The 57,671-nt window shown below is 38.0% G+C and carries 58 protein-coding genes, 1 pseudogene and 1 riboswitch (1 of these 60 running past the window's edge); of the genes and pseudogenes, 9 read left to right on the forward strand and 50 right to left on the reverse strand.

Features of this window, described 5'->3' with window-relative positions; genetic code table 11:
- Positions 1-110: 110 nt before the first annotated feature.
- The 3 genes from DCC39_RS09375 to DCC39_RS09385 all read right to left on the reverse strand — a co-directional run bounded on the left by DCC39_RS09375 (position 111) and on the right by DCC39_RS09385 (position 8,193).
- Positions 111-2,240, reverse strand: coding sequence for a bifunctional diguanylate cyclase/phosphodiesterase (locus tag DCC39_RS09375; protein WP_116554702.1), 2,130 nt, complete (start codon positions 2,238-2,240; stop codon positions 111-113).
- A 49-nt stretch (positions 2,241-2,289) separates the two neighbouring features.
- Positions 2,290-2,374: riboswitch (cyclic di-GMP riboswitch) on the reverse strand.
- Positions 2,375-2,458: 84 nt separating this feature from the next.
- Positions 2,459-2,965, reverse strand: coding sequence for a DUF1648 domain-containing protein (locus DCC39_RS09380; protein ID WP_116554637.1), 507 nt, complete (start codon positions 2,963-2,965; stop codon positions 2,459-2,461).
- On the reverse strand, positions 2,965-8,193 hold the full coding sequence (locus tag DCC39_RS09385) for an ATP-binding sensor histidine kinase (RefSeq protein ID WP_165820824.1): 5,229 nt from the start codon (positions 8,191-8,193) through the stop codon (positions 2,965-2,967). The genes DCC39_RS09380 and DCC39_RS09385 overlap by 1 nt, the downstream gene beginning before the upstream one ends.
- A 135-nt stretch (positions 8,194-8,328) precedes the next feature.
- Between DCC39_RS09385 and DCC39_RS09390 the strand changes: the two genes are divergently transcribed.
- Positions 8,329-8,475 carry an anti-repressor SinI family protein gene (locus DCC39_RS09390; RefSeq protein ID WP_116554639.1) on the forward strand — a complete coding sequence of 49 codons (147 nt, stop codon included), beginning with the start codon at positions 8,329-8,331 and terminating at the stop codon, positions 8,473-8,475.
- Here the strand turns inward: DCC39_RS09390 and DCC39_RS09395 are convergent.
- From DCC39_RS09395 to DCC39_RS09480, 19 genes and pseudogenes are all read right to left on the reverse strand, one after another.
- Positions 8,463-9,173, reverse strand: coding sequence for a response regulator transcription factor (locus DCC39_RS09395; RefSeq protein WP_116554640.1), 711 nt, complete (start codon positions 9,171-9,173; stop codon positions 8,463-8,465). The genes DCC39_RS09390 and DCC39_RS09395 overlap by 13 nt on opposite strands.
- 260 nt (positions 9,174-9,433) lie before the next feature.
- Positions 9,434-10,201, reverse strand: a complete 768-nt coding sequence (locus DCC39_RS09400; RefSeq protein WP_116554641.1) for an SDR family NAD(P)-dependent oxidoreductase — start codon at positions 10,199-10,201, stop codon at positions 9,434-9,436.
- Positions 10,202-10,301: 100 nt separating this feature from the next.
- A complete protein-coding gene (locus DCC39_RS19610; protein ID WP_276309906.1) occupies positions 10,302-10,427 on the reverse strand; it encodes a hypothetical protein in 126 nt (41 codons plus the stop codon).
- Positions 10,428-10,565: 138 nt separating this feature from the next.
- Positions 10,566-10,937, reverse strand: coding sequence for a large conductance mechanosensitive channel protein MscL (mscL, locus tag DCC39_RS09405; protein WP_116554642.1), 372 nt, complete (start codon positions 10,935-10,937; stop codon positions 10,566-10,568).
- Positions 10,938-11,079: 142 nt separating this feature from the next.
- Positions 11,080-11,337 (reverse strand): hypothetical protein, encoded by a 258-nt coding sequence (locus tag DCC39_RS09410; protein ID WP_116554643.1) that lies wholly within the window; start codon positions 11,335-11,337, stop codon positions 11,080-11,082.
- A 34-nt stretch (positions 11,338-11,371) separates the two neighbouring features.
- Positions 11,372-12,094, reverse strand: coding sequence for an AAA family ATPase (locus tag DCC39_RS09415; protein ID WP_116554644.1), 723 nt, complete (start codon positions 12,092-12,094; stop codon positions 11,372-11,374).
- Positions 12,095-12,353: 259 nt separating this feature from the next.
- Positions 12,354-12,776 carry a FosM family fosfomycin resistance protein gene (fosM, locus tag DCC39_RS09420; protein WP_116554645.1) on the reverse strand — a complete coding sequence of 141 codons (423 nt, stop codon included), beginning with the start codon at positions 12,774-12,776 and terminating at the stop codon, positions 12,354-12,356.
- A gap of 258 nt (positions 12,777-13,034) precedes the next feature.
- Positions 13,035-13,457 (reverse strand): hypothetical protein, encoded by a 423-nt coding sequence (locus DCC39_RS09425; RefSeq protein ID WP_116554646.1) that lies wholly within the window; start codon positions 13,455-13,457, stop codon positions 13,035-13,037.
- A gap of 152 nt (positions 13,458-13,609) precedes the next feature.
- Entirely contained in the window at positions 13,610-14,269 is a 660-nt protein-coding gene (locus tag DCC39_RS09430) for a hypothetical protein (RefSeq protein ID WP_116554647.1), read from the reverse strand.
- Positions 14,270-14,325: 56 nt separating this feature from the next.
- Complete coding sequence (locus DCC39_RS09435; RefSeq protein WP_240613589.1) at positions 14,326-14,802, reverse strand: YjdJ family protein; 477 nt, start codon at positions 14,800-14,802, stop codon at positions 14,326-14,328.
- A gap of 140 nt (positions 14,803-14,942) precedes the next feature.
- Complete coding sequence (locus tag DCC39_RS09440) at positions 14,943-15,644, reverse strand: hypothetical protein (RefSeq protein ID WP_205948494.1); 702 nt, start codon at positions 15,642-15,644, stop codon at positions 14,943-14,945.
- Positions 15,645-15,751: 107 nt separating this feature from the next.
- A complete protein-coding gene (locus DCC39_RS09445; RefSeq protein WP_240613590.1) occupies positions 15,752-16,447 on the reverse strand; it encodes a DUF2711 family protein in 696 nt (231 codons plus the stop codon).
- Positions 16,448-16,506: 59 nt separating this feature from the next.
- Positions 16,507-16,938 (reverse strand): hypothetical protein, encoded by a 432-nt coding sequence (locus DCC39_RS09450; protein WP_116554651.1) that lies wholly within the window; start codon positions 16,936-16,938, stop codon positions 16,507-16,509.
- A gap of 72 nt (positions 16,939-17,010) precedes the next feature.
- Complete coding sequence (locus DCC39_RS09455) at positions 17,011-18,195, reverse strand: hypothetical protein (RefSeq protein WP_116554652.1); 1,185 nt, start codon at positions 18,193-18,195, stop codon at positions 17,011-17,013.
- 136 nt (positions 18,196-18,331) lie between these two features.
- Positions 18,332-18,559, reverse strand: a pseudogene (locus DCC39_RS19815) (DUF5063 domain-containing protein); the annotation flags it as partial.
- Positions 18,560-18,604: 45 nt separating this feature from the next.
- Positions 18,605-19,282: a Fic family protein gene (locus DCC39_RS09465; protein ID WP_116554654.1), complete on the reverse strand. Its 678-nt coding sequence runs from the start codon at positions 19,280-19,282 to the stop codon at positions 18,605-18,607.
- A gap of 246 nt (positions 19,283-19,528) precedes the next feature.
- Positions 19,529-20,440, reverse strand: coding sequence for a DUF4240 domain-containing protein (locus DCC39_RS19275; RefSeq protein ID WP_205948495.1), 912 nt, complete (start codon positions 20,438-20,440; stop codon positions 19,529-19,531).
- Positions 20,441-20,623: 183 nt separating this feature from the next.
- Positions 20,624-21,256: a hypothetical protein gene (locus DCC39_RS09475; RefSeq protein ID WP_116554655.1), complete on the reverse strand. Its 633-nt coding sequence runs from the start codon at positions 21,254-21,256 to the stop codon at positions 20,624-20,626.
- A gap of 220 nt (positions 21,257-21,476) precedes the next feature.
- Positions 21,477-22,079 carry a hypothetical protein gene (locus DCC39_RS09480; RefSeq protein ID WP_116554656.1) on the reverse strand — a complete coding sequence of 201 codons (603 nt, stop codon included), beginning with the start codon at positions 22,077-22,079 and terminating at the stop codon, positions 21,477-21,479.
- Between the two features lie 176 nt (positions 22,080-22,255).
- Here DCC39_RS09480 and DCC39_RS09485 point away from each other — a divergent pair, with 176 nt between their 5' ends.
- Positions 22,256-22,879 carry a LysE family translocator gene (locus DCC39_RS09485; protein ID WP_116554657.1) on the forward strand — a complete coding sequence of 208 codons (624 nt, stop codon included), beginning with the start codon at positions 22,256-22,258 and terminating at the stop codon, positions 22,877-22,879.
- Positions 22,880-23,000: 121 nt separating this feature from the next.
- Positions 23,001-23,687 carry a DUF421 domain-containing protein gene (locus DCC39_RS09490; protein WP_116554658.1) on the forward strand — a complete coding sequence of 229 codons (687 nt, stop codon included), beginning with the start codon at positions 23,001-23,003 and terminating at the stop codon, positions 23,685-23,687.
- Between the two features lie 44 nt (positions 23,688-23,731).
- Here DCC39_RS09490 and DCC39_RS09495 read toward each other — a convergent pair whose 3' ends face one another.
- Positions 23,732-24,355, reverse strand: coding sequence for a nitroreductase family protein (locus DCC39_RS09495; protein ID WP_116554659.1), 624 nt, complete (start codon positions 24,353-24,355; stop codon positions 23,732-23,734).
- Positions 24,356-24,508: 153 nt separating this feature from the next.
- On the opposite strand from DCC39_RS09495, the gene DCC39_RS09500 reads away from it, so the two are divergent.
- A complete protein-coding gene (locus DCC39_RS09500; protein WP_116554660.1) occupies positions 24,509-24,832 on the forward strand; it encodes a winged helix-turn-helix transcriptional regulator in 324 nt (107 codons plus the stop codon).
- A 60-nt stretch (positions 24,833-24,892) separates the two neighbouring features.
- Here the strand turns inward: DCC39_RS09500 and DCC39_RS09505 are convergent, their stop codons facing one another.
- The 3 genes from DCC39_RS09505 to DCC39_RS09520 form a co-directional block, all read right to left on the reverse strand.
- Positions 24,893-26,047, reverse strand: coding sequence for a 3-hydroxyacyl-CoA dehydrogenase (locus DCC39_RS09505; protein WP_116554661.1), 1,155 nt, complete (start codon positions 26,045-26,047; stop codon positions 24,893-24,895).
- 175 nt (positions 26,048-26,222) lie between these two features.
- Entirely contained in the window at positions 26,223-27,011 is a 789-nt protein-coding gene (locus tag DCC39_RS09510; RefSeq protein ID WP_240613591.1) for an enoyl-CoA hydratase/isomerase family protein, read from the reverse strand.
- Between the two features lie 260 nt (positions 27,012-27,271).
- Positions 27,272-30,358, reverse strand: coding sequence for an efflux RND transporter permease subunit (locus tag DCC39_RS09520; RefSeq protein ID WP_116554664.1), 3,087 nt, complete (start codon positions 30,356-30,358; stop codon positions 27,272-27,274).
- A gap of 101 nt (positions 30,359-30,459) precedes the next feature.
- Between DCC39_RS09520 and DCC39_RS09525 the strand changes: the two genes are divergently transcribed.
- Positions 30,460-31,293: a TetR/AcrR family transcriptional regulator gene (locus DCC39_RS09525; protein ID WP_116554665.1), complete on the forward strand. Its 834-nt coding sequence runs from the start codon at positions 30,460-30,462 to the stop codon at positions 31,291-31,293.
- A 105-nt stretch (positions 31,294-31,398) separates the two neighbouring features.
- On the opposite strand, the gene DCC39_RS09530 is transcribed toward DCC39_RS09525, so the two are convergent.
- The 9 genes from DCC39_RS09530 to DCC39_RS09565 form a co-directional block, all read right to left on the reverse strand.
- Positions 31,399-32,469, reverse strand: coding sequence for an ABC transporter substrate-binding protein (locus DCC39_RS09530; protein ID WP_116554666.1), 1,071 nt, complete (start codon positions 32,467-32,469; stop codon positions 31,399-31,401).
- A complete protein-coding gene (locus DCC39_RS09535) occupies positions 32,466-33,266 on the reverse strand; it encodes an ABC transporter permease (RefSeq protein WP_116554667.1) in 801 nt (266 codons plus the stop codon). Before DCC39_RS09535 ends, DCC39_RS09530 begins: the two co-directional genes overlap by 4 nt.
- Positions 33,250-34,071 carry an ABC transporter permease gene (locus DCC39_RS09540; protein ID WP_116554668.1) on the reverse strand — a complete coding sequence of 274 codons (822 nt, stop codon included), beginning with the start codon at positions 34,069-34,071 and terminating at the stop codon, positions 33,250-33,252. The genes DCC39_RS09535 and DCC39_RS09540 overlap by 17 nt, the downstream gene beginning before the upstream one ends.
- Entirely contained in the window at positions 34,061-35,167 is a 1,107-nt protein-coding gene (locus DCC39_RS09545; protein WP_116554669.1) for an ABC transporter ATP-binding protein, read from the reverse strand. Before DCC39_RS09545 ends, DCC39_RS09540 begins: the two co-directional genes overlap by 11 nt.
- Positions 35,168-35,181: 14 nt before the next feature.
- On the reverse strand, positions 35,182-35,724 hold the full coding sequence (locus DCC39_RS09550; protein WP_116554670.1) for a helix-turn-helix domain-containing protein: 543 nt from the start codon (positions 35,722-35,724) through the stop codon (positions 35,182-35,184).
- Between the two features lie 304 nt (positions 35,725-36,028).
- On the reverse strand, positions 36,029-36,358 hold the full coding sequence (locus DCC39_RS09555) for a type II toxin-antitoxin system PemK/MazF family toxin (protein ID WP_116554671.1): 330 nt from the start codon (positions 36,356-36,358) through the stop codon (positions 36,029-36,031).
- Entirely contained in the window at positions 36,348-36,518 is a 171-nt protein-coding gene (locus tag DCC39_RS19095; protein WP_165820825.1) for a hypothetical protein, read from the reverse strand. The genes DCC39_RS09555 and DCC39_RS19095 overlap by 11 nt, the downstream gene beginning before the upstream one ends.
- A 163-nt stretch (positions 36,519-36,681) precedes the next feature.
- Positions 36,682-36,888: a hypothetical protein gene (locus tag DCC39_RS09560; protein ID WP_133243479.1), complete on the reverse strand. Its 207-nt coding sequence runs from the start codon at positions 36,886-36,888 to the stop codon at positions 36,682-36,684.
- Positions 36,889-37,090: 202 nt separating this feature from the next.
- Complete coding sequence (locus DCC39_RS09565) at positions 37,091-37,279, reverse strand: type II CAAX prenyl endopeptidase Rce1 family protein (RefSeq protein ID WP_116554673.1); 189 nt, start codon at positions 37,277-37,279, stop codon at positions 37,091-37,093.
- A gap of 323 nt (positions 37,280-37,602) precedes the next feature.
- On the opposite strand from DCC39_RS09565, the gene DCC39_RS09570 reads away from it, so the two are divergent.
- Complete coding sequence (locus DCC39_RS09570; protein WP_116554674.1) at positions 37,603-40,614, forward strand: efflux RND transporter permease subunit; 3,012 nt, start codon at positions 37,603-37,605, stop codon at positions 40,612-40,614.
- A 57-nt stretch (positions 40,615-40,671) separates the two neighbouring features.
- On the opposite strand, the gene DCC39_RS09575 is transcribed toward DCC39_RS09570, so the two are convergent.
- Complete coding sequence (locus DCC39_RS09575) at positions 40,672-40,989, reverse strand: CHY zinc finger protein (protein WP_116554704.1); 318 nt, start codon at positions 40,987-40,989, stop codon at positions 40,672-40,674.
- Positions 40,990-41,128: 139 nt separating this feature from the next.
- Here DCC39_RS09575 and DCC39_RS09580 point away from each other — a divergent pair, with 139 nt between their 5' ends.
- Positions 41,129-41,341: a hypothetical protein gene (locus tag DCC39_RS09580; protein WP_116554675.1), complete on the forward strand. Its 213-nt coding sequence runs from the start codon at positions 41,129-41,131 to the stop codon at positions 41,339-41,341.
- 187 nt (positions 41,342-41,528) lie between these two features.
- Entirely contained in the window at positions 41,529-41,792 is a 264-nt protein-coding gene (locus DCC39_RS09585) for a GlsB/YeaQ/YmgE family stress response membrane protein (protein ID WP_116554705.1), read from the forward strand.
- Between the two features lie 158 nt (positions 41,793-41,950).
- Here DCC39_RS09585 and DCC39_RS09590 read toward each other — a convergent pair whose 3' ends face one another.
- The 7 genes from DCC39_RS09590 to DCC39_RS09620 all read right to left on the reverse strand — a co-directional run bounded on the left by DCC39_RS09590 (position 41,951) and on the right by DCC39_RS09620 (position 49,761).
- A complete protein-coding gene (locus tag DCC39_RS09590) occupies positions 41,951-44,692 on the reverse strand; it encodes a UPF0182 family membrane protein (protein WP_116554676.1) in 2,742 nt (913 codons plus the stop codon).
- Between the two features lie 446 nt (positions 44,693-45,138).
- Positions 45,139-46,023: a metal ABC transporter permease gene (locus DCC39_RS09595; protein WP_116554677.1), complete on the reverse strand. Its 885-nt coding sequence runs from the start codon at positions 46,021-46,023 to the stop codon at positions 45,139-45,141.
- A gap of 1 nt (position 46,024) precedes the next feature.
- Positions 46,025-46,951 (reverse strand): metal ABC transporter permease, encoded by a 927-nt coding sequence (locus DCC39_RS09600; protein ID WP_116554678.1) that lies wholly within the window; start codon positions 46,949-46,951, stop codon positions 46,025-46,027.
- A 7-nt stretch (positions 46,952-46,958) separates the two neighbouring features.
- On the reverse strand, positions 46,959-47,687 hold the full coding sequence (locus DCC39_RS09605) for a metal ABC transporter ATP-binding protein (protein ID WP_116554679.1): 729 nt from the start codon (positions 47,685-47,687) through the stop codon (positions 46,959-46,961).
- A 1-nt stretch (position 47,688) separates the two neighbouring features.
- Complete coding sequence (locus DCC39_RS09610; protein ID WP_116554680.1) at positions 47,689-48,651, reverse strand: metal ABC transporter solute-binding protein, Zn/Mn family; 963 nt, start codon at positions 48,649-48,651, stop codon at positions 47,689-47,691.
- A 322-nt stretch (positions 48,652-48,973) separates the two neighbouring features.
- On the reverse strand, positions 48,974-49,471 hold the full coding sequence (locus DCC39_RS09615; protein WP_116554681.1) for a small multi-drug export protein: 498 nt from the start codon (positions 49,469-49,471) through the stop codon (positions 48,974-48,976).
- Positions 49,472-49,542: 71 nt separating this feature from the next.
- Positions 49,543-49,761 carry a YjzC family protein gene (locus DCC39_RS09620; protein ID WP_116554682.1) on the reverse strand — a complete coding sequence of 73 codons (219 nt, stop codon included), beginning with the start codon at positions 49,759-49,761 and terminating at the stop codon, positions 49,543-49,545.
- A gap of 188 nt (positions 49,762-49,949) precedes the next feature.
- On the opposite strand from DCC39_RS09620, the gene DCC39_RS09625 reads away from it, so the two are divergent.
- Positions 49,950-50,663 (forward strand): polysaccharide deacetylase family protein, encoded by a 714-nt coding sequence (locus tag DCC39_RS09625; protein ID WP_240613592.1) that lies wholly within the window; start codon positions 49,950-49,952, stop codon positions 50,661-50,663.
- A 205-nt stretch (positions 50,664-50,868) separates the two neighbouring features.
- Here DCC39_RS09625 and DCC39_RS09630 read toward each other — a convergent pair whose 3' ends face one another.
- From DCC39_RS09630 to DCC39_RS09655, 7 genes are all read right to left on the reverse strand, one after another.
- Positions 50,869-51,963, reverse strand: a complete 1,095-nt coding sequence (locus DCC39_RS09630; protein ID WP_116554683.1) for a hypothetical protein — start codon at positions 51,961-51,963, stop codon at positions 50,869-50,871.
- A gap of 123 nt (positions 51,964-52,086) precedes the next feature.
- On the reverse strand, positions 52,087-52,656 hold the full coding sequence (locus tag DCC39_RS09635) for an STM3941 family protein (protein WP_116554684.1): 570 nt from the start codon (positions 52,654-52,656) through the stop codon (positions 52,087-52,089).
- 300 nt (positions 52,657-52,956) lie between these two features.
- Positions 52,957-53,349, reverse strand: a complete 393-nt coding sequence (locus tag DCC39_RS19430) for a hypothetical protein (RefSeq protein ID WP_240613593.1) — start codon at positions 53,347-53,349, stop codon at positions 52,957-52,959.
- Positions 53,350-53,819: 470 nt separating this feature from the next.
- Positions 53,820-55,040 carry an IS110 family RNA-guided transposase gene (locus DCC39_RS09645; protein WP_165820826.1) on the reverse strand — a complete coding sequence of 407 codons (1,221 nt, stop codon included), beginning with the start codon at positions 55,038-55,040 and terminating at the stop codon, positions 53,820-53,822.
- A gap of 245 nt (positions 55,041-55,285) precedes the next feature.
- The gene (locus DCC39_RS09650) at positions 55,286-56,380 is read right to left on the reverse strand and encodes an NADH:flavin oxidoreductase (protein ID WP_116554686.1); all 1,095 of its coding nucleotides are present in this window, start codon (positions 56,378-56,380) and stop codon (positions 55,286-55,288) included.
- 55 nt (positions 56,381-56,435) lie between these two features.
- Entirely contained in the window at positions 56,436-56,612 is a 177-nt protein-coding gene (locus DCC39_RS19100; RefSeq protein ID WP_165820827.1) for a hypothetical protein, read from the reverse strand.
- 12 nt (positions 56,613-56,624) lie between these two features.
- On the reverse strand, positions 56,625-57,671 hold the 3' portion of the coding sequence (locus tag DCC39_RS09655; RefSeq protein WP_165820828.1) for a sodium:solute symporter family protein. 405 nt of this gene lie beyond the right edge of the window; 1,047 of the gene's 1,452 nt are visible here — the last part of the coding sequence; the start codon falls outside the window, past its right edge; its stop codon occupies positions 56,625-56,627.

Consider the following 57,671-nt stretch of genomic DNA (forward strand, 5'->3'; position numbering starts at 1 on the left):
TAATAGATGGCTTGTTTTCCTATGCCCTCTTTTTCAGTGGTTGCCCGTAGGAGTTATTTCAGACTTTCTCTTCCCCCTCAAATTGGCATTTCTCTGTTTTTCTAACATGATTATTGGTTTTGTAAATATTTTTCAAAATCTTGGCTTGATAACGGCTTACTGAATAAAAACCCTTGGCCTTGCTGGCAGCCATCTTCGTTCAAAAGATTGAACTGTTCTTTGTTTTCAATCCCTTCTGCAATAACGTTAATACTTAGCGATTTTGCAAGTGTCAGTACAGCTTTCACGATGGCTTGGCTTTCTTCATTTTGATGGATATCCCTGATGAAAGATGAATCAATCTTTAGTGTATCGACGGGGAGGTGCTTAATGTAGCTGAATGAACTGTAGCCTGTCCCAAAATCATCGATTGAAATATGAACGCCTAAGTTACGTATTTCCTGCAGCAGAGATGCTGCATGCTCAACATCTGCAAAAATGCTTTCAGTCACTTCAAGTTCTAACCAATTCGGATCCAGCTTTGTTTCTTGTAAAACCTTCTTGATCGTCTGCACGATGCCAGGGTGCTCTAATTGCTTTACAGAAAGATTGACTGCCAATCTCATGGGTGAATGGCCTTTCTCTTGCCACTCTTTATTTTGTTCGCATCCTCGGCGGAGCACCCATTCCCCTAAAGGTACAATTAATCCTGTTTCTTCCGCTAATGGAATAAATTGATTCGGAGGAATCCTGCCTAAGTCCGGATGATCCCAACGTACGAGGGCTTCCATCCCCACTAACTCGCCTGTTGAAAAGTCGACTTTTGGCTGGTAATCAAGATGAAATTGTTCAAGCTCAATCGCCTTCCTTAACTCATTTTCCAACAGGACTTGCTCCAAAGATTTTTCTTCCATTTCCGGATGAAAGAAAGCATAACCGCTTCGGCCTTTATCTTTTACATTGTAAAGTGCGGTGTCAGCCTTTGTTAATAAATCATCGGCTTTTCGCCCATCATCTGGAAAAAGTGCGATGCCAATACTGCAAGACAGCGAATAAGTTTGGCCTGAGAATTCAACCGGTTCTTCGAATTTTTTTTGAATTCGCTTCGTAAGACGCTCAACATCCTCCTTATCCTTAACCTCTCTTAATAAAACAGCGAATTCATCTCCGCCCAGCCTGCCGATTGTATCATTCGAACGGAGAGACTTTCTAATGCGACGGGCTGCCTCTGTCAAAATATAATCACCGGTATCATGCCCCCATGAATCATTGACATATTTAAACCGATCCAAATCAATAAACATAACTGCAATAGTTGAAGAAGACTGTTTCGCTTGACTGACTGCATCCCTTAATTCATTCATAAACAGTCTACGATTCGGCAAATCTGTCAATGCATCATGATATGCAAGGTGATAGATTATTTTTTCAATTTTTTTGCGTTCAGTAATGTCACGCATCACGAGCACAATACTGCTAATTTCTCTTGCTTCATTAAAAATGGAATTGACTTTCGTATCCACATACATGTATTTTCCATTTTTCTTACGAATACGAAATTCCAGTTGAGCAGATCGCCTTCGTGTTTTAAATACCTTTTGGATTTTTTGAGAAACATTTTCTCTATCATCTTCGTGTATCCAATCCAACAGCTTGCTTGACGTTAATTCAAATTCCTCATATTTTAAAATATTTATGTGAGAAGGGGATACATAGGTAAAATTCCCCTCTTTATCTATGATCGAAATCAAATCAGATGAATTTTCTGTAATTAAACGGTACATTGCCTCGCTTTGCCTGATCTCTTCTTCCATTTGTTTCCGAAGCGTAATATCATTTCGTATTGAAATATATTGGTAAGGCTTCCCTTTTTCGTTCAAAAACGGAACGATTGTTGTATCTACCCAATATAATGAACCATCCTTCGCTTTGTTGCGGATTTCTCCCCGCCATGTTTTTCCTTTCCCTATCGTCGCCCACATGTTTTTAAAAAAATCACGGGAATGACAGTTTGAGTTTAGAATTCTGTGATCTTGGCCAAGCAATTCATGTTCTTCATATTTGGAGATATTGCAAAATTTTTCATTGACATAGAGAATAACCCCTCTCTGATTCGTGATGGCGACGATCGAGGATTGATCGAGCGCATATTTAATATCAGCCAACTCTTTCAAAGCTTCTTCTAAGTTTTTATCGGTTTGTAAGCGGTCAATTTGATGAATATCTGTTATTTGCCTACTTATCAATTGTTCTTTTTTCATTTTTATCTCTCCTTTTAATCGGTAAGGATCAAAAAATGCCGACCCAATAAACAAATTAGGCCGGTTGCACTACTCGCTCCCAGACAATCAAGTGCCCACATATCGACGGTCTGTTCATTGCTTCCTTATTAAATATATGATTTTTCATGTAAGCATTCATACCTAGTTCAATAGGCTATGTCAATTTTATCCTGATTATCCAAAAAAGTCTATCACTTTTATGGAGCCACTTTCCGTAAGCGAAACATGCGAAAGATGGATATGGCCATCGTTCCAAAAATAAGAAGCAGAAAAACCGGCAGGCCCCATGCACCTAACCCGTCTTTTCCAAAAGCAGAGCGGACCGTTTCCCAATGCAAGCTTGTTAAAAGAAGAGTGGATTCAAAGTTTAATAGAATCATCATCCTCCGCGCTTCCAAATAGAGCTTCGGGGCATTTTCTTCTGTAACTTTAACAGGGTAATTATAAATATGGGGCGCTTTACTTAAGAAGAACATTATTTTAAACAGAAACAACCCAATAATAGGCAGCACTAAAATGCTTTCTTTTCCTCCCCATCCATCCGCTTCCCCTCGCGCATTGAAATGGATTGGGATTCGATTTGGCAAGCCACTCCAATAAAAGAACACTTGAAAAAACATAAATCCAATCAACATGACCGATACAACTTCCAATACTTTTTCTAATCTAGTCTTCGGTATTTTTAAAACAGGACGTTCACTCATTAATTTTCCCCTTCATTTTCTAAGCGAAATAACGATACTTGCTCTAATGGTCCATTCTTTAACGGTACATAAGCTGGAAGATGGAAAGCAAAACTTGTTCCTATATTTACTTCACTTTCAACCGTGATTTCACCATGATGGAATTCAATAATTCCTTTACAAATCGCCAGCCCCAACCCGTGGCCTTCTTTCCTTTTCGATGGCTTTGTGTAAAAGCGATCGAAAAGAAACGGAAGTTCATCTTTTGGAATGCCAGTTCCTGTATCTTTTACAATAAAAATAATTTCTTGCTTTTGCCTATCAAAACGTAATTGAAAGCAAATTTCGCCTGATTCCGTATACTTTATCGCATTCGAAACGAGATTTTGCACAACTTGTTCAATTCTTCTAATGTCTACTTCTATGAGGGGATCATCATTATCGAAAGATGCTTTATCGATATAAGACCCAAATTTTAGGTTTGCACTCATGACATCATGCTCAAATTGCTTCCTAAGATGTTCAAAAAGCTGATGAGCAAGAAGGTATTCCATGTCGAAAGACATTCCTTTTGCTTCGAGCTTTGCCAATTCAAATAAATCATGGATCATGCCATTCAGTGTCAACAGACGCTCGTGACTTCTCTTAAGATAATGCATTTGCTCCTCTTTGCCATCGATGACGCCATCAAGAATGGCTTCAATGTAACCTTGAACAGAAGCAATTGGGGAACGAAGATCATGAGAAATATCAGAAATAAACTGGCGGCGTGATTTTTCGGCTTCTGCTAAATCTTGGTTCGCTTTCTCTAAGTGCCCATAAGCTGTTTCAAGCTGCTCAGTACGCTCCTTCACCTTCATTTCCAAATTTTCGTATAAAAAGGCATTCTCTATCGAAATGGCGGCCTGAGAAGCAAGTATATTTAAGATTTCAATCCTTTCCACGGAAAAAGCGTGGATCATCGCATTATTTTCCAAATAGACAATACCGACGAGTTTCCCTTGATGCAAAATTGGAAAACATAAAACAGATTTTGGCTTCTCTTTTCTAATGTAGTTGTCGTCAGTAAACATCCCATTGAAGGCCGCATCTGAAAGAATAACAGGTTCAAGGCTTTTCGCGACATAATGAATGATGTGTTGGGGATAATCAACTTGCGCTTTATTCTTTATCAATCTTATACCCTCATCTATACTCCCTTTTGCTACAGGTTGTAGTTGGCCATTAAATGTTAGAAACATCATTCCTTTTTGAGCCCCGCTATTTTTAAAAACAATGGCCATCAGTTTGGCTATTAATCTTTCCAAAACGATTTCACTCGAAAGCGTCCTAGCTGCTCCCATGATCGCATGTAAATCAATCGAAAATGGTGCAACAGCCTTGGTTTGAAGGTGTTCGCTAAGCAGGTCAGCAAATTCTTTTCTTAGTTGTACTGCTTTTCGTTCTGCCCCCCATTTCTCATAAGCTCTTACGGCCGCCAACAAATACATTTTAGCAAAACGATAAAAACCACGGGAAAAATAATAACGGCCTGCACACTCATTTGCAATGGCTTCATCTTGATTAAACCCGTTTTTGTGCGCTTTTTGAACGGCTTGTTCAAAATATAAGCTTGCTTTTGTTGGTTTCTTTTTAATTCGTGCTTCTTCCGCCTTAATCAGATCATATTTATGCTCGTAATTATCCGGAGAATGGCCCGCCCATCGCTTAAATAACAGTAAGGTTTTTTTGATGCGTTTTAAGGTCTTCCTTTTCTCCTTCATATTTGTTTCTTCAAAATTCCTCGCAAGCCATAATGCTTCATAAAAATAATAGTCTGGTGCAATAATAAGCACGAGCGATTTGTCAACGAGCTTGCTCAATTTGCTCAGTAAACGTTTAGCAACTGACGGTTCATTAAGCAAGTATGCGAGCTGAAGGCGTATCGTATAATGAATAATTTCTACAGATTCATCGTCTAGGATTTCCACAAAATTCCAATTCGGTTCCTTATGCTGCCCACTTAGAACGGCAATCCAATCGTTTACCTCGTTCAAAAAATCTTTCGATAACGTATATTGAATTTGTTTCGAAAATTGAAGCTGCTTTTGAATCAAATCTGCTGTTTCTTGTAGGCGATGTCCCTTTAAAAAGCTAGCTAAACAAAGAAAAGGGCTGTTCGCACCCGCCAGATGGAAATTTCCGGATTCAATGCAATATTGCTGTGAATGCTCCAAAATCTGTTCATTATTCATAACATGATTTTTCCAGTGGTTAATAAAGCTTCCAAATACAAAATACGTTCTCCCGATGATATGGCTGTTTCGGCTGTTCTCTGCATAGTAACGTGCAAGATTGCCAAATTCATAACTATCCACATAATTATGAAAGCCAGCGCTTAAAATCAGCGCATAATTGTTATAAACGAGCGCCGTCAAATCTGATGTCCCATACTTTAATGTAAAATGAAAGGCTCTCAGCATTAACATCGTTGCCAAATTTTGATCAACATGATAAGCAGGGGCATTAAGATTAATAAATGTTTGCATAATCAGCCTCTGCTCTTCATCCATCATTTCGGGCAATTGCTTTAAATCTTCCGCTTTTCGATTTTTTAATGCGATTTTTGTTTGGATAAATTCGATAGCAACTGCTAGTTTTCCGGGTCTTTTGTTTAATTTCCACCCGAATAACTTTAAAGCTCTCAAACCGGAATCAACCGCTTCCTCTACACGATGCAAATGGGTATACAAGGTGATTTTTAGGTTATATATTCTGAGCTTTTCTTCCCGAGAGTGGATCTTCGATAATGCTTCATTAAACAGTTCTTCCGCAAACTCAAATTGATTGTTGATGTAAGCTGTCTCACCAAGTCCAACCGTGATTTTAGCGGCTAGTTCGTAATGGTTTTCCCATCGGTTGTCCCCTAATAATTCATTTCCCATTTCATAAAATGAAAGGGATGCTTCAAAGGCAGCTCCTTCTTTCGCTCTTTGTCCAGCTAGGACATTCCATTTTGCTAATCGGATTTTTTCCTCATTTGCTAACCGGTAACGACACTGATTAAAGTGGTTTACGATTTCAAAAATATTTTCTTCTAATGTATTCTTTTGTTTATAATACGACGCGATCAGCCGGCCAATTGTTAGGTGGCTATCTTCTCGTTCCAATTCCGTCATTGTTGAATATACAGCTTGCTGAACCTTATCATGTAAAAATTTATATACAAGCGGTTGCCCCTCTTTGCCTTGTAATTCTTCATCTGGATAGATCCACTTATACTCTGGACTAAGCGGCAAGACTAACCCTTCTTCTAGCGCATTCCAAAGCAGCTTAGCAGTTGTTGATTCATCTTGATTGCTAACAGCGCTTAAAACGGTTAGTTCGAATTGGTTTCCGATACACGATGCGAGCTTTAATAAGCCCTGCGTTTCCGTAGGCAGTTTATAAAATCGCTCCGCGATAAATGCCACAATATCTTCCTGAATGGATAGATTGTTTAGCTGTCCAAAATCAATTATCCACTTTCTCTCATTTTCATCGAAGATGATAAATTTATGATCATAAAAAGTTTGAAAGAGTTGTTTTGTAAAAAAAGGATTTCCTTTCGTAATTCTTTGAATGAAAGAAGCGAGATGAACCGCTTCCTCCTCAGTACAAGAAAGAAGATGCTGCACCCATTCCCTTATATGTAGCTCTTCTAACGGTTCAAGCGCGATCGTTAGAAAAGAAATCTCTTTCTTCTTCAGCTCGTTTAACATCACTTGAAATGGATGGATCGATGTCACCTCGTTATGACGGTATGCACCAATGACAAATAAATGCCGCTTACCGTGCTGTGAAACAATATATTGCAATAAATCTAATGTTGCCTGATCTGCCCATTGTAAATCATCCAAAAATAACACGAGGGGGTGATCTTCATTTGCAAACACGTGAACAAGCTTACCAAAGGAATAAAGAATCCGGTTATGCGTTTCTAGTGCTGTCAGTGTTTCCGGTTCACTTTGCCCGCCTACAATCCATTGTATTTCAGGAAGTATTGTTGCAACGGTAGGTAAATAGGTCTGAAGCTCAGACTCTAATTTTTCTTTCCAATGCGCAACTCTCTCTTCCCCCTCTGACAATATTTGCTTCAATATCTCTTTAAAAGCTTGAACAAGAGGGGCGTATGGAACTTGGCGTTTCAATAAATCGAACTTACCCGAAATAAAGTATCCTCTTTTCCTAACGAGCGGCTTTTGCACTTCATTAATTAATGCTGTTTTCCCAACGCCCGACAGCCCCTGAACAAGAGCAAATGTATGCTTCCCTTTCGAGCAATTTTCAAAAGCTTGAACCAACGTTTTTATAGCTTCTTTTCTTCCAAACAACTTTTCTCCAAATTCACTTCGCGACGGGGCATCTTTCCCGGCTAATGAAAAGGACGGTTCAGCCTTAGATAACAAATATCTGCGTTCGAATTCTAACAAATCTTCTTTTAAACCATATGCACTTTGGTAGCGGGACTGTGGTATCTTTTCTAACAATTTCATAACGATATCTGACAAAAGTCGGGGAATAGCGGAATTTATTGAATTCGGTGGAATCGGTGTTTTTGCAATATGGGCGTGGACAAGTTCAATCGGATCTTCCATATCAAAAGGAAGCTTTCCAGTTAGCATTTGATAAAATACAACACCTAATGAATATAAATCGGAACGATGATCAAGAAAGCGATTTAATCGTCCTGTCTGCTCTGGTGAAATAAATGCAACCTGTCTCCCTAATACATAAGGATTCACATGTGATTGGTGATTTTCCCGTTTTAAAGTCGCGGCATGATAAAACCCAGTAAGTTTTATATTTTTTTCTTTCATTTGAACGAAAATGTTCGCTGGTTGTATATTTTTATGAATGACCTGATGATGATGTAAATCGTTCACAATGGATGTAAGTTTGATCGAAAACGTTAAAAACGTACGGATGTCTAATGGCTTATTTTTTAAAATTGTCTCTAGCGAAGTACTTTTGAAAAATTCCGTAATAAGAAGGGCTTGATTCCTATATTTTTCTAAAGAATATGGCTTTAAAATTCCTTCGATTGGGAGATTTTTTTTCATATGAAATTCATGCGTAGCAGCAGCGATATCTTGAGGGGAGGCGGGCTTTTTTATAAGAACAGGGCGTTTCGAAGATTGCTGAATCGCTTTAAAAAACGTCCACAAACCATTCGTTTCCATCTCTTCAATAATATCATAACCTGGTAAATAGGCCTGCTTGCTTTTCACTCTCATCTCCACTCCTTGCTGGGCGATATTTTTTAAAAAGCGTAAAAACTTTAACGAATCTTTAAACAAATTTAAATACCACTTATATAGACGGTTGTATAATGGCTTTAAAATCAACAAAAAGGAGTAACTACCTTGAGTAAATGGACGAAGGAGCAAAAAGTCGAGCAAGGCGCGTTAGACAAAGAGTGGGTAGAATTGTTGCTTTTAGCAAAAAAGGAAGGACTTACAGTAGATGAGATACGTCGTTTTTTAGCTCAAGCAAAAACTCAACCTAAATGATTAAATTTATAACCAACGCCCCTTACTGTTAAAATGTAATCTGGATTTGCGGGGTCTGATTCGATTTTTTTTCGCAAATTACTAATATGAACCATGACCGTTCGGTAGTCGCCGAAACTATCTTCATCCCATACATTTTGAAAAATTTGTTCAGTCGTAAAGACCCTTTTTGGATTTCCCGCGAGCAACGTTAAAATCTTATATTCTTTTACGGATAAATGCACGTCATACCCATCCAATTTCACGGAATAATTATCTTGATCAATAATTAGCCCTTTATAGGAAATAATTCTATTTTCTTCATGCTCACTTTTCGATTTACTGCCAAGCAGACGGTTTCTCCGGAAATGCGCCTTTACTTTCGCTGTTAGAACAGATGGGCTGAACGGTTTTGAGATAAAGTCATCTCCCCCAATTCCAAGCCCAACAATTTTATCAACATCATCTTCTTTTGCGCTTAAAAATAAAATTGGGAGATCGCTTTTTTGCCGGACGATTTGGCATACTTCAAATCCGTCAAGCCCTGGCATCATGACATCTAAAATAAGAAGGTCTGGATTTTCCCTTTCAAAAACGGCAACAGCAAGATTGCCATCTTCCGCTTCAATCACATCATAGCCTTCTTTGTTTAAATACAACTTCAGCACTTCCCGAATATCCGAATCATCATCAGCAACAAGAATTTTTCCTTTTGTCACTGCATTCCCCCCAAACGATTGAAATTCACCCCTTACTATTCACCTATAATAATTAGTTCAATTTTACCACATTTTTAAAAAATTTAACATGTTAATCAAAATATGGGATTAGCAGATGACGCAGAAATATTTCTGGCTTCTTACCTATCAAAAATAAGTTAAATTAAACATTTGAATAATGAAAAACAGTGTGCCGAGAGATCTCAACACACTGTTATCTTTCTTATAAATTCACGTCAATCTTTTTCTTCTAACCGTCGTTATAATCCAAGAGCTGTCCAGCCGCCGTCTACCTTTATCGTTTCCCCTGTAACGTAGGAAGAGCAGTCTGAAGCAAGATAAATCGCCGCTCCAACAATCTCTTCAGGCGAACCGAGCCTCCCGAGAGGCGTTCTTTCTTTGACTCGTTCCTCGAATCCGCTCCTCGTTTCTTTCACCGCCTCTACGAGTGGTGTTTCGATGTACGCTGGAGCGATGCCATTAACATTTATGCCATATTTCGCCCATTCAACAGCCAGCACTTTCGTCACCATATCGACGCCGCCTTTGCTTGCACAGTAAGCTACAGAACCGGTTAGCGCCGTCTCAGCCGCAATGGATGAAATATTTATGATTTTGCCTTGTTTCTGTTTTATCATTTGCTTTCCAACAGCTTGTGCAAATAAAAATGCCCCCGTCAAATTGATGCTTAATACTTTATTCCAATCCTCCAGTGTGAAATCGACAGCGGGCATCTTTATCGTCATACCAGCATTATTAATTAGCGTATCAATTCGTTCAAAACGTTCCACCGTAAGATCAACAACCCGTTGAATATCTTCTCGCTTCGTTACATCGCACGGTACAGCGAAGACATCTGCCCCTCTTCCATTTATCTCTTCAGCAACTTGTTCAAGCTCACTTTCTGTCCGGCTGCATAATACAATATTGCTTCCTGCTTCCGCCATGCCAAGCGCAATGCTTTTCCCAATCCCTCTTCCTGCCCCAGTAACGATCGTCACTTTTCCTGATAAATCAAATAAACTCATGTCTTTCCCCCACTATTCTTATTAAGCTATAGATGAAAAGCCGTCCCTTTTTTCTTCTCCTCTTATACGCATTTTCCCTTTAAGTTAAGAAAAAGACTGCCTACGGCAGCCTCATGGATCCATCTGATAGACGATCTCCTGAATTCGGGTTGTTCGGAAAATCTTCATCCAGCAAAAAAGTTTTATCGCCGTCCACCATTCTCTCGTCTTCTTCACGTAAGTGCATACCTTCACAATCTGAAGAACGATCAACATGAGCTTTTTCACGTTTTATAGCTCATATTGGCGATACTCCATTCATTTCAACGATGGGTTCGAACCTAATAATAAAAGGCGAATAACAGTGTACAGAGATCCAATATTGTTATTTTTGTTCCTTTAACAAGTCGCGTATTTCTTTAAGCAACTCAGTTTGTTCATCCAACTCTTCCTCAACCACCTCTTCTTGCTTCCTTCTCAGCTTACTTAACAACCGAATAAATAGGAAGATAGAAAACGAAATAATGAAGAAATCAACGACGCTTTGAATGAATACCCCATATGTAACCTGCACGTCGCCCAGAGTAAATTTTAACCCTTCAAAGCTTATCCCCCCAAGCAAAAGGCCAACTAGAGGCATAATGATGTCGTCGACTAATGAAGAAACAATTTTACCGAACGCCGTACCAATAACGACTGCAACAGCTAATTCCAATACATTTCCTTGAGAAGCAAATTCCTTAAAATCCCGCCACACAACACTCTCTCCCTACTAAAATCAATATAAAAAATACTAGCATTTCTACAATTGTAAAACAATGGCGATGAAATGAGCAGCCCCCTCAAGTATTGGAAAAAGCTTTTTCATGGCATACAAATTTATCATAACGTTCGAAAAATCAGTTGAACCTTTTTCTATATATAAAAATAATAAAGCCACAAATGATTGACACCCCAACAAACGAAATCAAATAAATATTAGGAGAAATTACTTTTCCAAACGCCACTTCGTTTTGAAGTGTTTCTACATGATCCCACGAATGCAATACATCTGGCACATATCTTTTTGTATTTATATCCCCCACAAGCATCGCACCTATAAAATAAACCGCGTGAATAATAATAGAACCAACGATTGCTTGAATGACTAGCTTCATAAATAACCAACCCCTTTATGTTTTTCTGCAATGATTAATCTTCTTCAAACAGCTCGGACAAAAACCTTTCTCTGTTTTGCAAAAAATATTTTGTTAACTGGTAATGATCGGTCATTTCATAATCTATCTCCGTTATTTTCTGATCATCAAAACTTAAAATATGGGCATTTGGATATCCTAACAAGATAGGGGAATGTGTTGCAATGATAAACTGGGCATCACCTTTCGAAACCAAATCATGGATAACTTTCAAAAAGGTGAATTGGCGTGATGGCGACAATGCAGCCTCCGGTTCATCTAGTAGATAGATTGCTTTTCCTTTAAAGCGATGTAGAAATAATGATAAAAAAGATTCTCCATGGGATTGACTGTGAAGAGAGCGGCCACCGTAGTTTCTGAACCCTGTAGTATCCACCTTATCAAGATAAGTCGCAAAATGATAAAACGATTCCGCCCGCAGGAAAAATCCATTCGTTATTTTAGGCATCCACGAAAGCCTTATATATTCCCCAAGAACCGATTCCGAAGCGTAAAGATCGTAGATGTTATTGCGTCCGCCGCCAGCTGTGTTGAAATCACATTTATCTGCAATCGCTTCTAATAACGTAGACTTGCCTGAACCATTTTCCCCAACAAAAAAAGTGACATTGCTTTGGATATCTATCTCATGAAGGCCCTTTATTATAGGAATAGTAAACGGATATTTTTCAAAAGAGGGGATGTTTTCACGCATCAATGTAATTTTTTTTAAAAACATGTGACCACCACCTACAAATAGAATACCAAATGATAGGTTGGAGTAAGGACAACTTTATTGTAAAAAGGACTAAACATTATATTGTAAAGACGCACCCGTTACTTTAATAAGCAGATGAAATTAGCTTCTTGCTAATCTACCTATTTTTTTGCTTCTATACAACAGTACACACCTTTACGTACAGTTATTTCTTTAAATTTATTATTTCTCAAACTATTTTTTATCTCTTTGATTATCAAATTAAAATTGGTAAAATTCTTTAATCGAAAAACTCCATATGTGTTTTTTCTTGTTTGTAGTACGCTAATCTATCTTGTAAAGTACCTGTATGAAACTCAAATTTATGACCGTCTGGGTCAGTAAAGTAAATAGATTTCTTATCTTTTTCATCTCTTGGCCGTCCTGACAATATGTTTACATTCAATTCCTTTAGCCTGTCGTACATTTTATCAAATTCTGCTTCTTCAATTGAAAAGGCAATGTGTGTGTATGATTGGTTTATTTCATTACGAGGTATGTCTTTCTCTACATTAAGAGCAAGCCACATACCATTTAAATCGAAGTAAGCAGTGTTTCTGCCTTTTACTAACAATTTAGCATCAAATACTTTTTGGTAAAAATCAACAGATCTTTCCAAATCAGAAACTGAAAATAAAAAGTGATTAAGACCTTTTATCGACACTTGATCCCCCCAAAGTTAGTATCTTTTATTAAACTAACCTGCTCCGTCAGTCGTACCCGTTGAAGAAATTTATCAGTGATTTTCTTTTATTTGCTTCAGTAATTCAATTATTTCTTCATTTTGTTTATAACTTTTTCTAAGCTGCCCTTCTATTGATAAAAGAGTAATAACTATTACAATAAAACCGAGAAGTATTAACACTAATAATCCTCCCATTACCATTTACTCAGCAAAGCATCCTTTACTTTAACAGAGAAATTATTGATTGCCAGAAATCACATCGTAAGAGACTTCCTCACTATTATTAAAAAGTTTAACATTCTCATATTTTTTATCTAAATTCACTTTATATAAAAGCTCATAATTTAAGGACTGGTTTGAATAATCATTTGTTTCAGCATTGCTATATCGAATATTTAATGTGTCACCCTCTTCTTCAACATTAAATTCAGTAAAATGAACAGCTTTATCACCTTGTTTTACATTAGTACCATTCAAATATACATAAATAGCTTTTTGGTTATCAAAATAAAGATACGCTCCATTTTCATTTTTAACGTCGTGAATAAACGATTGAATATCTCTATTAACATCCTTCTCACTTATTTTGGAAAAAGATAATTGTGAACCACATCCAGATAATAAACTGATGATTACAAGTACCGATATAAACTTCCTCACTATAACACCCCCAAAGAATACAGCAGATAACTTCAATCATACGATTACAATTTACTGGAAAGGCGTTTTCAGCAAAATACAGGGCTTTTGAGTACTTTGGTTCCCATTTCTTTTCCTAAGTACCGAACCGTTTTGCCCCCATTTATTTAATCTTATAAATTTCTACTCTTTTCACCTTGCCGAATGATAACATTTACCGAGTTCGCTTCACCACCATCAATGCGGCTTTTCATTTTTGATAGATCAATATCAGTTTCAAGTTTAATTCGCTTTCGTTCTTTTCCTTTTAACTTAGTTTCAAAAGGTGCACCGGAATTCATCAATGATACCATTGGTATATCCTCTTCAAATGGATAGTGCTCATAAAAAATAATATCGAAGGAAACATCATTTTTACTATGGTTTTTAAAAGTTAGCTCACACATACCTCGTAATGTATTTTCCCCTGTCTTGTTGAATCTACAAATGCTTGTATCCTGTTCGTAAGAAATTGCATAGATGCCTGCTGCTACCGTCTTTTGATAGGCAATTACAAGAAATTGCGGGAAAACCAATATAAAAATAACCGCAATTAATATGGAGCGAACACGATATTTCTTTAGCGATTTAGCAAGGAAATATAAGCCAGCAAATAGGAAAAGCAAAGTTGTAATTCCTACGTAATGAAAACCATTAGCAGATCGAATAGGTATGTTTAGCACCGAAATAACTGCCTCACTATAAGGGATGTTATGTGGAAAAGGAAAATTCAATACCATTGTGATTATGAAAAGACCAACAGCAAAAAATAAATAAACCTTATTATTTATCAAATAGCTTCCCCCTTGTTTAACCCTTGCACCCGTTAGCCGTAATAAGTAAGTTTAAACTATGAATATTGTGATTTAATATCCGAAAAATAAAAAATTACAGCAGTTACAATACATAAAACGCCACCCAATAAAGAAATATAAAAAAAGATTTGTCCGCCAATCGTTACGGAGTTAAAAAATAAAAAAGCTAAGCATGCTAAAACTCCGCCTAAGAAAGATTGATAAAAAATAAACCATTTAGGCTTTCCCTTTAAGAAATGGAATCCAAGAAGAATGAGCAAATAAAAACTGCTTATTACCATAATGATAGGAAATGTAGGATGAAATTTCGCAGCGTAAACAAAATGATCAAGTTGTGAAATTTGATGAATATTTTGAATAGCCCTTCCATATAAAAATTGAGAAAATGGCGTTGAATACTTCCATTCCCAAGGATCATCCAAGATGGCACTTCCTTCATACCATGAAGCGAATGTTGAGAAGATCAACAAAACCAAAGCAAAGCAATACTGAATGATATAAATCACTATCATCTTACTCCTCTCTTATTTTATGATTTTCAGAAGATAGAGTACAAATATATTCAGACCCCAAATCGTATTCAAACCCATGAGAATATAGAGCATAATAAACCAATTGTCCTGCGATAACATTAAATATGACTTGAAGAAAATTAAAGCTTATATTCATAGATAGCCCATGGCAGCCACAAAACAGGTTCAGTTCCAATTTCTTCACCATTGCTATACTCACAATACGTTATCGCTTCTTCAAGAGTTGGAATACATCCATTTTCGTTTAAGGAAAAATTAAATTTGGCATGATAATCTTTTTCTAATCCATTACATATATAAGAATGAAACTTGCCAAATTCAAATCCTAAAACTTCATAACCTCTCATTTCCGCTCCTTTTTCCATAATTAAAACTTTATTTATTAATAATTTTTCTATCCCATAACGCTCTTTATCCGGCTTTAACAAGGTCTCTTCTTGCCCAAGAAATTCATCCACAAAAATTTCAGGCAGCCCAATCCCAAGAATTTTTATATCTTTACATTGATACAAATACTGATTACAAAATTCTTTTGCCAGATCAATTGTTGTAAATAGTTGAGGAAATGAAAAAGTTTTCTCTTCGAACTTCTTATCAATCCATTTTTCCATTTCATCATAGGTATTCATTGAAATACCCAATTCCTGGGCATATTTTTGTTTGTCCTTATTGGAACCTTCCCACAAAACATCAATATTGGGGTGAAAGTTACAGATACATTCGCTTGCCGAAACTATTTTATCCGGCAATAAATTTTTATCCATATAATCAGCGCGTTCCAGAGGGGTGGCAACATAATATCCACCAGAAAAATACTTCACATAGAACACCTCATTCAATAGCACACTTCCTAATTTAAAAAGAACACTCTGTAAATTTAAGTGTTTATTTTTCGTGCATTTTTAAGGAGCTTCTAAGTTGAAAGTCCTTATTTAAGATACCAGTTAATAAATGTTTGTTCATCACATATAACGGCTTCCCAATTCATCGATTGAACGATATACTCAATATTTTTATCTTTCGCAAAGAACAAAGTTGTAAAGGAGTCGTATAAACTCATAAAAGCAAAATCTACATTTTCATCCGTCAAAATTAACTCACTACTTGAAAGGGCACATATTTCTAAAGGCGTCGTCTCGTTTATGTTCAATAATCCACTATTATCGAAGATAGGATCTGAAAAATAAAATTCACTAGCTCCTTTTGAGGCAAGAACCTTAAGTATACTATTGATCATAAACACGGATATGCTATCTTCAGTTGGATAAAAAAGGGTTGGTTTAAGGCTGGAATTTAACTTATCAGCTAAATCCTTTCTTTCATATTCTTTCCTGAAAGCACCGATGGAAGTTAATAGGGCAACCGCTAGTTCTTTGTATGATTTCAATCCACTACAAGACATAACTTCCCACCAGGAAACCGATTTACCAAGATTAAAGGTCTCTTCATCACTGGGATAGATGTGTTGATAGGGATTTTTTCTCTTCTTTTTTTCCCACCCTGAAGGCATCTGAACAAAAGGGTGGAGCAATATTGCTGCGGATTTAAAATTATCTGGTAGTTGATTTAATATAGGAGACTTGTCATCTATCCAAATATAATCTAACAAAATATAACCTCCCAATTAAGTTAAATCTCGATGTAAAAAGTAGAGTTAAAGAATAATCAGCGATTAAAGAGAAATCAATCTAAGGTTGCTTTTATATCATTTTTATAAAACAACAACTTGTTCACAGAGAAGTTCAAAGCTCTTGGTTTTCCATTGATTGTTAGCCTTATATTAATTGTCAAAGGCCAATCAATCTGTTTAACCATATCTTCCAGGGCATAGTACTCGTCTTCTCTATCGTTATAAAAAACAACTGAACTAATGAATACCTCGTTACTATCAACATCAAGACTACACATCATAGGAAAATTATCCCCATTATTTGTAGTTAATTCTCCCGCCACTATCGAACCATTTAACTCTTCAGTAAAATTTTTAGTTTTTGATGGCCTTACCCATGTCTCGTCTTGTTTTTCATTGTTTTCATCTTCTATTGCCCATTCCCATATGGGATTCTCCTTTAAATCCTGTATCGTTAAATCATGAACTGGTTTACTTTTATACATTCAATATCATCTCCTTTTGTCCTGTCACATGAAGAATTCCACGAAGCTAATAGTAACTTCCTCCTACTATTTCTAAAATATATCGGATATTTTAAATATATACATATCAGGAAGTTTATCTGCCTTCCTAGAAATTTCCGCTCTTAAACTTTCCCTTCCCTTTATAATGATTTCATCTTTTTTTATTATAATTTTTCCAAAACTATACGGAGCCCAATAAGTATGAATATAGTCAATATGTGCAATACCTGATTTTCCCGTTTTCAAATCTGTCACTCTAAGTTTGTATTCAGCTTTATCTAAATGGCTATTAGGGACCTTATATATGATCTCAACAAAATAATTCTTATTTTGTTTTGACATGTAGGTTAGCTCCATGTCTCGTCCATTATTTTTAATAATATGAATAACTTCTTCAATTTTCTCTTTTTCTAAATGATCAAAGTCGGCAATTAATCTCAATCCGTCACAGACACTTCGGAACAGCATCTTAGATTTCCCAGTATCATCAGAAGACAGATATGTTGATAAATCTAAAGTTGAGTAGGTATATTTATGCCAAGCATCTAATGCTATTTCCTGTTTGGCTTGTTCCAGCGTTTCAGCAATATTCACGTATATTTCATCGTAATTAGGAAGTAGAACCTTGGCTTTTCTTAATAAATTGCTAAATATTTCTGAATAGATATAGTCAAAAGGGGCTAAAGTACCTTTATCGAACTGGTTATATATGCGGATTCCAATAATGTTTCTTGTTAGAGGACGGGGGTTAATGGAGTAGCCATGTATTAAACAATCCGTTCTTTTTACTTGATTATAAAACTTTATTTCCTGTTCAGCTTTCGCATATTTTTTTAACTCTTCAATCGTTTTTGGAACAAATTGGAGCACTTTTTTGTAATCATTAAGTAGTTCATCTTCCTTATAATCAAGCGGTTGTTTACGTTCAATAAACGGAACCTTTTTTATAGCTTCTTCAACTTTAAATAATCCTTCTTGGAAAATCTCTAAATTTAACTTGTTTGAAGCGTTAAAATTCATAGTTAATTCCACTTCGGCAATGGTTTTATAAAGAGATTTAAGTTTAAGTTTTCTTGTTGAGGGAGCGTTATGAATAAACCGTATAAGAATGCATTCAAAAGTTTGTCCATGATATTTGCCTATTAAATGTTCATTTAAAAATGTCTCTAGCAAGTTTAATGATACATTTTTTGTTTCTTTATTTTTGAAATCTTTATATTCAATTAGAAATCTCATAGCATTTCCCTTTCAACATAGCGTAATCTGTTTGCTAATTATTGTTTACATTTTTCAGACATTAATTTCATTAATTTACCACAAAGGTTAATAATCAAAAAAGATAACGCTCCTAAGATTACTGCTCATAACTCAATTAAGTATGATCATAATTTGCAAAATGCAGGGCTCGCATCGCATCAACCGTGTGATTGCCCCAGTGTATTTGAAAATTCAGTTTCCATTCCCAAATAGCCTCTCTATACTTCCTGTTTTCATACAAAAGGATGCCTCTTTTAACATCGATATAAATATCCAAAAGATCATCAGACAAACTTGCCTCTACTGGTTCCTCCAGTTGATATGGGTTAAAAACTTCCCAATAATGATTCTTATCCGTCTAACGTCCCATTTCTGAATCCTTATCGATTCATTTTTTCATGTTATTTTCTTTTTGGAAAGTCATCCCGTATAAGCATTTATCATACAGAAATTGCTTTAATTGTTTTGAATCGTTTGTTTCATAAAATTTTGAAAGTAGTACATGAAACTCTTTTAGGTTTTCTTCCTTAACTGTGACAATTCCACTCCCGCTCTCAATTAGCAACTTATTAGCGCAGATGTTGCTCGTTCGCTTATTCCCGTCCCAAAACAATTGACTTCTCATGGCCCAAACATAATAGCTTAATGCACGATCCACGTCATTTTCAATCTCCATGATCTCTTTAATCTTTTTTTCGACCTTTTCTCTTTCAGGGACTTCAGGAACATGACTCACCCCATGAATCCCTACATTTCCGTCTCTCAAAACTCCCCAATTTAAACTTTCGTTTCTTGCAACATTCTCATTTACTTTACAAGCAAATTCTAACGAAAACGGTTTATCAATATTATCTAAAGTATATCTCCATGCATCTCTCAAATTTAAAATAACTTGAACATCATCCATGCTCAATCCACCGACACTTACACCGTTCAAGATGGTTTGAGTTTCTGGGAATGTGATATTTACATTTTCCAACTTTGCTGTATGATAAATATTTTCTACGATTGTTTTTTTCGCCAAAAAAACATTCTGTTCCTTTGTTAAATGAAATTTCTTTTCCATCCGGGGTTCCTCCTGTGAACAGCCATTTGGTTATATTATACAAAAATTAACGTTCATATCCATCCAGCATGCGATTAAATTCTTCCGTTAAAACTTGTTTACTTATCTTTAAAAGGATCATCCTCCCAAATATTTGACCAAAGATTCTTACCTTTCGACTAACTTTCCCCTTGCTTCAACCATCCCTTGTTGAAGAAATGCACCGTTCGTTGAAGAAGGAACCTTGTAGATTAATCATCTAAAAAATCATTTCCAACCTTCAACGTTTGAAAAGGACTCATAATCACATCCTGTGATATATTCAAACTCTTTTCCAGTTCTTCTTTTATATGCATCAGATGCTATTGAAAGTAATGGTTCAAATGGGCCATCCTTGGGCATGTTTTTAGGGTTAACGAGAGTTGACTCAAAAAATTCTTTTCCTTTAGCAAGCACTGAACATCTGAAATATAAGAATAAATCCGCAGAGAAGTAGTTTTGTTTTTCATCATATGAATATTTCCCTATGTTTTTTGCGTGTTCCTTCGTATCTAATAAATAAAGTTTGTAAGCCAAGGCTTCTTCGAATTGCTTTATATCTCTTACACTCTTTTTTGCCAGTTGATCAACTGCAGGTTCTATGATTTCTTCTTCACATTCAGCATTAAAATTAAGAAGGGAAATAATAGACCAAAACGAATCATCTTCCATCCTCTTTTTCGGTTTTTGAATTGTATTGAATTTTTTATACCTTTCCTCTTCTTCCCGAATTTCTCTTTCAAAGTTTTCTCTATCATTTTCCCAACGCCACTCTAAGAAAGCTTCTATACCAGTAGAATTATCCCACTTTTCATGAAAAGAATGACATTTTATTTTTCTTTCCTTTTCACTCAGAGGAATATTACCAATATAAATAACATCTTTAGGAACCTTGCCATCAACCCATACTAAAGCACGATCATTATCATAAAAAAAACGATTTTGAATAAGAACTTCTTTTAAAATTTCATTTTCAATTGATGGAATGTCAGTTCCAATATAAGGTGTTGTAGCTAAAAGGTATGAACTATCTATTTTATGAAGGATTCTTATTGCCCCGAATTCACCATTTGGCAAAATTACGGCATATATATCTCCAATCGCAGCAGTTTTTTTTGTTTTACTTTTTTGACTATCCAATTTTGATTCCCTCCTGAAACCCGAAAGGCAGTATTATTGATTACATTCATAATAAAAAACTAACTGTCCTTTACTCTCAAAATCATCAACCAGGCTACAAAAGCCTAAAACAGAATAATAAAAGTGATCAATTGCTGTATTTTTCATTTTTCCCCTCAAGTTGTAATAACTTTTAAGTCTAAATCAATCTCCATTATCGATAATTGAATAAGTAACTTCGTTAGGCAGGGTTTTAATTACTGAAGTTAACCCGGAGTACTTCGTATCATTGGAAATAACGACCATTCCATCTCCGTCATAGTCAATCCAAAAAATAGTCGTATTTTCTTTTAATATTACAGCAGGTGTCTCTGTCTTTTTGTTTTTCCCCCACATATTTCTAATGTACGGATGTCTGATGCTAAAAACGTCTTTTCCGAGGGAGAAAGAAGCGAAATTATTCATACTTCCATTTGCATATAAATAAGGAAAGATGAGATTAAATTGTTCAGTATTTCGAACTATCGCTTTGTTATAAAAATCGGCTCCCTCCCCTTTAAACGCTGTATATACAATTGAGTTGGACAAACATTCATTTTCAATTTCTTTTTGTTGAAAATCATAGCACCCAAAAAAAGCTACGATAGGAAATTCATTGAGATTGTCCATCCATTTCGATACAAACTCTTCAACCTCATGCTCATCTTTCCGTTCCAATAAAAAAATATCATAAAGGTAAGGTGCTTCCCCATCAATGGCAAACGGAAAAAAGCCGCCACTTTCTTGTTTTTCAGAAATAAGATCTTTTGGAAAAATTCCTATATCAATTTTAATCACTTTGTCCACCCTCATGCTAATGAATTTTGCTTTTCCCTATTGCTCAAGTAAAAAAATGCGGTAAATTCGTCTTTGTTAGTCTCTTTAATTCATTAAATAATCACTATATATCATTTTAGAGGGGATAAAAAATGGATTTCATCACGATTTTGTCTTTTTTAGGTGTGGCATTGTTATTGGTATATAGTGCAATTTTAATTGTTTTCCATTAAGGGAAACTTCAAAAATGAAAAGGACTTATTTGTTCAACAATCAATGCCACAACAAATGAAATAACAACTGATATCACCATTTGTTTAGGCTCTTTGTAAAAGATTACACATAAAAAAATATACATAATGAATTCTTCAATATGAGATACATACATATAGAATAAACCCATTCCCAACGATAGATTTAATAATAGACCCATAGGTAAGGCTGGCAAGATAAAAGCTAGATGTTCATTATTTTTAGCTTTCCAAACAATAATAGCCAGCAAAGGAGATACTAATGCTACACTGCCCCAAAATATAAAATACCTGGTTGGAAAAAATCCAAATAAATAAGCTGAATATGTATAATAACTTATTAGCATTCCTATAAAGAATAGGAATGTATTAATAGCAGCTCTTGTCAGTGTTTTACTATATGCAGCCGTAATCGTAGCAATCAATATCCAAATACCTAACCTAGTAAATAAATCTGCAAAATAGTGGAGGGTATTCGTTCTCCAACTCCCATCAACTGCGATGGTATCAAAATATTTGGATATTATCCCTAAGGCTGTACCTAAGACTAAACATATAATATAGTCTGGCATTTTGTTTTTTAACTTAATCATTCTGACACCTCGTTTAATAACGTTTAAATATCTTCCAAATACTCGTTAATTCTCAAAATTTCATTTTCATTTGTCCCACATATTTTTAATGTGCCAAAATGCTCTAAATCCTTCTTTGTGAGTGCCTTCAACTCATTATATAATAGTCACTATATATCATTTTAGAGGGGATAAAAATGGATTTGATCACAATTTTGTCTTTTTTAGGGGTCGCTGTTTTACTGACGCTTATGCCGGGGCCGGATATTTTATTTGTTATTTCACAAAGCATTTCACAGGGAAAAAAAGCAGGCATTTTCACTGCTCTAGGGCTTTGCACCGGGCTGCTTTTCCATATTTCCGCCGCTGCACTTGGCATTTCGGCGATTGTCTATCAATCAACCGTTGCTTTTTCCATTGTTAAATACGCCGGGGCAATTTATTTGCTTTATTTAGCTTGGCAGGCGTTCCGTGCAAAAAACGATTCACTATTATTACAGGAGCAAAAGAATCGAAGATTAAAAGAATTATATAGAAAAGGAATCATCATGAATGTGCTGAATCCGAAAGTATCCCTTTTCTTTCTTGCGCTGCTGCCGCAGTTCGTCAATAAATCTGCCGGACATATTCCGATGCAAATGGTGTTGCTAGGCTTCGTATTTATCGTGCAAGCACTCGTAGTCTTTGGAACGGTTAGCTTTTTATCTGATAAAATCCGCCATTTACTAATGAACAATCCGGCGATCGCCAAAAAAATGAATCTTGTCGAAGGTACAATATTAGCCATCATCGGGCTGCAAGTCGCCCTTAGCGAAAAATAACTGTGTCTCAGAATTTTCTCCAGACACCGTTATTTTTTTTATAAGCCCCAAACGAAAAAGGCTTATTTTTATTGTATCAGTGGTATTCATCTAAGTAAGGAATCGAAAGGGGAGTATTTCGATGGATTATTTGGATACCGCACTGAAGCTTATCATTGGACTGGCAGCACTGCTCGTTGTTATCCGCCTTCTCGGCAAGAAAGAAATGGGACAATTTACGCCGCTGGATTTCATTTATGCCTTACTTCTCGGTTCGATTATAGAAGAATCGCTTTATGACAAAAAAACAACAATTTTGCTCATGCTGTTTCAGATGGGAATTTGGGCGGCTGCGATTTATTTTGTTGAAGTGGTCATCCAAAGAAATGAAAAAATGCGAAATCTTATTAAAGGAAGGCCATCGATTATTATAAAAAACGGTGAAATTCATTCAGAACAAATGAAAAAGAACCATCTAGAATTTGAACAAATCAGGCAACTGCTTAGACAGCAAGGCATCTTTACTCTTCGGGAAGTCCGTGACCTCTATTTAGAGCCAGGCGGAACCATAAGCGTGAAAAAGTGGAGCGAGTTTGAAACTCTGTCAGCTAATGCCTTAGGGATAGATCTGGATGATGAGGCGCCTTCCATTGTACTTGTGGATAAGGGAAAAATTAAAGAGGATATGCTTCAATTTATAGGAAAAACAAAAAAATGGCTTCTGAAAAACTTGTCCGAGGAAGGCTATACAAATGTCGAAGATATTTTTTACTGTGAATGGACAGAAACCGATGGATTTTTTATTAAAACTTACAAAATGGTACGTTGAAAAAAACGAAAAAACAGCGTGCACTATGGCTCGCTGTTGTATGTTTACTTAAATATTTTCATACGTTCTTCAAGTGGCGCGAATTCTTTGTCTCCTGCAGGTGCAGTTGGCTTGCCAAATGGCATTTGTGCGTGTAGCAGCCATTCTTGCGGGATGCCCCACTCTTTTTTCACTTCATCATCAATGAGCGGTTGATAGTGTTGCAGTGATGCGCCAAATCCCTCCGCTTCCAGCGCTGTCCAAACGACATATTGAAGCATGCCTGATGAATGTTGGGAGTACATCGGGAATTTGTCGGCATATAAAGGAAATTTCTTCTGTAGTCCTTCCACAACGTTTTGATCTTCAAAAAACAGAACGGTTCCGTATCCGGCTGCAAAGGAATTCATTTTCTCTTCAGTTGGCTGAAAGTTTTCGGCAGGAACAATTTTTCTCAACGTTTCTTTCGTAATATCCCACAATTTTTGATGATGCTCTCCTAATAGGACCACAACTTTTCCGCTTTGTGAGTTATAAGCAGTTGGCGTATGCTTTACTGCAAATTGAATGATTTCTTCAATTTTTTCATCCGGGATAACCGGTTCATTGCTAATCGCATAGATAGAACGCCTTCCTTCCACCGCGGCATAAAAGTCTTTTGCTGTTTCTTTTTCTGTGTATATGCTCATGATTTCCCTTTCCTCCTATTTAAACCACTAAATAATAGTGATTCTTAAACTTGTTACTTTACGTAACTAATTATATTTTTAAAACTAAATGGTGTCAAGTAATTAGAAATATGGGTGTAATATGATAAAATAATGAGTAAGGAGTTGAAGAAAATGGAGGATAAATCTCCCATTTGCCCAAAGTTTGAAAAAGCCATTAATATTTTAGCGCATCGATGGACGGGTTTAATTATTTACCAATTGTTTTCGGGTCCACAGCGCTTTTCAGATATTAAATCCGCTGTCGGAATCAGCGGCAGGCTCCTTTCAGAACGGTTAAAATACTTGGAAAAAGAAGGAATCATTAAACGTGAAGTTTTCCCTGAAACCCCTGTGCGCATTGAATATTCATTGACGGAAAAAGGCAGCTCCCTTAAACCGCTAATGGATGAAATTGAAATTTGGTCGCAAAAATGGCTCCAAAGCGACGATAATTAAAAAACTGCCTGCTTCCACTATTTAATATGGAAAAAGGCAGTTTTGTTATTCTTCGTTTCTTTAATAAAAAATGGATTCAGGTTTTTTATACAATATGCCAGCCGGTTTTAGGACGGTTTTGTTTAATTCTTCACTAAGTGACTCAAGCCGTTTCGTAATAAAAGAAAGAGCAAACCCTCTGCTGCTTTCAATCGGCCCTACTGTGTCTCCTGTGCCCAAAACCATTGCCAGATCAATATCTTTTGGTGTTGCCACACCTTCTTCAACGAGCTTAGCGGCTTCATTCAGCTTCACGAATAGGATATCGTTCAATTCAATTTTGTCCGTTTTTTTATTGAGATCAATGGAAGGGCGACCATTTGACCAATCGTAAAACCCTTTTCCAGTCTTTTTGCCTAAATCGCCCTTGTCAACTTTTTCTGTAAGCAATCGACTGGGCGCATAATTAGGATGCAACACTTCCTTGTTATATTGACATGAATCATAAACAATATCTAGCCCTACATAGTCCATAAGCTCGAAGTGGCCCATTGGTTTTCCATGAGATTTTATTAAAGCATCAATTTCTTCCGGTTCTGCAATCCCCGCGTCAGCAATCGCTTCTATAAATACAGATACCGGTGCGTTCACTCGGTTAACAATAAAGCCGGGGCTATCTTTTTCTACCCGTACTGGGGTTTTATTCATTTTTAAGCATAGGTCATAGGCGGTCTGAATCGTTTCATCACTTGTTTCGCTTCCGCGAATGACCTCAACTAATTCCATGAGAATAACCGGATTAAAGAAATGCACGCCGACAACGCGATCTTTATTTTGAACATGTTCGGCAATTTTTGTAATACTCATATTTGATGTATTTGATGCAAGGATCGCCGTTTTTGGGGCAACTTCTCCCATCTGTTTAAATAGTTTTTGCTTCAAATCCAATATCTCCGGAACCGCTTCAAAAACAAATGAAGCGCTTGATAAAGCTTCTTTAAAATCCAACGTTGGATGTAAATTGCTGCGGGCTTCGTTTAATTCTTCTTCGCTAATTTTTTCTTTTTTTCTTAGTTTCTCTAAACTTTGATTGATCCTGTTTACGCCTCGGTCGATTGACTCCTTATTTACATCATATAAATAAACGGTTAACCCTCCGAGTATTGCTGCTTGGGCAATACCATGCCCCATGTCCCCTGCACCGATAACAGCAACATTTGAAATTTCCTTTTTCATAAAGCCCTCCTACTCCCGTTAAAAGTTTTTTTATATATCCTGTTTTTGGAATGAATTTTCGTTAAAACATTTATAAAGCAGGTGTCGTGAAAAGTCAAGAAATGACTAGTAAATTGCAGGCAAAACTTAAGCAGGGTAAAGAAGCGGGCATTCGGCCACGCTTCCTGACACTATTTTATCGCCCTTTAAATATAGGTTTTCTCTTTTCTGCAAAGGCTTTTATGCCCTCTTTTACGTCTTCTGTTCCGAAGCATACTCTTATTGAAGACAACTCTTGCTTTAATAATGTCTCAAGGTTGGAATCTTGGCTTGCTGCAAGGAGGCGTTTAGAGAAAGTCATCGCAATCGGCGGGCCTTCCGCAATTCCTTTTGCGAAATCCATCACACGCCCATGAAATTCTTCATCAGGATATACAGCATTCACAAGTCCGATTCGTTCTGCTTCCTCCGCATAAACATCTCTTCCTGTTAAAATTAATTCATTCGCTTTTGTTGGCCCGATAAGCCGCGGCAAAAAGTAAGTCATGCCCGCATCAGGGTTTAATCCTCTCCGTATGTACCCTGCAGTTACCCGTGCAGATTCAGACATAAACCGAAAGTCACAGCCGAGCGTTAAGGCAAATCCTGCTCCTGCAGCAATACCATTAATTGCGGCAATAACAGGCTTGTCGTTATGGACGATTCCCAATGCGAGTCTCCCAACCCAGCCTAAATTATCAACCTTCATCGCCCGAGTCATCGTAGCTGGATCCCTTTTGGAAAACTCTGATAAATCGAGCCCAGATGAAAAGCCTTTCCCGCTTCCGGTGAGGATGATCACTCTTACCTCATCATCCTTTGAAGCGTCTTCAATTGCCAGTTCAAGCTTGCTGCTTAGTTCATCATTAATGGCATTAAGCCTTTCAGGGCGATTCAGCTTAATTACTCTCACGCCATTTTCCGTCGTAATTTGAAGGACTCCCATCACCATACCCCCATTTTTAATTAATCCTCATCTCTTTCATTATCCATGAATCAAAATTTTTGTACAATACTTTATTGCAACAAAAAAGAGTTACGTCTAAAAAACCATAAAGTACATTGATAAATTTTAAAAGCCAGATGATATTTGTTAAAAACCACTTTTCTGTCATTTTGGCAAATGAACCTGATTTTTTGTATGTAGTTTTGCTAAAAATAGAAAGGGCCGTCACAGAAAATCATTCCTGGACAGCCCTTTGTTTCTTAGTTCTCCTCTATTTCCTTCCGGTTTTTCTTAAACATTTTTGATAGAATTTCATAAACAATCGGTACAATGAATAATGTTAACAAGGTTGAACTTGCTAAACCGCCAATGACCGTAATCGCAAGGTCTTTCGAAATTAATCCTCCGCCACCTTCAGCACCTGCAGCAAGCGGAATTAATGCGCCAATCGTTGCGATGGCTGTCATCAAAATGGGACGTAGACGGGTAGCACCCGCTTCTAAGATTGCATCGCGCATTCCCATACCTCCGCGTTCCATCCGGACAATTCGGTCTACCAGTACAATCGCATTTGTTACAATGATGCCAATGAGCATTAATAAACCCATCATTACGGTAACGGAAATGGTTTCACCGGCGAGAAACAAGCCAACAAATGAACCAATGACCGCAAATGGCAATGAAAACAGAATCGAAAACGGCGCGACACCTTCACCAAATGTGACAACAAGAACAAAATAGACGATCGCAATCGCAGCAAGCATGGACATACCTAATTGTGTGAAGGTTTCCTCCATATCGGCAGCAACACCAGCAACATCAACGAAAACACCTTTTGGTAAATCTAACTTATCAATCGCTTGTTCTACTTCAGAAGTTGCTTTTGAAATATCTTTATCGGTAATCGTTCCGGAAACCGTTGCATAATATTCGCCTTTACTGCGCGCTAACGTATTAAGCGTCGTACCTTTCTCAACAGTTACCAGCTCAGAAAGCGGCATTGTTGTATTTAATGCTGTTGGTACTTCCGTCTTTAACATGTCATCAATCGATTTTGGCTGTTCGGTTTGCTTTTGTTGAACAATGACATCTATTGAGTCGCCGTCCTTTTCTATTGTTGTCAACACTTCTTTTGTTGTTTGCGGCTTTAACATTCCTACAATTTGACCTGCTGTTAAGCCATATTTTAATAACTCATCTTGTTTGACGTTAAATGTATATTCAACATAAGCATCTTCCATATTGGAGGAAACATCCTCTAGTTGGCCATTTTCCTTCATAACATCTTCAACTTTTTTAACCGCTTCATTTAATTTATCTAAATCTTCACTATAGAAAGTGTAACTAATTTCATTCGATGAAAAGGACATCGAAGAAAAATCTTGGCTCTTCCATTCGCCTGATTGGTCGATAGTAAGAACATAATCTTCAATTTCCTTACGCACTTCAGGGAAATTCTTCATATCTGGATCAAAAATGACATACATAAGTGCCCCATTTGTGCCACCACCCATCATTAAGGCAGTAGGATCACCACTATCCGTTATCGAAACTTGAAGAATATCAATATCATCCCGTTTTAATAACTCCTGTTCGACTTCTTCCACATTTTCTAAAGTATCTTCATCTAGCTCACCTGTAGCAGGAGTATAAGTTAAATACATTACTTTTTCTTCTTCACTGCCTAAAAAACTAAAACCGATTAATGGAGTTAACATCAAACTTCCGACGAGTAAAGCAATCGTGAATAGCGAGGTTATTATCTTATGGTTTAATGTCCAGTTAAGACCGCCTTTATACCAATTTGCTAGTTTCCCGACCCCTTTATGCCTGCTTTTTCCTTTTTCACCATACAATTTTTTTCTAAATAAAAAGTGTGAGAGTGCCGGAACAATCGTAATGGCAACAAGTAATGATGCGCCCAAGGCAAAAGTCATCGTTAATGCGAATGGAAGAAATAACTCTCCTACTAACCCACCGACAAAAATGAGTGGCGCAAAAACCGCTACTGTTACAATGGTAGATGAACAGATTGGCCGAAACATCTCGATCGTTGCTTCACGAATGAGCGCACGTCCGGATAATTTTTCGCCTTCCAGATGGAGACGTCGATAAATGTTCTCAACAACGACAATTGAGTCGTCAATGACTCGTCCAATAGCTACCGTAATTGCCCCTAAAGTCATAATATTTAGTGTGATATCCATCCAATGTAATAGCAACAGAGCCATTAAGATGGAAACAGGGATGGATATGATGGATATCATCGTAGATTTGAAATCACGCAAGAAAAGCAGAATGATTAAAATAGCGATCAAACCACCGAACAATGCTTTCTCAATCATTGTCGTGACGGAATCTTCGATCGGCTCCCCTTGGTCAAGGGACACATCAATGACAAGGCCATCAATTTTTTTCTGCTCTTCTTTAATTAGCTTCTTCACACGGTTGACAACTTCTACCGTATTTGCTTCTTGCCCTTTCACAACTTGAATGGCAATGGCATCTTTTCCATTTGTGCGGGAAACAGATTCAACTTTGCCAACCAGTTCAACTTTGGCGATATCTTTTAGCTTTACAAAAGGGGATGGATTCGTTTCTGAAGGTGTGACAGGAATCAACATGTTTTCCAGCTCATCCAATGTCATAAATTTGCCATCAACTGCAACAGCTTGTTCCCCTTCTTCAAACTCATAAAGCCCTAATGAAACCGCTAAATTACTAGCTTGAATGATTTCTTTCACGGATTCTTCTGTTAAGTCCAGTGCTGCCATCTTTTCTTTATCATAGACAAGATCTACTTCCTCAATGTGTTGCCCTGTAATCGTTGCTGAAGCAACACCATCGAGCTTTTCAATTTTTGGCAGTAAAATATCTTGGACTGTTGACGTTAATTCTACAACATCCTCGGTTGTGCTACTTACGCTAAGAGCCACAACTGGCATCATATCCATGCTAATTGCCGAAACATCCGGCTCTTCTGTTCCTTCCGGTAAAGATACAGAATCTAATGCTGATTTCAGCTCTCGATTCGCTTCACCCATATCGATCCCATACTCATATTCCACTTGAATACTAGCAACATTAGAATAAGAATTGGAATAAACAGCCTTCACATTTTTTAAATTTTCTATCGCTTTCTCTATAGGAATAGAGACATCTTCCATAACCTGTTCAGGAGTTGCACCAGGATAAACATCTGTCACCATTAAGTATGGTACTGAAATATCTGGAATCATCTCCGTCTTCATGCGCGTTCCTGAATACAAACCGGAAAAAACAATAATAATGGTAAGTAACCAAACGGCTAACTTATTTTTTATTACAAAGTTAACTAAGCCCTTCACCTTTACACCAGCCCTTAAATTGATTTTTAAAACCCATTATCTTATAATAATGACTGAATGGTCAGCTGTCAATTAAAAGTTCATAAGGGAGAAGAATTACAATGGTAAAAAAACAGTTGATTATGGAAAAGGCATTGGAACTTTTTGCAAACCAAGGCTTTAGGGCAACTTCTGTTCAACAGATCACTGAACATTGCGGGATTTCTAAAGGCGCCTTCTATCTATCTTTTAAATCGAAAGATGAACTAATTTTAGCATTAATCGATCGTTTCATGATGAAAGCAATTGCCAACTTTGACCATATAGTCAAAAACACAAACAAAAATCAACTTTTATATGAATTTTACCGGGCATCCTATAATAATTTTCATCAGCACGCTGATTTCGCCAAAATTTTCATTAAAGAGACACAAACTTTTAATGAAGAGCTTATTAGCAAAATACGTTACTATGACCAGTTATTAGAGAAGTGCATTTTAACGATGATTGAACGTTTGTATGGGAAAAACGTTAAAAAATCTAAGTTTGACTTGCTCTATTGCATTAAAAGCTTTTTGAATATGTATGGGGAATTACTATTATTCAGCAATAACATCAAATTGGATATTGACTTACTCTCAAAATCACTTGTGGAAAAAACCAATTTATTAGCAAAAAATATTACCATTCCATTTATTACAGAACAACAATTTCAATTGATGAAATATAAAAGTGGTCTTGAAGAAATAACGAAAGAGGACATCATTGAAATGATTGAACAAAAAACGGAGGAAATCGAAGAATCGATCGAAAAGGAATCACTCATTCTTCTCAAACGAAACTTACACGACCCAAATTTGGCTCCTGCCATTGTAAAAGGCCTAATAGAAAACCTGCGCAATCATCCAGATTGCGAATGGATCGCTTATTTGCTGCGAAATTATTATCGCTTATAAGGGCAGGAGTCCGGGATTAAAATTCACAAAATGAGGTAGAGAAAAACGAACTGTTTATCTCTACCTCATTTGCTTTAGGGACTTTTAGACAAACCCCACTAAAAATTATTTTTTCATTTTAAACTCAAGAAATAAGTCATTGTAATGCCCGAGCATCTCAAGTCCAAGATTTTTATACACTTCAAGATGTTCACGCGTTTCTTCGTCTGGATAAAATCTTTCGTCCCCTGTTACTTCCGGATCCATCAAATCCATTGCCGCAACATTTGGTGTTGAATATCCGACGTAATCGGCGTTTTGGGCTGCGATTTCAGCGTCAAGCATGAAATTGATAAACTCATGGGCGCCTTCAATATTTGTAGCGGTACGTGGGATGACCATGTTGTCAAACCATAGGTTCGAGCCTTCCTTCGGCACAATGTAATCAATGTCTTCATTTTCATCCATCATATCAGCCGCTTGGCCCGACCACGTAAGCGCTACCGCCGCTTCGTTATTCACCATAAGTTGCGTCACTTCATCTCCAACGATTGCCTTCACGTTCGGGCTAAGTTTTTCCAACTTTTTTGCCGCTTCGTGCAATTGATCCAAATCGGTTGAATTTAATGAATAGCCAAGTGAATTCAATCCCATACCGATCGCTTCCCGTGCGCTGTCAACAAGAATAATTTGTTGGTTAAGGGATGGATCCCATAAATTGTCCCAGCTTTCGAACGTTTGCCCGTCAAGCAATTTCGGATTAAAAGCAACCCCAAGCGTTCCCCAAAAGTAAGGAATAGAATATTTATTTTCCGGATCAAAAGGCAAATTGAGGAAATAAGGGGCGATATTTTTAATGTTTGGAATCTTGCTGTAGTCAATCGGCAATAGCAGATCTTTCTCCCCCATTATTTCAACCATATATTCTGATGGAACGGATATATCATAAGATGTTCCGCCTTGCTCGATTTTTGCCATCATCGCTTCGTTCGAGTCAAATGTTTCATAGATAACTTTAATGCCGGTTTCCTTTTCAAATTGTTTGAGCAAATCCGGATCAATGTATTCTCCCCAGTTGTAAACAGTAATCGAGCCTTTTCCTGATCCGATGTGCCCTTTGTTTAACTGTGCGTTAATGATTAGCAAAATAACTGAAACAGCTAGAATGGCAAGGCCCACGCGTAAAATGCCTTTCATTTTTTCACCCCCGAAAGAGGAGTTTTCGCTTTGCTGCTTATAAAGTAATAGCCAACAACGAGCAGAACTGTTACGAGGAAGATAAGGCCTGATAAAGCATTAATCGTTAACGTGATGCCCGTACGCGCCATTGAATATATTTCGACGGATAAAGTAGAGAATCCATTGCCGGTAACAAAAAATGTCACAGCAAAGTCATCAAGTGAATATGTCAACGCAAGAAAGAACCCCGCAAAGATGCCTGGTTTAATAAACGGAATAATCACCCGAGTAAGAACATCCCGCTTCGTCGCTCCCAAATCGAGTGCCGCATCGATTAATGTCGGGCTCATTTCGTGAAGCTTAGGCAACAGCATAATGACAACAATCGGGATGCTAAAGGCAATATGTGCTACAAGCACGGATGCAAAGCCGAGCTTCACGCCAATCATCGTAAAAAAGATAAGAAACGATGCTCCAATAATGACATCTGGACTGACGATTAAAACGTTGTTTAATGACAAGACTGCCTTTCGCATCTGCTTATTGCGCATGAAATAGATGGCAAGCGCCCCAAAAATGCCGATCATTGTTGAGATAAGGGCTGATAACAACGCAATAACAACAGTGTTGGTTAAAATGATGATTAAACGCTTATCTTCGAACACAGCTGCATAATGCTCAAGCGTGAATGATTCGAAATTTGACATCCCGCTGCCTGAGTTAAATGAGTAGTAAATCAAATAAAAGATCGGGGCATACAGCACAATAAACACAAGAACCAAGTAGAGCTTAGGAAACTTATTTAATTTTTCCATTGTGTACCGCTCCCTTCTCGTTCCTTGTGATTGCCATAATGAGAAACATAGCCAATGTCAAGAAAACAGCCAGTGTCGAGCCCATGCCCCAATTCTGGGTTACGAGAAAATGCTGTTCGATTGCCGTTCCGAGCGTGATGACTTTGTTTCCTGCGATAAGGCGGGTAATCATAAACAAAGACAGAGCCGGGATAAAAACGACTTGCACACCTGATTTTACTCCATTCATCGTCATTGGCCATATGACTCTACGGAATGTTGTCCACGAATTTGCACCGAGATCGCGCGATGCATCGAGCAATACAGGATTCAATTTATCGAGCGAATTAAAAATAGGCAAAATCATGAACGGAATAAAAATATAGACGGAAACAAAAATAAAGCTAAAATCGGTAAACAATATTTGTTTTTCACTTATTCCAAACAACCCAAACAACGCATTGATCGGCCCATACAGCCCAAAAATCCCAATGAAAGCGTACGTTTTTAATAATAGATTGATCCAAGATGGGATGATAATTAACAATAGCCAGAGCTGCTTATTCTTTGTTTTTGTCAAAAAATAGGCAGTGGGATAGGCGACAAGCAATGAAAACAACGTAATCAGAAATGCATACCAAAATGAACTCACTGCCAGCTTTAAATAAACAGGCGAGAAAAAATTTTTATAATTGACGAACGTGAAATCTCCCGAAATGTCAAAGAAAGAATAATAAACGACAAGAGCAATGGGAGCAATGACAAAAAGCAAAATCCAGATGAAATACGGAACGGAATAAAGAAAACGAATCGGTTTATTGTTCATTGTTCCATACCCCATAGGCTTCCAATCTGGCGTCAAACTCTTCTTCGGTCTCGTTTAGCCGCATAATATGGATCTCTTCAGGACCGAAATCAAGCCCAACTTGTTCGCCGACTTGCGCCTTTTTCGTTGAATGGACAAGCCATTCATTCCCATCTTTGTCATAGGTCGACAATTCGTAGTGCACACCGCGGAACAATTGTGTATCAACCGTAACAGTCAATTTCCCTTTATCCACCGTCGTGAGTTCCAAATCCTCGGGCCGGATGACAACATCGACTTTCTCATTTAGGTGAAATCCCCCGTCAACACATTCAAATGTTTTGCCAGCAAATTCAACAAGGTAGTCTTTGATCATCGTACCTGAAACAATATTTGACTCGCCAATAAAATCAGCGACAAAACGGTTAATCGGCTCATCATAAATATCGATTGGCGTGCCAGATTGCTGAATGATTCCTTCGTTCATCACGAAAATTTCATCTGACATGGCAAGTGCCTCTTCTTGATCATGCGTAACAAAAATAAAGGTTTTTCCAAGGCGCTGCTGCAATTCTCGAAGCTCATATTGCATTTCAGTCCGCAATTTTAAGTCAAGGGCTGAAAGAGGCTCATCAAGCAAAATAACTTCAGGATCGTTAACGATTGCGCGAGCAATTGCCACGCGTTGCCGCTGTCCCCCTGACATTTCCGAAATCTCGCGCTGTTCATATCCTTTAAGATTGACGAATTTCAAAGCTTCCTCTATCCGGCGATTCATTTCGTCTGTCTTTACTTTTTTAATTCGAAGGCCAAATGCAATATTTTCGTAAACATTTAAGTGCGGAAAAAGGGCATAATCTTGAAAAACAGTGTTTACTTGCCGCTCATTTGCAGGTACATGATTGATTTCTTTCCCATTGAAATAAATCGTTCCTTCAGTCGGTGCAATAAATCCGGCAATCAAGCGAAGAATGGTTGTTTTTCCGCATCCTGACGGTCCAAGCAGTGTATAAAATTTTCCTTTTTCAATTTCAAAGCTGACATTTTTCAAAACAGGCTCATCGTCGCCATAATGTTTTGTCACGTTGTCAAAACGAATGATTGTCTTTTCCGACATGGCGCATGTCCTCCTTATAAATATGAATCCGTTGCAACGAGCAGGAGCTGTGAGACACCGTCATTGCCGTTCACAATTTGATGATCATCAGATGCATGAAAATAAATGGACTCCCCTGCTTTTGCAAAATAATGATGTTTGCCAAGATGGACAGCGATGCGCCCTTTTAGTACATACGCAAACGTTTCAGACAAAGACGGTTCAAACCTTTTAAACTCCCCGTATTGCTGAAAAGTAAGCAAAATGGGCTCCATCTCATTTTCATTCGATTCCGGAACGAGCCATTCGATATGATAGCCTTTCTCTTCATCAACAAAACTTGTTCGATCGTCCTCTCCATACACGACCTTTTGTTCCCGCTCGCCATCATCAAAAAATTCTTTCGGGGGGCAGCCGAGAACTTCAAGGATGCTGAACAGCGTATCAATGGATGGTGAACTTAAATCGCGTTCAAGCTGGGAAATATACCCTTTGCTTAGATCAGTCCGTTCCCCCAACTCTTCTTGCGTTAACCCTTTTTTTAGCCTTAATCGTTTAATTTTTTTCCCAATATCCATCGTAATTAGCCTCGCATAAGTTTAGGTAAAGCAAACTAATGGTAAATATTGTTTACTATTACTTAACTTAAAGTTTATTTTTACCCTTATTTATTATACATATTTATTGTTAAATGACAATCAATTTTTTTCACTTTGCTCGAAATTTTGACACATGTTTTTGGGACAGACAACTTTAAAACCCAGCTACCTTCAGATAAGAAGATTAGCTGGGTTTTCTTAATTAAACTCCTAGCGCCGATCCTTCTTTCAGGAAAGCGCCTATGTGTTTGTAAAATTCAAAAACAAAATTAGACTTACACTACTAAAATAAATTTCTACACATATGTAATACTCTTTCAAGATCATGATTATGCAGTACGCCTAAATGGCGTTTCAGTTCAGACCCATGTATAGAGATAATTTTTGATGTACGTGCTGTAGACGGCTTTAACAGTCCTGCCTCTTCCCAATATTCTAATACAACATCAAATTTATTCCTTGGCTGCTGGCTAGTCACAGGAGCAATAATTACATCAACGTCTAATGCTAATTCATTGCCTACAATAATAACAGGGCGTTGTTTGGTTTGACGAGTTCCCTTAAAAACAACATCTGCCAACCAAACATCGCCCTGCTTCACCTTACTTATCATTGTAGATGTCATCCTTCTCATTATCCCACCAAGAATAATTTCCACCAAGTAAAATCACGTCTTTAGACATATACTTATCTTTAATCTTATCGAGTACCTTTTGTCGTTCTTCTTCATCTAACATGTCAAGTTCCTTGATGATTTTATCTGAAATAGACATGCCAAACACCTCCACTTAAATCTACCCTTATTATAACTTATATTTACTTAGACCTGAACAATTAAGAATACATAATATTAAATAAATACCTCTCTTCCTATGGATTTCCTATAAAAGCAGTATTATTCAACAAGTTGAGAAGTATATGGCTTTTGTTTCAGTATCACTTCACCGCATGAATCATTTTCTCTATAGCATCGACAACTGCCCCAGGGGCTTCTGTCTCAATGTTGTGTCCGCTATTTTCTAAAATAACATGTGTACAGTTCGTTGATAATTCAAGCAAATCTTCATGAAGTGCGATCCACATGCGATAAGATTCTTCTGTATTTAAACCTTTTTGTCCAGCGGAAAGGACAGTAATGGGCATATCCCCAAAGTGTTTTCTTAATTTGTGAACCTGCTTCATGCTTGTGAGAAAATCATCATACGTTCCTTCCTTCAATTTTGAATGGAATATCAATTAGGTTTTCGTTTACAGCCTTACTTCGAAACGACAACCTTATTAACCTTGATGAACCTTGTATAACAAGACTTTAATCAATATCAACAGAGTTATTTAAAATAGCCTTCTAATTAAAAACAAAAAGAAAGAGCAATGGAAAAATGCCAAAAATCAAATTTGTAAAATAATGAGCTACAATGAGCGGCATCAATCTTCTTTGCTTATGGTAAATGATACCTGCCCCAAGTCCCCAAAAAAAGAAAGGAACTGCATAAATGATTGCTCCAGACGTATAAAAGAGAGAATAATTGGCCACTTCCAAGCATCCATGTTCGATGACTTTTTCATAACTTACTAACCTCAAATCATCTTTTATTCATTCACTTTATATTATCCCATTAAAACTGGCAGTGTACATTTATTTTCCGAAAAATCGGAATTTTTTTCTGTCTAAATTTTACTTACCTTCACCCATTCCTTATTATCCGTCTTAAGACGGATACAGCTTCATTCATTAGTTCGTTTATTTGGTAACCAATTCCAAATAAGCTAGAGATAGGAAAAATTATTTTGACAATAACTCTGTACCTGTGTATTATGTCACTATGACACTCAAAAAAGAATATAGGGGATGATGGATTGATAAGGTTGACGAAGTGGGCACTACATAATAGGGCCGCAGTTGTTTTATTAATTGTGCTATCGCTAGGTTTAGGATCGTTGAGTTATTTCACTCTTCCGAAAGAATTTATGCCGGCAGCTAATAATCCTATGGTTACCGTTATTGTAATTGGTGAAGGCACAGACGCTGACACCATTTCTGAGCAAGTAACGAAGCCAATCGAAAAAGCCGTGGGGTCAGTAAAAGGAAAGAAGAATGTCTTTTCATCTTCTGCTGACGGCCACGCTACTGTTGATATTTTCCTTGATTCTTCAGTAGATATTAAAGAAGCCAAAATTCAAGTTCAAGAGGCCGTGAATGCACTACAATTGCCAGAGGGATACTCAAAGCCAATCGTTTCACAACTAAATTTAGATATGATCCCGTTATGGCAAATCGGGGTTTCTTTTCCTAATGGCATTACGAGAGAAGCAATGGAAAAGATTGAAAATGAGATTGTTCCTAAGTTCCAAGGGATTTCAGGGGTAGCGAATGTTTCGGTTTACGGTAACCAACAAACACTCATTAATGTAAAACTTGATAAAGAAAAAATGAAAAAATACCAAATTCCGGTTCCTGCATTAATGGGGATTCTTCAAGGTAAAAACCTGGCCGTAGCGGCTGGAGAAGAAACAATTGATGAAAAGACTTCAAATATTCGAGTAATTGGCCAACTTGAAGGGGTAAAAGCCCTGGAAGAACTGCAGGTTGCTCCTGAAGTTAAGTTAAAAGATATCGCAAATGTTGAAGTATCAAATTCCAACTCAAAATTTTTAACTCATGTGAATGGTGAAGAAGCAGTCGCTCTGCTTCTTATGAAGGAACAAAATGCTAATGCGGTTGCCATTGGAAAAAAAGTAAACGAAACGATTAAACAAGTTGATGAACAGTTTAAACCAAACATCGAAACATCCATGCTTGTGTCATTCTCAGACTTTATCGTCAACTCTGTTGACAGCATGATGGAAGCCGTTCTTTTAGGAGCGCTATTTGCAACGATCATTATTTTACTATTCTTACGCCATATCCGAATGACATTCATTACTGTCATTAGTATTCCATTATCGCTTGGGCTTACGTTGTTATTGCTCTCACTGTCAGGGGTTACGCTAAATATTTTAACAATTGGCGCTGTGGCTGTGGCGGTTGGTCGTTTAGTTGACGACAGCATTGTTGTTATCGAAAACATTTTCCGCAAAGCGCAAAACGGCGACTTTTCCAAGAATGTTATCATAGATGCAACAAAGGAAGTCGCCGCTGCCATTACGTCTTCGACTTTAACGACGGTTGCTGTGTTTTTGCCGATGGGGCTTGTAAAATCATTGCAAGAACTGCTGTTGCCATTCGCCTTGACGATTACTTATGCGCTTTTATCTTCTCTTCTCGTCGCATTAATCGTCGTTCCGCTCATGAGTTCAAGGCTGCTGAAAAAAGGAAAATTGCCAACATACAAAAAACCACAGCGCTATATCCGCATTTTGGACTGGTGCCTTAGCCATAAGTGGGTTCCCATTATTCTGTCGCTCGTTATTTTTGTTGGAGCGATTGGAATGTATTTTGTCATGCCAAAAGGCAGTGCAGATGCAGCTGACAACGACGTATCTGTTACAATGACATATTCGGATGAAATCCCTTTTTCAAAGGTAAAAGATGAGACAATTGACTTGGAAACATTTTTAAGAGAAGAAGCAGATGTTGATGAGGTTATCCTTTTCCTCGGATCCAATCCTGAGGATGCACAATTTAGCCAAGTGACCTCACAAAATACAGCCCAATTTCATATCGTCATGAAAGACGGAGCGAATACGAAGAAGTTTATGGAGAAAATTGAAAAGCAGACAAAAGATTATGCAGATGCAGATTTGGATATGATGGCCGTTTCCTTGATGAATATGAGCAGTTCAACAATCTCCTTAGATGTTGTTGGAAATGATACGAAGCAATTAATTCAAGCATCCGATCTCGTCATTGCTAAAGTGAAAGATATAAAAGGCGTTGAAAAGGTAACGAGCAACCAAAACGAATTAAAGACGGTTTATGACATCGTCATTGATGAGAAAAAAGCAAATACAGAAGAAGTGGCAAGACAAGTACAAATGCTGCTGAACCCATTTCCAATCGGAACAATCAAACTCGATGATAAAGATACGACGGTATTACTTGATAGCTCCATCCATCCAACATCAGAAAAAGATCTAAAAGGCATTCCTGTCGCTGTAAATGAAAAGATGGTATCTCTTTCATCAATTGCTAAAATTGAAAAAGAAAATAAACCGACAAGTATATTGCGGAAAGACGGCAAGGAATACGTCCGAGTTAACGTAGAAGTTGATCCAGAGAATTTATCAGCAATTGCACAAGAGATGAACCTAAAAACGAATGATATTAAACTGCCGGAAGGCATTACTTTGAATACAGGCGGAGCAGCAGATGACCAGGCAGATCAGTTTACTGAACTGTTCCAGCTCATGGCTGTTTCGATTGGCCTTGTTTATTTAATTATGGTCCTTACATTCAAGACATTGCGCGCACCGTTAGCCATCTTATTTACGTTGCCTTTAGCAGTTATTGGAGCAATACTTGGTCTGCTGATTTCCCAAACGCCAATCGATATTGGAGCAATGATTGGTGCTCTCATGTTAATTGGAATTGTCGTAACAAATGCGATTGTACTGCTGGATCGAGTGAGACAGAACGAAGAAACAATGCCGATTCGTGAAGCATTGTTGGAAGCTGGGGCAACGAGGTTGCGTCCAATTATGATGACCGCCTTAGCAACCATTTTTGCGATGATTCCACTTTTAATGGGGAAAGAAGAAATGGGCAGCCTTGTTTCAAAAGGATTAGCTGTTGTCGTAATTGGAGGATTGTCTGTATCAACGTTGCTAACATTAGTCGTTATCCCAGTTGTTTATGAATTGCTTCATTTTAGAAAGGCGAAAAAACAACGACTTTTGATTAAAGAGAACAATGTTCAAATAGAGGCTTAACCCATTTGAAACATGATTCATTAAGGGAGCGCGAGAAGCGCTCTCTTTTATTTATTTTCATTCAAAATAAAGATGATAATGTGTCTGGCAGCCAGCATTAAATGTTGAATGACAATATATACAGCGTTCGGCATATACGTATTCATTGATTGTCAGCTCTTTTTTGCAGGCACCGCATAAAATTGCCCGTTCATCATACTCTGATTTTTTCCATACAGAAATCGGATGGTTTTCTGATTCCTCATGGCATTTGTAGCAAGGGTAATACTTTTTACAGCAATTGAATTTAATTGCGACGATATCTTTTCTACTGGAATAGTGCTTGCAACGTGTCTCGTCGTCAACAACAAAACCGAAAACCTTTTTATCTCCAATTTTCCTCAACTTTATCCCTCTTCCTGCGCCCTTTTCCTTTCATTGTAACAAAAATAAACTCGGATTGACTCTTCATCTTCTGTTTAACTTTCGGCATAAAAGGGAACCAATAAATACAAACCGATAGGAGGTGGGATGCTTGAACGAGAAAGAAAGGGAGATAAAGCAAAGAAGGGAATGGGACAACCCCGACCAAATGAAATCAGAAGGCACCAGCATTTATGATCTTCATGAAGAAGAGCAAAACGTTGACTCTATTCCACTTGAAGATTTGAAAGAAGAAATGCGTGAGGAAAAAGACAAACATGATTCCAAAGATCTTTCTTCATCTGAAAGAAAGTATCGTCCCTAGCACTACTTACAAGTTTTTTCTAGTTTAAATTCAATGCTTTCGGGTAAATATTAATAAAGAAAAACGCCTTCGCTTTCTTACAGATGAGAGGCTAGATTGGTTTAAATTGGCAAGTGGGCAAAATGTACTTGCGGCAAAGAAATTTATACTTATTTTTCTCAAAATTTAAAGGAGGTTTTTTCAAATGATTAGTTTTATATGGTCGTTAATTGTAGGTGGCATTATCGGTTGGTTAGCTGGCCTTATTCTTGGGCGTGACATACCTGGTGGCATTATCGGTAATATTATTGCTGGATTTATTGGTGCTTGGATAGGATCAGCCTTGCTGGGGCAATGGGGGCCTGAAATTGGCGGATTCTATATCATCCCTGCATTAATCGGCGGAATTGTACTTGTCTTAATCGTCAGCCTGATTTTGAAGGCAATGGGACGCGGCCGCAACAATGCGTAACATATAAGAAAAGCTGACGCGTTCTTTCTTAGGAAGTCAGAGGCCAGAGACCAGATTGGGTACATTTGCGAAAGTGGCAAATTTCTATTCTTCTTTTAAAAAAGACGATGCATTCAGCTTTAAGCTGGATCATCGTCTTTTTCTCGCCTTTGCTGTTTTCAATCCCCGTTTGATTCCTTTCCTTTTGAATCACGCTTCGCTCGCCATTGTTCAAGCAGTTCTTCCATTTTTTGAAGCGCTTGGCCTGCTTCAGCGTAGTTACCTGCTTGATTCGCCTTCCGGTAATCCTCAAAAGCAGCTTGAATTTCATTTAACAAACCGTCTGGCGTCAATGATTGTGGCGGTGTTGGCGCTTCTTCATCCGGCTGCTCCTCGGCTTCGTTCGGCGGCACGTTATCTCCAATTAATCCCATCAGACGCTCCAGCGCTTTATCAAGCGTCGGCTCCATCACAATATAATCTTGATAGGAAACGATAATCCGCTTCACTTCAGGCAATGCCGTCTCATTATTCGATTCGATGTACATCGGCTCAACGTACATTAGCGTATCTTCAATCGGAATGACAAGCAAATTTCCTCGGATCACTTTAGAACCGCCTTGGGACCAAAGGTTTAATTCTTGAGAGATTGTATCATTTTGGTTTATCCGGTTCTCAATTTGCTGCGGGCCGTAAATGTTCCGCTGTTTCGAAAATGTATATACAAACATTTCTCCGTAGTGTTCCCCGTCGTTTCTAACACCCATCCAAGCTGACATGTTTTGCTTCTTATTTGGGGTAAAAGGGGTCATTAAAATGAATTCTTCCTGATCAGCATCATCCATTTTCATCGTAACATAATACGGCTCCATCGAAATGTCTTCCCCATAATATTTTTCTGTTGGAAACTGCCAGTAGTCTTCCCGGTTATAAAACAATTCGAGATTCGTCATATGGTATGCACGGTAAAGATCGGATTGCGTTTCGAATAGTTTTACCGGGTAGCGGAAATGTTCTTGAATGTCCTTCGGCACTTCAGTTGTAAATAAATCAGGGAACATCTTGTTATAAGTTTTAGCAATAGGTTCTTCTGGATCAATTAAATAAAAGACCACTTCCCCTGTATACGCGTCGACCGTAATTTTTATTGGATTTCGAATGTAATTAAACGAATGGCCATTATGATCCGAATACGGGTACCGATCGGACTTGGTAAAGGCATCCATCATCCAAACCATTGTCCCGTCATCCCTTACGACAGGATAGGCATCTGGTTCGATCTCCAAAAACGGCGCAATTCGATGGACGCGGTCGTAAATATTGCGTGTCTGCAACAGTCTGCTTTCACTCGTTACTTGTTTGGAAATAATATAGCGGTATGCTTTTTCATTCCAAGCAAATAATAATCGATTTAATCCATTCAACTGAATCCCGCTGTCAGCCTCATACCGGTTTGAGGCTGAGTCTTCATTATCTGGAAAATCAAATTCATTTACTTTGGAATTTACGATGACTGAATTATAGTCATTTTCCCCAAAATAAATTTGTGGGCGGGTGATTTCAATTGATCCTTTGGGCGGCAAATCTTTTACAATATATTCGGGCTGCCCTTCAGAGGTAATGGCATTTACATTGCTGATGGCCGCGCCGTATCCATGTGTATACCTAAGGTTTCGGTTCACCCACGTTTGTGCCCGATCAGGCAAGTTTTTCTGGGTCAGTTCCCTCGTCGAAATAAACACCTGTTGATATTGGCCGTCTATTTTATAGCGATCAATATCAATATCCACAAAATCATAATACGGGCGGAACGTTTGGAGTTGGTTATATACTTCTTTTAAAGGCCTTGTATCGTTAATCCGAATATTTTTTATCGTATCTTCATTTCGTTCTAACATTTCCTGCGTTAACGAGTCATTAATCTCCATATCTTCTGTTTTAATTTTGTCTAGCTCATACGCCTTGCGTGTCAAATCAATGTTATTGGCAAGAAACGGTTCTTCCTTCGCAAGTTCATTGGGCGAAACGATAAAACTTTGGACGACAAGCGATGCAGCATTACCTAAAATGAATGCGCCGACAAAAAGCGGAACCGCTAATTTAACAAAAGAAACTTTCCGGCGCAAAATAGCAAGAACAAACAGTACAGTTGCCAGTAATGTGACGCCCGCCATTATATAGTCAAAAGGAATATTTACATATTTATCAGTGAAACTTACGCCAACGACGACAGAATCTTGGAACAAATTAACGCTGTTAGACAATGCCCTTTCATAAGGGGCAAGCAAGTATTTGAGTGCAACGACAATGCCAAACAATAAAACACTGCTTAGAAAATGACGCTGGGCACGTTGTGAATGCTTAATCAATTCATAAATGGAATAGAAGCTAAGTTTAATGACTAAGATGGCTCCTAGCATAACGAGCAATACACCAATGATGAAATTCCACATTGGCAGCGTATAAACAAAAAAGGAGATATCCCGGCCAAAATACGGATCCGTTACTCCGAATGCTTCTTGGTTAAGATAGCCGAGTGTCCGTTCCCAGCCGATCCCCCTGACAAGCAAAGAACCAAACAACCCAATCAAAAAAGAAACGCCGATATTCAACCATGCAAATAGTTTACGATTTGCGATGATGAATGATCTGTTTTCTGTTGGAAGTTCTTTTATAAAAGTGGCACGAATATTAAAAAATAGAACCATCGCGCTTATAAAAAACAACAGGAAGCCAGCTATCCCCAGTCCTATTTTTGTCAAAAACATGGTGACAAATACGCTGCTAAAACCAACTTCTTCCTGCCATACATAATTTGCCCACCAATTGGCGACAATACTGATCAATAGGAGAAGAATGATTAAAATTCCAATCGTCCTGCCAATTGAAATGAATTTTCGTGTATTTTGAGGAAAGCGCATATTTATAACTTTCCCCCTGTTATCCCCCGACTTCAAATAAAAACCCCTCTCTTTCAGAACAATAACTTTTAAAGCTGCCTCTTTCCTTCTATTCGTATTCAGACAACTTGATCAAATTACATTTCTAACAAATTGCTTATCACCATAAGATTAACACTAATTTGGATGAAAAGGCATCTCTATAAGCTATTTTTTTAAAATTATCCTATAAGCCTTTTGAATTATTTCCTAATTAAGCTTTCTATCTTTGTGAATCTATATATGGAATAAAAGAATTTTAATTCACAGTTGGTTTGTGTACTCAAAAGACTGCTCCTTAAAATTCGTTTGTTTCGGCGAATTTTTTCAAAAGAAAAGTGCCGGGGAACACGCTTAATTTTCCCCAGCACTGTCAATCTATATTATTTTTTTAACTTAATAACAAATGTTGAATTCTCCTTCTATGGTCAATCTTGTGTGGAAGCTATTGTATACGGACGTATGAAACGAGAGACAATGCCGTGCTTTGGTGAACCAATAAAACTGATAAGGAACATGACTCCCGTTGCAAATGCCATTGACCCAGAAATGGAAGTATCAAGCCAAGTAGCGATATAATAACCGCTAATGGCTGAAACAACACCTATACCGGCACTAAGAATTAACATAATTGATAAACGGTCAGTCCATAAATATGCCGACGCCGCAGGGGTAATGAGCATCGCCACTACCATGATTGCGCCAACAGCATCAAATGACGCAACTGTCGTAACCGAAACGAGTGTCATAAATACATAATGCAAGAATACGACCGGGATTCCGAGACTGGCTGCAAGCGCAGCATCGAAAGTGGTGATTTTCCACTCTTTATAAAAAGCAAGGATCGCAATCAATACAACTGCCAAAACAAACAATAAAATAAATGTCGCTTGAGGGATTTCACCTATCAATGGAAGATCTATCGTATTCCAAGGGACAAAGGTAATTTCCCCCATTAACGCATGTTGGACATCAAGATGCACATTGCCTGCCTTCGTCGCAATCAAGATAACTCCAATGGCAAAAAGTGTTGTAAAGACAACGCCAATTGAGGCGTCTTGTTGAACCCCTAGCGTATGAAGCCATTGGACAAGTACTGCTGTCAATAACCCCGCAACAATGGCGCCAATCAACATGTAGACGCCACTTAGTTCATGCGTAATTAAGTATGCAGTAACGATTCCCAGTAACACCGTATGGCTGATCGCATCAGCCATCATTGCCATACGCCGTAAAATGAGAAAAACACCAATTAATCCACAAGAGAGCCCAACTAGCGAAGCAGTTAGCAAAATCCACCCTTCATAGCTCATTTTATTTCTCCTCCTTCACAATATATGACATTTGCGAGGAACGAGCGTGAGTGTGATGTCTTCTTTGATTACGCAATTGAAGGGCTCGAATCAATAACCCTTTTTGAGCGCCTAGTAAAAATGAAATGATAAATATAGAAGAGGATGCGATTACAATAAATGGCCCAGTAGGCCAACCTTTCCCCATTGTACTAATGAGTGTACCAAACATACCTGAAGCTCCTCCAATGACTGCTGACAATATCATCATCATCTTGAAAGAATTGGTCCAATAGTGCGCACTGACTGCTGGGATAATCAGCAAAGCTGCCATGAGAATAACGCCAACCGCTTGAATCCCGATAACGATAACCAAGACAAGCATTGCCAAGTAAACACCATTCATAAGACGGCTGGAGAGCCCAAGTCCCTTTGCAAAATTAGCATCAAATAGGAACAACTTCCATTCCTTAAAAACCACAACGACAATCAAAATGATAACCAATGCAACAGACAGCATCGTGTAAACATCTGTACGCACCATAGAAGCTGCCTGGCCGAAGATAAAATTATCTAATCCTGCTTGATTTCCTCCTCCTGTGCGGCTCACCATTGTCAGCAGCATAATACCGAATCCAAAAAACACAGATAATATGATCCCCATTGCTGTATCTTCCTTTATTCGGCTGGAAGACCGAATCAATTGAATAAACCAGGCTCCAATAAACGAACTAACTGCAGCACCTAATACCATAAATGGTAAATTTTTGGTCCCCAACAAAGCGAAAGCTATGACGACTCCTGGTAAAGCCGCATGAGAAAGGGCGTCACTCATCAAACTCTGTCGCTTCCAATAAGCAAGGGTGCCAATCATACCGGATGCCACTCCCAATATTAGTGTGCTAAATAGAACCCACTGTGCATTAGGAGACAAAAATGTGTCTAACATAATATGGTTACGCCTCCTTCATCCAACGGAGCGCCCCGCCGTAGGCAAGCTGTACATTCTCTTTTGTGAATACCTCATCTGTCTTTCCATGCTTAATAATTGTTCGATTAAGCAACATGACATGATCAAAATAATCTTCTACAGTTAGCAAATCATGATGCACAACCATGACAGTTTTCCCCATCTTCTTTAATTGTTTTAATGTCGTCATGATCGCTGTTTCTGTTGCTGCATCCACACCAACAAGAGGTTCATCCATAAAATATAAATCTGCATCTTGCACAAGGGCACGTGCTAAAAATACACGTTGCTGTTGCCCGCCGGATAGCTGGCTAATTTGTCGATGGGCGTAATCCGCCATCCCCATTTTCGACAGTGACTCGAGGGCACGTTCTTTGTCTTGGCGTGATGGCAGCTTGAACCAGCCTATTTTTCCATAAAGCCCCATCAAAACGACATCAAGGGCATTTGTAGGAAAATCCCAGTCTACAGTTCCCCTTTGTGGGACATAACCGACTCTCGTTTTCTCCTTTGAAAGGGTGGAGCCAAAAAATGAAACTGACCCGGATAACTTCGGATGCAATTCAAGCATAACTTTCAGTAAAGTAGATTTTCCGGCGCCATTTGGCCCAACAATACCAGTCAAAGTGCCAGGTTGAATCTCGAAATTAACGTCATAAAGAACTTTGTTCTTACGATACGATGCAGAAAGATTTTCCACCTTTAAAATTGACATCTTATTCCCCCTCTCTATTTAAAGCGGCAAAAATGGTTTCTACATTGTGGCGGTACATTCCAATATATGTACCTTCTTCAGTTCCTGCGTCTCCCATTGCGTCTGAAAATAATTCTCCCCCCAATTTTACGTCAAGCCCTTTTTTCTCCGCTCCTTCAATGACCGCCTTGATTGAACTTTGATTAATGCTGCTCTCTACAAAGACAGCAGGAATCTTATACTTCATCAAAATATCAATTGTATCATCAATGTCCGAGATTCCAATTTCATCTTCTGTACTTAGTCCTTGCAGCCCCACGACTTCAACTTCGTACGCACGGCCAAAATAACCGAATGCATCATGTGCTGTTACAAGCACCCGTTTTTCTTTCGGAATTTCCGTAAGTTTTGACTTCGATTCTTTTAAAAGTTCATCAAGTTCGTTAAAGTATTTTTCTTTATTCGCCTCAAATTCTTCTGCATGTTCGGGTGAGAACTTTTTTAACTCTTCTGTCGCAGCTTGAAGAGATATTTTCCAAAGTTCAATATCAAACCATACGTGCGGATCGACAGCACCTTCTTCATCATTCAGAAGTTTGTCTTTAGGAATCGATTCCGAAATGGCTAATACCGGCTTTTTCTTGCTGATTTTATCAAAAGCTTCGGTCATATTACCTTCCAAATTCAAACCGCTATATAAAACGATATCACTGCTTTCTAACTTTTTTATATCTCCTTGCGTTGCTTTGTATAAGTGCGGATCAACGCCTGGCCCCATTAAGCTTTGTACTTCTACATGTTCACCGCCAATAATAGATATCGGTTCTGCAATCTGGGCTATTGTCGTTACAATCTTGATTTTGCCTCCACTCTTTTGATCGTCTTCATTCTCTGCCGAGGTTGTTTTTTTACTTCCATCAGAACATGCGGCTAATACAATGACTGCTAGAAATGACACTGTCAGTAGTTTCAAAAAACTTCTCATAAAGCCAATCCTCTCCCATTAAAAATTTATATTCCATCTATAATCAAGCGAGTATTTTTCCCCTTTATTTCCCGCTATATATTTGAATGAATGTCTACTTTTTTGAGGAACAATTCACACACAAATTAACCGGAGGAAAATGTTTTGTTGCCAAGCCATAAAGTTGCATTAGGGAAACTTTTCTATCTCATTATATACATCATCCACCTATTTGTAAACTAAATTTTCCTTTTTAAGTTATTGGTTCTATAAAAAATTAAAAAACAGAACTGAACTTCAGTGAGACTCTCTTCACTAAAGTACAGTCCTGCCAGACAATGTGTTATTCTTTATTTTTCAAAAAATCGATGAGCAAGCCTTCGCTTCCGGTTTGGCTAAAAAGAAAATCAATTCCATAAAATGAGACAATCCCCATTACAACAGACCAAGCAAAAATACTGATCATCATCCACGTTGTAATTTGCTTCTTTGTTCCGCCGAAACCCATCGCAAGCACCGAACCTAAGTGGCTTCCAATCAAAATGGGCGAAATAAGCGCAAGCCCAGGCAACCCAAAACGTTTCCAAATGCGGGCAGCTCTTTCTTCCCGCTTTTTTGATTTTCCTTTCTTTTTTTCCTGCCTTTTTTCAAGCCAAATCTTAATTTTATCCATTAAGAGGATGACAAGCAAAACGGTAAGCATATTTCCGACGAAAGCAAGAACTGTTACAGGAAAAGCATTCAAGCCCGCTGCTACACCGATTGGAATAATTCCAGCCACCTCAAAAAATGGCGTTGCCGCAAATAGAAAAACAAAAAAATACGCAAGATAAATTGTCAAACTGTTTCCCCCCCGACAACAAAAAGGTACTAAGAATTCAAAGAACTCATAGTACCTTTTCTAGTTCATGATTAATTTTTCTTTTCCAACAGCCACATATGTTGGCGTTCCTTCTCTTTTTCTTCGCCGCTATGGTTAATTGTTACTGTATAAGGCTTGAGCTCAGGCAATGTTTCGCCTTGTCCCACCTCAACACGCTGGCCGCCCTTTACCTTGCCGCCGCCGTGTCCTACCTCTACATAAGTGCCAGCAACTGGTGCTGTGTCACCTGATTTAACGAATTTACTCATTAAAAATTACCTCACTTCTACGTGTATTGCAAAACATATAGATCAATTATAACAAAAACAGGTTCACATTTGCCAATAAATTGTAGAACTTTTTTACAAAAAGTTTGGTTCGGGCTCCTTTTCTAGTCGTATACATTGGATTATACTACACAAACTAACATATGACACAAGAAAGAAGGTGAGTAATTTTGAAAAAAATTGTGGCTTCCCTTGTTTTCATTTTATGCTATTTTAGTGCACTCCCATCAATAGATGCATCCACAGCATACCCATTGCAATCAAAACATCCAGATAAAATGATTTACAAAGCAAATACAAATCAAAAAGTGATTGCGCTAACCTTTGACGATGGGCCTGACAGACGCTTTACTCCACAAATTCTTGATGTTTTAAACAAACACCATGTGAAAGGAACGTTCTTCTTACTTGGGACCCGTGTCGAAAAATACCCGGACGTCGCGAAAAGAATCCAAAATGAAGGCCATGTGATTGGAAACCATACGTATTGGCATCCAGAACTGACGAAAACAAGTGTAAAAAATATGAAATGGGAAGTCAAAAAAAACGAAGAGGCCATTCAATCTATAACTAATTTCAAAACCCAGCTATTCCGTGCCCCGTACGGAGCGCTAGACGATGATTTAGTTGATGAATTGAGCAAAATGGGCTACCGTGGTGTAGGCTGGTCGATTGACACAGAAGATTGGAAAAGCCTCTCTTCAAAAGAGATTAAACAAAACATTTTAAATGACATACATCCAGGGGCCATCATTCTCATGCATAGCGCCGGGCATTGGACACAAGATTTATCAGGAACAGCAGAAGCGTTAGATGAGGTCATCCCCTATTTAAGAAAAAAGGGATATGAGTTTGTTACGATTCCAGAATTGTGGGCGATGTAGATTTCTAGACGACGCTGGAACAATGGTTAAATATAGACGCTGCACGTCCTTGTTCAGAGGTCAAAACCAGATTGATCTAAATTAGTGGTAGAGCAAATTTATACTTTTTTTTAAAAAAGCCGGATCAATTTTTTGATCCGGTATCTTATTATACTAAACAGATGATGTACGGCAGATCCGGGTTTGAAGTATTGCGAAATCGGCTTTATTCATACCTGTCAATCTTAGATGCATCAATATCACTTGGAATCTCTACAAAGTATGGGACCATACGTCTGTATTCAATCGCTTGTTCCAAATATTCACGTTTATCGATTTCAAATTCTTGCTTTTCCTCTTCTAGATGCTCTGGCAACAACACTCGTTCAGGTTCTTGCCCAGTTGTTTGACAATACCATTGCCCGTTCTCTTTGTACAAAATCATTTCTTTTGGTGGACTCCAATCCAAGCGATTAAAATATCGGACACCGTTCTCTACATATAAAAACTCTACATCTTCAAATGTCTTTGATCCTTTTTCCCGGTAACTGCATATTCCCTCTGAAATGTAATAATCCAACTCGCCATACTCCAAGTAACGTCCACTTGACAGCATTTCTTCTGAAGGTTTTCTCATCTTCGCCTCTTCGCGTGCTTTCTCTTCTGCCCTCCTTCGGGCCCGCTCTTCTGGCGTAATATCTAAGTCTATGCACCCGCCCATGATCACACGTGTCCAAAATCCAGAGAAAAATAGGGCAAGGCCTGGCCATATGAGGGCTACCGCTACTTCTTTCCCAAACAAAAATGCATAAATCCCCTTGCCTTGGGTGGAAGCAAAAATCCCCAACATATGAAAGATAATAAATGCGCCAAGGATAATGGTTACTATACGGGCTATCCTTTCTCGTGTACGAACTGGGATCCACTTGATCCATGAGAATAAAATTAATAACAATTGGGTCCATAGAAGATTGATATAAAGTTCTTGATAAAATGGCTGATCCACTAATGCCTGTATTCCATATAAATTAATCGCAACCATTGACCATGAACAAACCGTGAAAAAAAACAGGTTTGTCTCGAGTGGCTCATAATTTGGGCGGCTGTATACAACAATATATGAAGCAACTGCGCTCATCACAAAATAACTTAAACAGAGTAAAACCGCAAACAAACGCCATATATCATTAAAGTACACAAAAAAGATATTTGGAATGCTATAAAGATAAACAAACAATCCACCTAAGAGATAAAGGCCTAAACTTGATCGATATTTTTCCTTCTTCTCACTTTTATCAGAAAAAAAATCAACGTTTCTCACAGCCACACCTCAATATCGATATGTCATAAAAAAACAAAAAGTCATTTCAAAAATGGAGATGGGAGAGGAAAGATATCTACCCGCTCACCCAATAAAGGGACCACATTACACAAATGAATGTGCCTACCCGATTTTTTCTTGATCAATAAACTGCTCAACAAATTCCAACACGGCCTCTAACGGAACATCACTTGCATTTTGCGGGATACTGATCGGAATCTCTTTTTTCTTGTTCATACTTAAAAGGGCACGCTTCACACCACTTTGTCGCTCTAGGAAGGGCTCAAAATCTTTTGGAATGATGCCAATCATTTTTTGGCCCATCATCGAATACATCACAATCCGTTCAATTTCATCCCAATGGATCTGGCCTACACCAACAAAAGAAGCATTTTCATCAATCCCATCTTTATCAATACGCAGCGATGGCTTTGGTTTTACAAAACGATACAATAAATACACCGTACAAAGGCTAAAGAACGGGATACTTACCGCGACCACTACAGGTAAAATTGGAGCGGTTACTGATGTGATGCCTTGTGCTTCTTCTAAAATAGATTCCCGATTTAATGCTGCCCATATTGATGCAGCAACAAATGCTAGAGATAGGATAGAAAGTAACAACATTCTCCCTTTCCCTGGGTAAACAATCATACTGTCTTTACTGACTTGTGTTCGATTTGCTTCACCCATCTAAGATTCCTCCTTCAAACTATTTTTTCATGACAATGAAAAAATAGCATCAATACTCTCTATACGAACACCCATTCCCTAAACTCTTACTATTCATACCTTTCGATCTTAGATTCGTCAATGTCATATGCACTGGCATACGCAGCAAATCTTGGCCCTACATGAAAGTCTATGCCAAAAAGACTCTTTGGTAAAAAACTTGATTAGTAGACCAACAATGACCGTACTAAAAGTATACCCAAACATAGATCCTATCGTGTCTCCTAATATACTTTTCAACATGAGTCCTAAACAACCCCTTTATTCTTTGTCCAATCCAAATAACCTAAGAACAGAATCTTTAAATCCAATGGATCCAGTCGATGAAGTTTTTGAAAGCGACCCCTTAGTTTGTTGTAAATAAACTCGTAAATATGTGCTCTGAAAAGTAAGTGGAAGCGATGTCGCAAACATATCCATTATTGATTGTTTTTGTAGTCTTCCACTCTCGATTTTTTCCTGGAGTCGATCTTGTTCACTATCAATGGCATCGATCATTTCTTGGACTTGCTCTGGTAACTTCACATGCTCCTGTTTAAGCATATCACGCTCTGCCCTTTCGAAGTCAGATGCGATGGTCCCACGCGCTGAGTCATTTCCTAATTGCGGATTATCAATATGACTTTTATCTAGGGTCCACCTTGTTTTCAGCACTTTATGTAATTGCTTCTCTTGTTGCTCCTGTTCTCGAATCCAATCACAAACAAGTTCACGTAATCCTTCTAACGTTGTTTGTTGGATGAGAGCTGTTGGTCTATGTGTGTTGCTCTATGTGATAGTTTTAATGTGTCATGATGATTCATATATTCATTGAATCGATAATTCCCATCTAAAAGCACTAGTAATGTGGTACGTAATTCAAGAAATAATCTGTGGCAGGCATTCACCTGCTGTCATAAAAACACAAAATCAGGTGGAGAAAAACAAAACGTTTCTCTCCACCTGATTTATTTTAGGGACTTTTTAGACAGCCCCTCTCTTACCTCTAGTCAAGGGTTTTTTGAAGGAATGAATTGATTTTGATTAGGAGGGCTAGCCCCCTAATCAAAATTTAAGTATGTCAAATAAACCTTACGATTTTCATTTTTTCCGCAAGGCCAATTGTGGTATAGTAAAGCTACCTTTTACGAGCAGGTGAATGCTGTTTCGTAATCGTAGGTGATGTTGTGTGTAATAAGATGAAATGCTACTTTCAGGAACTTATTCACACAAGCGATGGACGCAACTTTATGAGGTTTTCTCTGAGGTTGCGTTTTTAATTTGTCATAATAATCTACGATGTGATTTTGTGTCTTTTTACGAAGGGTAATCATCGTTTGAACCATATAAAATAATATCTTGCGTAACCTGTTATTTCCTCGCTTATTGATTTTGTCTTTGTAAAATGTGTTGCCTGATTGATAGCGCATAATATCAATTCCAACATATGCATTTAATTGCTTATGGTTTTTAAATCGACGAATATCTCCTATCTCTCCAATCAAACGAACGGCTGTTGTTTCTCCAATTCCAGGAAACGAGATAAGTATTTGATACTCCGTACGTTCTTCCGATAACTCAACCATTTGTTGCACAAGTTGTTCCTTTTTCTCCTTTAAACTGGCGATCCGATTGGCAAAGTCACGTACTTGCTCACAGCGTACATCATCCTTTGAAATCGCTGGATAAGAGTCTTTTGCAGCTTCGAGTAAGGCCATCCCTTTTTCTTCCGCGCGTGCTAATGATAAATTTTTTCTTGTGTTCGCTTTTAAACGATTTCGAATAACCGTTTTTGAACAAGCTAATACTTCATCTGGATGAGGATATAATTGAACAATATTCAAGAAAAGGGCGGAGCGAGTACAGAATAGTCGCTCTAGTTCAGGAAAACTAAGTTGTAAAATGGCATGCATTCGATTAAAGAGGTGCGTGATTTCATGATCTAATTCATCATAGTAGCGGGTTAAGGCCCGCATTTGATGATAATAATCATCTTCCTGATATGTCTTTTCACGGTCCACTCGGAAATGAGATTTTGCCAACTCATGTGCATCACTTTTATCTGTTTTTTGTCTTCGCATCGAAGCCATTTGAAGGTTGGCCTCTAATGGATTGATTCGACAATAGGCATAGCCTTCTTTTTGGAAAAACCGTTCTAACGCTTTAGAATAAATACCAGTTGCTTCAAATACGATTTCGGGTGCTTGGCCATCTTGAACTGTTAATGATTGGAGCGTTTCATTTAACGTCTTGAACGCTGGATATGTATGTTCAATTTCTCCTTCAAATTCGCATTGACCATATCGGTCGTAAATCACCATTGTACTTTTCCCCATACTGACATCAAATGCCACAACATGTTTCATCTTCTTTTCTCCTTCATAGCCAATCATAGAAGCCTTCACAGTGCCTTATCGATTCCATTTTCTTATACACGATCTCTTGGACCCAACATACTAAACTGATTCATATAAGGGTGTGAAGTTGGTCGGTTTTTAATACGGACTCTCTTATCGGTCCCAGGGGCTGTTCGACCTTTCTTCACTTCTACTATATAAAAATAGTAGCACAGACCTTGGCCTTGGTCTGTGCTACTAATGTTAGTATGTTTTTATACTTCAAAATCTTTAATTTTTGCATTAGGGCTTAATAATTTTTCAGGAATAAATTCTTCCAATGTTTCACCGTTTTTCACTTTATTTACCCAATCACCATTTGCAAGGGCTCCACGACCGAGTGTTATGACATCAGCCTCTCCCTTTTCAACGATCTCTTTCGCTTTATTTGGATCATGAAGATATCCATTTGCAATAACAGGGACTTTGCCGTATTTTTTAGCTAATTTGGCAAGGCTATCCCCTTCATCACCGAAAGCAGGCTGCCATGCTTCGTATTCAGTAACATGAATAAAATCGATCCCAGCTTGTCCCAATTGGCCAAAAATAATTTCGGCATCTTTTTCTTTATTCGCCCACTTATGAGTATGGTCATTTACCTTTCCTTGTGAAATGCGTATGCCGACTGTAAAATTCTTGCCAACCGCGTCCCGGACAGCTTTACACACTTCGACTAATAGACGGACGCGATTTTCAGTTGAGCCGCCATATTCATCTGTGCGTTGATTCATATAATCGGTTAGAAATTGATCTAGGATATATCCGTTGGCGCCGTGAATTTCAATCCCGTCAAAGCCAGCTTCTTTCGCCCGTTTTGCTGCATTAACAAAGCCTTCAGTTACTTCCGTGATTTCCTCTTTTGTTGCTTCTTTTGGAACTGGAAATGCGCCTTTACCAAAGTACATTTCCAATTGCTCTCCCTTTGGTTGAACTGCAGAAGGACCAAGTGTGCTCTCTTTAAAGCGATTCCCCTGCGAAAGAGCCCCAGCATGCATGAGCTGAATAACGATTTTACTGTCTTCTTTATGGACAGCATCCGTTACTTTTTTCCAAGCCTTCACTTGTTCATCATTCATGATACCAGGCTGGTTCAAATATCCTTGGCTATATTTATCATCAGGATAAACACCTTCTGTAATAATGAGGCCAAACCCGCCCCGGGCAAATTTTGTATAATAAGAAACCATCTGTTCTGTTGCCAACCCTTCAGGTGAAGCACTGACACGTGTCATCGGAGCTAGGCCAACTCGATTACCCAATGTTATGCTACCTAACTTTACAGATTCAAATAATACTTTTGCGTTAGTCATAATAAATGATCCCTTTCTAAAAATATTCTTACAATGTAATCTTTTTGTAATTTAATTAATTTCTATTGTCTTCGGTTTTTACATTCCCGGCATTGCCTTCAATCTCAGGTTCGTTTGCGCTGCTCGTTTTTCCAATCCCGTACCGTATAATTTGATACGTAATGACACCACAAGTAAAAGCTAAGGCAGTAAATGCGAAGTAACTAAAGAAAATAAAAAGTTCCCTCATCATTACCTCCTCCTTTTAAGCAATATTTTCGTTCTTAAGCTTGGAAAAATCAAAATTGTCAGGTTTAATCAGTGAAATAACAACAGTTAACACTAATGAAGTTAAAATACAAATTAAATATGCAATCCATTGCGGAATAATATTCGTCAATAAAAAGATCGAAACCAATATGACTGAAGTGCTAATCGCAATAACAACAGCTGCTGCACTCGTCTTTTTCCACCAAAGTCCCAACACGATAGGAAAAAATGGGGCTCCTACAAATGCGCCTACTGTTAATGTTGCTGTAAGCAGAGATACCTTCTGAAGTAAGATTGTAGCAATCGTAACGAGAATCGCTATGACAATCGATGAAATTCGAATAAATTTTAATGATTGTTCTTTCGTTGCCTTTTTATTGAAATATTCCTCATAAACATCACTTGTAACTAGTGAACTCATACCACCTAAGTAAGCAGAACCTGTTGAGTATATCGCAAAAAGAACGGCAATGGCTAAGAAAACAGTAAACGGCGTTGTTAGGACATCCGCAATCACTCTTGGAAATACATCTGTAGCAAATTCTAAATTAAGCCCAATTGCTAACCCTACAAATCCAACAAGAGAGCTGACCATAGCAAGAGGCGCCCAGCTCCAGCCTCCCCAAATCATTGCTTTCTTTACCCCGCCTTCCTCCACTGCAAAAGCCCTTTGCCAAGCATAGTTGGAAAGTGTGGCAATCGCACCAAACGAAAAGAATTGTACTAAAAAGTAGCCTGTAATTGCATCCATCCTAAAGAGGTCTAGTTTCTCCGGCTGGCTGCTTAAGTTAGCCATCGCCATATCATAAATTTCCCCTGGCCCACCGAGTTGGAAAAACACAATTGGAACAATACCAAGTAAAATGATAACGACTATAAAATACTGAATAAAGCTCGTTACAAGAGAGGACCACAAGCCTGCAATTAAATAAAAGCCTAAAAAGATTGCCGCTAAAACAATGGAAATCATTGTATAGCTGACGTCAAACATGCTGCTGAAAAACGCAGCTCCTCCTATAATTTGGAGCATCGTAAAGAGAGC

Origin of the sequence: Pueribacillus theae, assembly GCF_003097615.1 — a bacterium.
Taxonomy (GTDB): domain Bacteria; phylum Bacillota; class Bacilli; order Bacillales; family UBA6769; genus Pueribacillus; species Pueribacillus theae.

Coding starts and splice junctions, on each gene's coding strand:
- DCC39_RS09490 (WP_116554658.1), top strand. CDS start 23,001: ATGGATTATTTGGATACCGCACTGAAGCTTATCATTGGACTGGCAGCA.
- DCC39_RS09530 (WP_116554666.1), bottom strand. CDS start 32,469: ATGAAAGGCATTTTACGCGTGGGCCTTGCCATTCTAGCTGTTTCAGTT.
- DCC39_RS09465 (WP_116554654.1), bottom strand. CDS start 19,282: ATGGAAAAGAAATTTCATTTAACAAAGGAACAGAATGTTTTTTTGGCG.
- DCC39_RS09600 (WP_116554678.1), bottom strand. CDS start 46,951: ATGTTAGACACATTTTTGTCTCCTAATGCACAGTGGGTTCTATTTAGC.
- DCC39_RS09495 (WP_116554659.1), bottom strand. CDS start 24,355: ATGAGCATATACACAGAAAAAGAAACAGCAAAAGACTTTTATGCCGCG.
- DCC39_RS09635 (WP_116554684.1), bottom strand. CDS start 52,656: ATGGGTGAAGCAAATCGAACACAAGTCAGTAAAGACAGTATGATTGTT.
- DCC39_RS09500 (WP_116554660.1), top strand. CDS start 24,509: ATGGAGGATAAATCTCCCATTTGCCCAAAGTTTGAAAAAGCCATTAAT.
- DCC39_RS09560 (WP_133243479.1), bottom strand. CDS start 36,888: ATGCCCATTACTGTCCTTTCCGCTGGACAAAAAGGTTTAAATACAGAA.
- DCC39_RS09410 (WP_116554643.1), bottom strand. CDS start 11,337: ATGAAGCTAGTCATTCAAGCAATCGTTGGTTCTATTATTATTCACGCG.
- DCC39_RS09540 (WP_116554668.1), bottom strand. CDS start 34,071: ATGAACAATAAACCGATTCGTTTTCTTTATTCCGTTCCGTATTTCATC.
- DCC39_RS19610 (WP_276309906.1), bottom strand. CDS start 10,427: ATGCACTTACGTGAAGAAGACGAGAGAATGGTGGACGGCGATAAAACT.
- DCC39_RS09455 (WP_116554652.1), bottom strand. CDS start 18,195: ATGAGATTTCTAATTGAATATAAAGATTTCAAAAATAAAGAAACAAAA.
- DCC39_RS09375 (WP_116554702.1), bottom strand. CDS start 2,240: ATGAAAAAAGAACAATTGATAAGTAGGCAAATAACAGATATTCATCAA.
- DCC39_RS09435 (WP_240613589.1), bottom strand. CDS start 14,802: ATGATAGTGATTTATATCATTCAGTATTGCTTTGCTTTGGTTTTGTTG.
- DCC39_RS09545 (WP_116554669.1), bottom strand. CDS start 35,167: ATGTCGGAAAAGACAATCATTCGTTTTGACAACGTGACAAAACATTAT.
- DCC39_RS09505 (WP_116554661.1), bottom strand. CDS start 26,047: ATGAAAAAGGAAATTTCAAATGTTGCTGTTATCGGTGCAGGGGACATG.
- DCC39_RS09510 (WP_240613591.1), bottom strand. CDS start 27,011: ATGGGAGTCCTTCAAATTACGACGGAAAATGGCGTGAGAGTAATTAAG.
- DCC39_RS09535 (WP_116554667.1), bottom strand. CDS start 33,266: ATGGAAAAATTAAATAAGTTTCCTAAGCTCTACTTGGTTCTTGTGTTT.
- DCC39_RS09595 (WP_116554677.1), bottom strand. CDS start 46,023: ATGAGCTATGAAGGGTGGATTTTGCTAACTGCTTCGCTAGTTGGGCTC.
- DCC39_RS09645 (WP_165820826.1), bottom strand. CDS start 55,040: ATGAAACATGTTGTGGCATTTGATGTCAGTATGGGGAAAAGTACAATG.
- DCC39_RS09485 (WP_116554657.1), top strand. CDS start 22,256: ATGGATTTGATCACAATTTTGTCTTTTTTAGGGGTCGCTGTTTTACTG.
- DCC39_RS09550 (WP_116554670.1), bottom strand. CDS start 35,724: ATGGATATTGGGAAAAAAATTAAACGATTAAGGCTAAAAAAAGGGTTA.
- DCC39_RS09620 (WP_116554682.1), bottom strand. CDS start 49,761: ATGAGTAAATTCGTTAAATCAGGTGACACAGCACCAGTTGCTGGCACT.
- DCC39_RS09400 (WP_116554641.1), bottom strand. CDS start 10,201: ATGAGTTTATTTGATTTATCAGGAAAAGTGACGATCGTTACTGGGGCA.
- DCC39_RS09555 (WP_116554671.1), bottom strand. CDS start 36,358: ATGATAAGTAAGGTGAAGCAGGGCGATGTTTGGTTGGCAGATGTTGTT.
- DCC39_RS09525 (WP_116554665.1), top strand. CDS start 30,460: ATGGTAAAAAAACAGTTGATTATGGAAAAGGCATTGGAACTTTTTGCA.
- DCC39_RS09650 (WP_116554686.1), bottom strand. CDS start 56,380: ATGACTAACGCAAAAGTATTATTTGAATCTGTAAAGTTAGGTAGCATA.
- DCC39_RS09415 (WP_116554644.1), bottom strand. CDS start 12,094: ATGTTTTTAAAAAAAATTACATTGATGCGTGAAAACATCCCCTCTTTT.
- DCC39_RS19095 (WP_165820825.1), bottom strand. CDS start 36,518: ATGTCTATTTCAGATAAAATCATCAAGGAACTTGACATGTTAGATGAA.
- DCC39_RS09610 (WP_116554680.1), bottom strand. CDS start 48,651: ATGAGAAGTTTTTTGAAACTACTGACAGTGTCATTTCTAGCAGTCATT.
- DCC39_RS09450 (WP_116554651.1), bottom strand. CDS start 16,938: ATGTATAAAAGTAAACCAGTTCATGATTTAACGATACAGGATTTAAAG.
- DCC39_RS09380 (WP_116554637.1), bottom strand. CDS start 2,965: ATGAGTGAACGTCCTGTTTTAAAAATACCGAAGACTAGATTAGAAAAA.
- DCC39_RS09480 (WP_116554656.1), bottom strand. CDS start 22,079: ATGATTAAGTTAAAAAACAAAATGCCAGACTATATTATATGTTTAGTC.
- DCC39_RS09605 (WP_116554679.1), bottom strand. CDS start 47,687: ATGTCAATTTTAAAGGTGGAAAATCTTTCTGCATCGTATCGTAAGAAC.
- DCC39_RS09590 (WP_116554676.1), bottom strand. CDS start 44,692: ATGCGCTTTCCTCAAAATACACGAAAATTCATTTCAATTGGCAGGACG.
- DCC39_RS19100 (WP_165820827.1), bottom strand. CDS start 56,612: ATGATGAGGGAACTTTTTATTTTCTTTAGTTACTTCGCATTTACTGCC.